General features: G+C 60.2%; 45 protein-coding genes and 2 pseudogenes. 17 read left to right on the forward strand and 30 right to left on the reverse strand.

Annotation, left to right across the window (positions count from 1 at the left end):
• Positions 1-318, forward strand: a 318-nt coding sequence (locus tag CI41S_RS44080) for a hypothetical protein (RefSeq protein WP_210242655.1), incomplete at its 5' end; no start/stop codon positions are given.
• A gap of 197 nt (positions 319-515) precedes the next feature.
• On the opposite strand, the gene CI41S_RS14960 is transcribed toward CI41S_RS44080, so the two are convergent.
• The 7 genes from CI41S_RS14960 to CI41S_RS45145 all read right to left on the reverse strand — a co-directional run bounded on the left by CI41S_RS14960 (position 516) and on the right by CI41S_RS45145 (position 12,737).
• On the reverse strand, positions 516-947 hold the full coding sequence (locus CI41S_RS14960; RefSeq protein WP_139487237.1) for a hypothetical protein: 432 nt from the start codon (positions 945-947) through the stop codon (positions 516-518).
• A gap of 139 nt (positions 948-1,086) precedes the next feature.
• Entirely contained in the window at positions 1,087-2,010 is a 924-nt protein-coding gene (locus tag CI41S_RS14965; RefSeq protein WP_139860057.1) for a DUF2493 domain-containing protein, read from the reverse strand.
• Positions 2,011-2,346: 336 nt separating this feature from the next.
• A complete protein-coding gene (locus tag CI41S_RS14970) occupies positions 2,347-3,447 on the reverse strand; it encodes a DUF7146 domain-containing protein (RefSeq protein ID WP_139860059.1) in 1,101 nt (366 codons plus the stop codon).
• Positions 3,447-7,529 (reverse strand): strawberry notch-like NTP hydrolase domain-containing protein, encoded by a 4,083-nt coding sequence (locus CI41S_RS14975; RefSeq protein WP_139860061.1) that lies wholly within the window; start codon positions 7,527-7,529, stop codon positions 3,447-3,449. Before CI41S_RS14975 ends, CI41S_RS14970 begins: the two co-directional genes overlap by 1 nt.
• A 426-nt stretch (positions 7,530-7,955) precedes the next feature.
• Positions 7,956-10,082: a ParB/RepB/Spo0J family partition protein gene (locus CI41S_RS14980; RefSeq protein WP_139860063.1), complete on the reverse strand. Its 2,127-nt coding sequence runs from the start codon at positions 10,080-10,082 to the stop codon at positions 7,956-7,958.
• Positions 10,083-10,314: 232 nt separating this feature from the next.
• Positions 10,315-11,508: a DUF932 domain-containing protein gene (locus CI41S_RS14985; RefSeq protein WP_139860065.1), complete on the reverse strand. Its 1,194-nt coding sequence runs from the start codon at positions 11,506-11,508 to the stop codon at positions 10,315-10,317.
• 272 nt (positions 11,509-11,780) lie between these two features.
• Complete coding sequence (locus tag CI41S_RS45145; protein WP_347339248.1) at positions 11,781-12,737, reverse strand: Fic family protein; 957 nt, start codon at positions 12,735-12,737, stop codon at positions 11,781-11,783.
• 101 nt (positions 12,738-12,838) lie between these two features.
• On the opposite strand from CI41S_RS45145, the gene CI41S_RS45150 reads away from it, so the two are divergent.
• On the forward strand, positions 12,839-13,348 hold the full coding sequence (locus CI41S_RS45150; RefSeq protein WP_347339249.1) for a hypothetical protein: 510 nt from the start codon (positions 12,839-12,841) through the stop codon (positions 13,346-13,348).
• A gap of 355 nt (positions 13,349-13,703) precedes the next feature.
• Here the strand turns inward: CI41S_RS45150 and CI41S_RS14995 are convergent, their stop codons facing one another.
• Positions 13,704-14,024, reverse strand: a complete 321-nt coding sequence (locus CI41S_RS14995; RefSeq protein WP_018270286.1) for a DUF736 domain-containing protein — start codon at positions 14,022-14,024, stop codon at positions 13,704-13,706.
• Between the two features lie 1,202 nt (positions 14,025-15,226).
• Here CI41S_RS14995 and CI41S_RS15005 point away from each other — a divergent pair.
• From CI41S_RS15005 to CI41S_RS15045, 10 genes and pseudogenes are all read left to right on the forward strand, one after another.
• A complete protein-coding gene (locus tag CI41S_RS15005; RefSeq protein ID WP_139860069.1) occupies positions 15,227-15,481 on the forward strand; it encodes a hypothetical protein in 255 nt (84 codons plus the stop codon).
• Between the two features lie 112 nt (positions 15,482-15,593).
• A complete protein-coding gene (locus CI41S_RS44015; protein WP_175607155.1) occupies positions 15,594-16,013 on the forward strand; it encodes a hypothetical protein in 420 nt (139 codons plus the stop codon).
• Between the two features lie 384 nt (positions 16,014-16,397).
• A complete protein-coding gene (locus CI41S_RS15015) occupies positions 16,398-16,589 on the forward strand; it encodes a hypothetical protein (protein ID WP_139860071.1) in 192 nt (63 codons plus the stop codon).
• A 4-nt stretch (positions 16,590-16,593) separates the two neighbouring features.
• Positions 16,594-16,878, forward strand: coding sequence for a hypothetical protein (locus CI41S_RS15020; RefSeq protein WP_139860073.1), 285 nt, complete (start codon positions 16,594-16,596; stop codon positions 16,876-16,878).
• Positions 16,838-17,104 (forward strand): TylF/MycF/NovP-related O-methyltransferase, encoded by a 267-nt coding sequence (locus tag CI41S_RS45325; protein WP_430650022.1) that lies wholly within the window; start codon positions 16,838-16,840, stop codon positions 17,102-17,104. The genes CI41S_RS15020 and CI41S_RS45325 overlap by 41 nt, the downstream gene beginning before the upstream one ends.
• A gap of 861 nt (positions 17,105-17,965) precedes the next feature.
• Positions 17,966-19,240: pseudogene (locus CI41S_RS15030) on the forward strand (IS256 family transposase).
• Between the two features lie 1,180 nt (positions 19,241-20,420).
• Positions 20,421-20,594: a hypothetical protein gene (locus CI41S_RS43490; RefSeq protein ID WP_172626753.1), complete on the forward strand. Its 174-nt coding sequence runs from the start codon at positions 20,421-20,423 to the stop codon at positions 20,592-20,594.
• Positions 20,595-21,056: 462 nt separating this feature from the next.
• Positions 21,057-21,524: a transposase gene (locus tag CI41S_RS43495; RefSeq protein ID WP_283813121.1), complete on the forward strand. Its 468-nt coding sequence runs from the start codon at positions 21,057-21,059 to the stop codon at positions 21,522-21,524.
• 225 nt (positions 21,525-21,749) lie between these two features.
• Positions 21,750-24,479, forward strand: coding sequence for a DUF5695 domain-containing protein (locus tag CI41S_RS15040; RefSeq protein WP_244626525.1), 2,730 nt, complete (start codon positions 21,750-21,752; stop codon positions 24,477-24,479).
• Positions 24,480-24,614: 135 nt separating this feature from the next.
• Positions 24,615-24,827: pseudogene (locus CI41S_RS15045) on the forward strand (transposase); the annotation flags it as partial.
• A 327-nt stretch (positions 24,828-25,154) separates the two neighbouring features.
• On the opposite strand, the gene CI41S_RS15050 reads toward CI41S_RS15045, so the two are convergent.
• The 10 genes from CI41S_RS15050 to noeE form a co-directional block, all read right to left on the reverse strand.
• Complete coding sequence (locus CI41S_RS15050; RefSeq protein WP_139860079.1) at positions 25,155-26,489, reverse strand: glutamine synthetase family protein; 1,335 nt, start codon at positions 26,487-26,489, stop codon at positions 25,155-25,157.
• Positions 26,486-27,775, reverse strand: a complete 1,290-nt coding sequence (locus tag CI41S_RS15055) for an ATP-grasp domain-containing protein (RefSeq protein ID WP_139860081.1) — start codon at positions 27,773-27,775, stop codon at positions 26,486-26,488. Before CI41S_RS15055 ends, CI41S_RS15050 begins: the two co-directional genes overlap by 4 nt.
• Positions 27,772-28,674 carry a DMT family transporter gene (locus CI41S_RS15060; protein ID WP_172628055.1) on the reverse strand — a complete coding sequence of 301 codons (903 nt, stop codon included), beginning with the start codon at positions 28,672-28,674 and terminating at the stop codon, positions 27,772-27,774. Before CI41S_RS15060 ends, CI41S_RS15055 begins: the two co-directional genes overlap by 4 nt.
• A gap of 129 nt (positions 28,675-28,803) precedes the next feature.
• On the reverse strand, positions 28,804-29,589 hold the full coding sequence (locus CI41S_RS15065) for a gamma-glutamyl-gamma-aminobutyrate hydrolase family protein (protein WP_244622192.1): 786 nt from the start codon (positions 29,587-29,589) through the stop codon (positions 28,804-28,806).
• Positions 29,590-29,618: 29 nt separating this feature from the next.
• Positions 29,619-30,677 (reverse strand): dhydrorhizobitoxine desaturase, encoded by a 1,059-nt coding sequence (rtxC, locus tag CI41S_RS15070; RefSeq protein WP_139860083.1) that lies wholly within the window; start codon positions 30,675-30,677, stop codon positions 29,619-29,621.
• A 32-nt stretch (positions 30,678-30,709) separates the two neighbouring features.
• Positions 30,710-33,121, reverse strand: coding sequence for a 2-aminoethylphosphonate--pyruvate transaminase (locus tag CI41S_RS15075; RefSeq protein WP_139860085.1), 2,412 nt, complete (start codon positions 33,119-33,121; stop codon positions 30,710-30,712).
• 1,784 nt (positions 33,122-34,905) lie between these two features.
• The gene (cysN, locus tag CI41S_RS15085; RefSeq protein WP_139860087.1) at positions 34,906-36,789 is read right to left on the reverse strand and encodes a sulfate adenylyltransferase subunit CysN; all 1,884 of its coding nucleotides are present in this window, start codon (positions 36,787-36,789) and stop codon (positions 34,906-34,908) included.
• Positions 36,789-37,688: a sulfate adenylyltransferase subunit CysD gene (cysD, locus tag CI41S_RS15090; protein ID WP_139860089.1), complete on the reverse strand. Its 900-nt coding sequence runs from the start codon at positions 37,686-37,688 to the stop codon at positions 36,789-36,791. The genes cysN and cysD overlap by 1 nt, the downstream gene beginning before the upstream one ends.
• A gap of 271 nt (positions 37,689-37,959) precedes the next feature.
• Positions 37,960-38,109 carry a hypothetical protein gene (locus CI41S_RS44985; RefSeq protein ID WP_283813123.1) on the reverse strand — a complete coding sequence of 50 codons (150 nt, stop codon included), beginning with the start codon at positions 38,107-38,109 and terminating at the stop codon, positions 37,960-37,962.
• 96 nt (positions 38,110-38,205) lie between these two features.
• Positions 38,206-39,228: a nodulation protein NoeE gene (noeE, locus tag CI41S_RS15095; RefSeq protein ID WP_283813124.1), complete on the reverse strand. Its 1,023-nt coding sequence runs from the start codon at positions 39,226-39,228 to the stop codon at positions 38,206-38,208.
• A gap of 935 nt (positions 39,229-40,163) precedes the next feature.
• Here noeE and CI41S_RS15100 point away from each other — a divergent pair.
• Positions 40,164-40,715 (forward strand): MarR family winged helix-turn-helix transcriptional regulator, encoded by a 552-nt coding sequence (locus CI41S_RS15100; RefSeq protein WP_139481465.1) that lies wholly within the window; start codon positions 40,164-40,166, stop codon positions 40,713-40,715.
• A 1,223-nt stretch (positions 40,716-41,938) separates the two neighbouring features.
• On the opposite strand, the gene CI41S_RS15105 is transcribed toward CI41S_RS15100, so the two are convergent.
• The 12 genes from CI41S_RS15105 to CI41S_RS15160 all read right to left on the reverse strand — a co-directional run bounded on the left by CI41S_RS15105 (position 41,939) and on the right by CI41S_RS15160 (position 52,576).
• Positions 41,939-42,124, reverse strand: coding sequence for a hypothetical protein (locus tag CI41S_RS15105; protein WP_075968370.1), 186 nt, complete (start codon positions 42,122-42,124; stop codon positions 41,939-41,941).
• A gap of 1,087 nt (positions 42,125-43,211) precedes the next feature.
• Positions 43,212-43,430: a cbb3-type cytochrome oxidase assembly protein CcoS gene (gene ccoS / locus CI41S_RS15110; RefSeq protein ID WP_139860091.1), complete on the reverse strand. Its 219-nt coding sequence runs from the start codon at positions 43,428-43,430 to the stop codon at positions 43,212-43,214.
• Positions 43,430-45,616: a heavy metal translocating P-type ATPase gene (locus CI41S_RS15115; RefSeq protein WP_139860093.1), complete on the reverse strand. Its 2,187-nt coding sequence runs from the start codon at positions 45,614-45,616 to the stop codon at positions 43,430-43,432. Before CI41S_RS15115 ends, ccoS begins: the two co-directional genes overlap by 1 nt.
• 12 nt (positions 45,617-45,628) lie before the next feature.
• Complete coding sequence (locus CI41S_RS15120) at positions 45,629-46,129, reverse strand: FixH family protein (protein ID WP_139860095.1); 501 nt, start codon at positions 46,127-46,129, stop codon at positions 45,629-45,631.
• Between the two features lie 22 nt (positions 46,130-46,151).
• Positions 46,152-47,615 carry a cytochrome c oxidase accessory protein CcoG gene (gene ccoG / locus CI41S_RS15125; RefSeq protein WP_139860453.1) on the reverse strand — a complete coding sequence of 488 codons (1,464 nt, stop codon included), beginning with the start codon at positions 47,613-47,615 and terminating at the stop codon, positions 46,152-46,154.
• A gap of 77 nt (positions 47,616-47,692) precedes the next feature.
• On the reverse strand, positions 47,693-48,565 hold the full coding sequence (gene ccoP / locus CI41S_RS15130) for a cytochrome-c oxidase, cbb3-type subunit III (protein WP_139481469.1): 873 nt from the start codon (positions 48,563-48,565) through the stop codon (positions 47,693-47,695).
• A gap of 6 nt (positions 48,566-48,571) precedes the next feature.
• A complete protein-coding gene (locus CI41S_RS15135; RefSeq protein ID WP_139481470.1) occupies positions 48,572-48,736 on the reverse strand; it encodes a cbb3-type cytochrome c oxidase subunit 3 in 165 nt (54 codons plus the stop codon).
• An 11-nt stretch (positions 48,737-48,747) separates the two neighbouring features.
• On the reverse strand, positions 48,748-49,482 hold the full coding sequence (gene ccoO / locus CI41S_RS15140; protein WP_139860097.1) for a cytochrome-c oxidase, cbb3-type subunit II: 735 nt from the start codon (positions 49,480-49,482) through the stop codon (positions 48,748-48,750).
• An 8-nt stretch (positions 49,483-49,490) separates the two neighbouring features.
• Positions 49,491-51,143 (reverse strand): cytochrome-c oxidase, cbb3-type subunit I, encoded by a 1,653-nt coding sequence (gene ccoN, locus CI41S_RS15145; RefSeq protein ID WP_139481472.1) that lies wholly within the window; start codon positions 51,141-51,143, stop codon positions 49,491-49,493.
• Positions 51,144-51,210: 67 nt separating this feature from the next.
• Positions 51,211-51,642, reverse strand: a complete 432-nt coding sequence (locus CI41S_RS15150; protein WP_139860099.1) for a hypothetical protein — start codon at positions 51,640-51,642, stop codon at positions 51,211-51,213.
• A gap of 338 nt (positions 51,643-51,980) precedes the next feature.
• A complete protein-coding gene (locus CI41S_RS15155; protein ID WP_139481474.1) occupies positions 51,981-52,208 on the reverse strand; it encodes a hypothetical protein in 228 nt (75 codons plus the stop codon).
• A gap of 146 nt (positions 52,209-52,354) precedes the next feature.
• A complete protein-coding gene (locus CI41S_RS15160) occupies positions 52,355-52,576 on the reverse strand; it encodes a hypothetical protein (RefSeq protein WP_139481475.1) in 222 nt (73 codons plus the stop codon).
• An 898-nt stretch (positions 52,577-53,474) separates the two neighbouring features.
• Between CI41S_RS15160 and CI41S_RS15165 the strand changes: the two genes are divergently transcribed.
• The 4 genes from CI41S_RS15165 (at position 53,475) to CI41S_RS15180 (ending at position 57,283) form a co-directional block, all read left to right on the forward strand.
• The gene (locus CI41S_RS15165) at positions 53,475-53,708 is read left to right on the forward strand and encodes a hypothetical protein (RefSeq protein WP_244622194.1); all 234 of its coding nucleotides are present in this window, start codon (positions 53,475-53,477) and stop codon (positions 53,706-53,708) included.
• A 44-nt stretch (positions 53,709-53,752) separates the two neighbouring features.
• The gene (locus CI41S_RS15170; RefSeq protein WP_139481476.1) at positions 53,753-55,183 is read left to right on the forward strand and encodes a PAS domain S-box protein; all 1,431 of its coding nucleotides are present in this window, start codon (positions 53,753-53,755) and stop codon (positions 55,181-55,183) included.
• Positions 55,180-55,785: a response regulator FixJ gene (fixJ, locus tag CI41S_RS15175; protein WP_139481477.1), complete on the forward strand. Its 606-nt coding sequence runs from the start codon at positions 55,180-55,182 to the stop codon at positions 55,783-55,785. Before CI41S_RS15170 ends, fixJ begins: the two co-directional genes overlap by 4 nt.
• A gap of 664 nt (positions 55,786-56,449) precedes the next feature.
• On the forward strand, positions 56,450-57,283 hold the full coding sequence (locus CI41S_RS15180; RefSeq protein WP_139481478.1) for a universal stress protein: 834 nt from the start codon (positions 56,450-56,452) through the stop codon (positions 57,281-57,283).
• The last annotated feature ends 388 nt before the right edge of the window (positions 57,284-57,671 follow it).

Below are 57,671 nucleotides of genomic sequence, written 5' to 3' on the forward strand. Positions count from 1 at the left end.
CGTTCCAAGGGCCGGAGCACAGCGGAGGACGCCGTTGAGGCGACTTTCTTGTCTCGCGAGGAATGGGCGCAGCCCAGGGGAAGAAAGTCGCAGCAACGGCGTTGCGGCTCAGACGATCGAGGCGAAGCCGGTCTTCGGCCAGATCAAGCCATCAAAGAGGCCACGTGCGTCCGCGTGCTGAAGCGCAATCTCAAGGAGGAGACTGGCCACTCTCGGTTCAACTGCTCAAGATGTTGGAACGATTCAGCGAAGAAAGAGAAACAATCAGCCGCAAAGGGCGGTATCGTCCGTGACCGAACGATCGAGAGCGCGCAATGAGCCACCGCGCCGAGTGGGCCCGGCCGAGATTGCTGCAGCCTGGTGGAAGCGCACCGAAGAGGCAGATTTGCTTCTCGCTCTCATCACCTTGACCCCGCATTCAACGAACCAGGCGAACCTGTTCGACGAGGAAGGGGACGAAGGATCATCCCTCGCGTGTGGCGGCCGCGAGAATGGTTGAGGCGGTTGCGTCAAGTCTAGCCGGCTCGAACAGAAGGGTCTCCGCAAGCAAGCACAGTCAAGCGCGTCCACGTCGTGCCGCCTACGCAAAGCGCGCCGAGGCAGGCGAAGGCCTCACGCCAGGCCAGCGACGGCACTGCGATCTGCGATAGCGCGAGCACAACATTGTAGCCGGCGATGGCAGCTGGAACAGCAAATATGGTCGCGATCATGACGCGCAGGGCTACGGATCGGCTGGCAGCGAAGGTGGTCCCACCGACGGCAAATGTCAGCACGCCCGCGGCAATTGCGATGAGCAGCGCGCCGATGACGCCGGCGCCGCCATGGAACGCTATCATCCCGCAATTGAGTGCGACGAAGAACGGCAAGGCATACACTGCCAGCGCGAAAACTGCCCAGCAGAACAAACCGATGCCGAGTGCGTTGAGAACAAGCCCAAGGGCGGGCATGGTGGCGGCTCCATTGCATGGATTTGCAAGTCGCACCTTCCACCACCACCACGGCGCGACTTCGGATATAAGGTCTGAACGAGGCGGAGTTGCGGCTTATACAACTCCGCTCTGAAGGTTGGGGGCGAGATGACGGCGCTCACGCGCCGCCGAATCTCCAAACGGGGATGCCGAAACGCCTCGCCTTGTCGGCGAGGTTGTCCTGGATCCCTGTACCCGGAAAGTGCATGACGCCGATCGGCAGGAGTTCGAGCATGACGTCATTGCGCTTGAAGGGGGCCGCCTTGGCATGCTTTGTCCAATCGGGCTTGAAGGCGATCTGGGGCACCTTGCGGGTGGTCGCCCATTTGGAGGCGATCAATTCGGCGCCTTTGGGCGAGCCGCCATGGAGCAGGACCATGTCGGGATGCTTGGCGTGAACCTTGTCGAGGCGATCCCAGATGAGGCGGTGGTCGTTGAAGTCTAGCCCGCCGGTGAGTGCGATCTTCACTCCTGGCGGCAACATGACCTCGGTCTCGGAACGACGCTTGGCGGCGATGAAGTCGCGGGAGTCGATCATCGCCGCGGTGAGCGTGCGGTGGTTGACCAGCGAGCCCGACCGGGGACGCCAGAACGAGCCGGTGTAGACCTCGAATCGTTCGATCGCCTGATCGCGAAAGATTTCCAAGCAATTTCGACGCTCGATCAGCGTGATGCCCTCGGCCGTCAGGCGCTCAAGCTCGACCGATCGCACCTCCGACCCGTTCTGCTCCCGTTGGCTCTTGCGCTGGCCTTGTTCATTGTCGTCGAGTTGGCGTTCGATGCGGTCGACGGCACGATGGAACAGGTTCACAGTCGACCAAAGGAGCTCGTTGAGGTCCGGCTCAAGCCGCGTATCGCTCAGCGTGGCGACCAAGGCGTCGAACATATCGACGATGGCACCGGCGATCATCCTCGCCTCGGGAAGTGGTCTTGGATCTGGCTGGTCGTCGAAGGGACGATAGCCGAAGAGCTGCAATTCGCTCAGGACGTGGTCGGTCGAAGACGTGGCCTGCGCCGGTTCGATGTCGTCGTGGTCGGTCATGGGAAGAGGTCCTTTGCCGGATTGGCCGCGCCCATCGCGGCCTTCGTGGCGATCACTCAGACGGCGGGCGGAACGGGCCAGAACCCGGAGCGGCTTGTCCGCCGAAGCCCGGTAGGGCGTAGGCGGAAGCGGAGGGCCGAAGCGGCAGCGGAGGATGGCGGAGGCCGGCTATTTTGCTTCGCGATGCAAAGCGCGCTGGTCGGATCGCCAGCGTTCTTCTCATTGCCTGCGCGCGGCGGAAAATAGCCGGACGCAGCTATTGCCGGCCCGAACCGCTTGCCGTCCGATCGCCCTCCAGAAGGCCGTGGTCGCGTGCTCTTCCGGCATTGGACCAATCTACGACCGATCCAGCGCGGTCGATCGAACGATAGCGGCTTTTTCCTCGGCCAGCGGGGGCGAATGCAGGAAGCGAGCGACGTCTTCTGGTACGAGCTGAAGCAGCAACGCTGCTCGGAGCGCTTCAGGGCCGAAGATATGCAGATCTTCATTGAAGTCGCCCAGCCGAGGCGACAGCGCGATCGCTTCAACGCCGGCATCTTCCGCGCGCTGGGTAAGGTTAGCCTGTACGGCATCTCCGGCGGCATCGGCGTCGCGGGCGATGTAGAGTCGACGTAGCCCAGATGGCAGCAACATGGCTGAGAGGTGATTGGCCGACAGCGCCGCTGTCATCGGCAAGGTCGGCAGAACGTAACGCAGCGACAGCATGGTCTCGATGCCCTCGCCGGCAGCGAGCACGTCGTCCACCAGGCCGAAACGAACGGCATTGCCGAGCAGGTCGCCCATGGCCCGTCGTGGCGTGTCGACAGGAGCCTTGCCGAGCCGGACACGATCAAAGCCGTCTGGATCGAGCCAGGTGCGATGCACACCGGAGATCCGCCCAATGAGGTCCGTGACGCAGGCGATCATCGCTGGCCATGTTTCGGTCGGCAAATGCTCGTCCGGTCGATAGTAGCAACGCGGGTGGAAGCGCAAGCTGCCGCCATGGTGGATGCGGGCGATTCCGCGACGCTGCAAATAATCTTCAACCACAGTCCCGTCGATTGGGCTGGACATGGCGAAAAGGCGACGGGCTGCTTCCTGCGATCCGGCCGGCACGGCTGGACCCACCAGTTCCTGAGCAGGTTGCCGCTCGGAACGAGGTAGCTTCAGAAAGCGTCGCGCCTCCTCGGCCGCCTCGCGAAAGTCTCGCAAGGCCAGACTTTCGCGGATGACGTCGAGGAGGTCACCATGTTGTCCGGTCGCGGCATCGGTCCACTTGCCGGCGGGACCCTTCGGCGATTCCTGGAGCCGTACGAACAACGAACGGCCCGGCGTGTTGTGGACGTCGCCGACCACCCAGTACCGTCCGGCCCGCCTACCATTGGAGAGATAGTGCCGGCATACCGCCTCGGCCTCGCGCGCGAGGCGGCGTGCCAATTCGGAGGCGTCGCGGGGCATCACGCGGCCTCCCGTCCACCAACGCGCGCGACCGGGTAGCTGTCGAGCACCTTCGCCAGGACCTCCACGCCGCTTGGGTCCGTGGGCACGAACATGCGGAGCTTCCAGGAGATAATCTCCGCGAACAGACCATAAGCCCGCAGGCGATCGCGCATGGTGTCGCTGAATCCCGACAGTTCGATGCGGGTTGCACCCATCAATCGGACACGGCGGAGCTGGAGGTCTTCGGCAAGATCGACGATGATCCGTCCCTCCATCAGCGCGACAAAGGCAGCGTCCGGCGTCAACGTGGGAGCATCCGCGGCAAGGACGTTCGCGACCCAGACGGCGGAGACCTTGCGGCCGATGATGCGTTCGCCCGCGTCGGTCTGGAGCCGATAAACTCGGCTTGATTCATTGGGCAGCCGCTTCCAGATGGGTAACAGCAAGCCGGCCACGACGTGGATCGTACTCTGCGTGAACTCGGGTAGCTCGGCGAGCTCCGCCAGCCAGGCCGCGGTAAAGCATTCGCGATCCGATTCGGCCCAATGGCTTTCCGCCATCATGTTGAGGGAGACGCTGTGCTGCTCCATCGGCCGTATCAGGCGGATGCGCCGCTCGATCTCGCCGTCGTCGAGCATGAAACTTGGGGCCGGGAGCTGCACGGCCGCACGGCTCGAGCGTTCATTGAGCAACAGGATCGCGCGATGATCGGAAAGCCGAGCCAGAGCCTCATCGAGACTTAAGGGATGATTGCGCTGGCGCTGGGTCAGCGTAAGCAGGCGGGTCTGCGCCCCGGTGCCGGGATGGGTGTAGATCGTCCGCCGGTCGCAGACGACAAAGCTATCGGCGCGGAGCGTTTCCAGCCCAATGTCATAGGTGCCGGAGGCAATCGCGCCCTCGATCCGAGCGGTCAAGAGCTGTTCGAAGACGGTGAACAGAACGTTCTGTAAGTCGATGGTGAGCGCCAGCAAACGATTGAGGAAGGTCGTGATCGGCGGCAGGTCGTCCCTCAGCCCATTGGCATCAGTCAGTTGCAGGCCGGTCGCATCCTCGAACCACTCGAGCGAGCAGCCGTCGACCTTGCCGCGAACGAGCAAGGTGTAGAGTTGGCGCAAGGCATCACGCCCGTACCGGCTTTCGAGATTGTCCTCCGGCCGGAACAGGCCCTGCCCTCCCGTGCCGCCCGCGTCGGAGAACACGAGGACGCGCTTGACGTCATCCATGAAGGCCGAGGTTTCCGCGAGGTTCGCCGAGCCCGCTCGGCTCTCGACCACCAATCGGTCGTGCTGGCGGACGATGCGGCGCGAACGGCCGGTCACTTCGGCGACCATGTCGGTGCCGAAACGCTGGATGACCTGATCCAACGCCCCAGGAACAGGCGGCAGCGAGGCAAGCTTTTCGATCAAGCGGTCGCGGCGCAAGACAGCCTCCCGGCTCTCGACCGGCTGGCCGTCGCGATAGACAGGCCGCGAGCAGAGGTTGCCCTCTGAATCAGTGAAGGGCTCATAGAGCTGCGCCGGGAAGGAATGGGCGAGATAGTCGAGGACATACTCGCGAGGCGTAATGTCGACCTGGACATCGCCCCAGTCTTCGGTCGGAATCTCGGCCAACCGACGCTCCATCAGCGCTTCGCCCGTTGAGACGATCTGAATCACCGCGGCATGGCCGGCGTCGAGATCACGCTCGATCGATCGGATCAGCGAAGGCGTCTTCATCGAGGTCAGCAGATGCCCGAAGAAGCGCTGCTTGGCGCTTTCGAAGGCGGATCGCGCCGCCGATTTGGCCTGCCCGTTCAGCGTTCCGGTTTCGCCGGTGATGTTGGCGGCCCGCATCGCCGCGTCGAGGTTGTTATGGATGATGCTGAACGCGTCAGCATAGGCGTCGTAGATGCGAACCTGCTCGGACGTAAGCTGGTGCTCGACGAGCTCGTACTCGACCCCCTCATAGGACAATGAGCGGGCGGCGTAGAGACCGAGCGCCTTTAGATCACGGGCCAGGACCTCCATGGCCGCCACCCCACCCTGCTCGATTGCCTCGACGAACTCGGCGCGCGTGACGAACGGGAAGTCGGCGCCGCCCCAAAGCCCGAGGCGTTGGGCATAAGCGAGGTTGTGCACCGTGGTGGCGCCCGTCGCCGACACATAGACCACCCGAGCATTCGGCAAGGCGTGCTGGAGCCTCAGGCCCGCGCGCCCCTGCTGAGAGGCCGCCTGGTCGCCGCGCTCGCCCTTGCCCCCGACCGCATTCTGCATGGCGTGGCTCTCGTCGAAGACGATCACTCCGTCGAAGTCGGAGCCCAACCATTCAACGATCTGCCTGACACGCGAAAGCTTCTCGCCACGCTCGTCGGTGCGTAGCGTGGCATAGGTTGTAAATAGGATGCCCTCCGAAAGCCGGATCGCCGTGCCCTGGCTAAACCGGGACAGCGGCGTCACCAGCAGGCGCTCCATGCCCAGCGCCGACCAGTCGCGCTGGGCATCTTCGATCAGCTTGTCGGATTTGCTGATCCAGACCGCACGGCGGCGGCCCTTGAGCCAATTGTCGAGCAAGATTCCGCCGACCTGACGTCCCTTGCCCGCGCCGGTGCCATCGCCCAAGAACCAGCCACGGCGAAAGCGGATGGCGTTCTGTGCGTCCTCGCACGCGGCGGCCACAACATCAAAGGTCGGATCGACCGTCCAGGAGCCTGCCAGGAACTCGGAATGTGCACCGCCGGCATAAATGACGCTCTCGAGCTGAGCGTCCGACAGAAGTCCATCTGTCACCACACGCGACGGCAGGTGCGGACGGTAGGTCGGCTTCGGTGGCGCGACGGATGCCATCGCCGCGGACTGCACGAGTTTGGTCGGATGTGGATGCGATCCGGGAATCCGGATCGACTGCAATTCGTACTCCTCATAAAGCGCATCGGTCAGTCGGGCTCCTTCCGGCGGTGACCATTCGACTGTCTCGTAGTTGAGCTCTACGCCTCTTGGTCTCGCGCTTTCAGACGTGGATGATTGACACGGTGCAGCGGCGGCGGTCGATCTCGCCTTCGCTGGACGACGACGCATAAGGTCGACCGCAGCCGGCGTAGTGACGAGGGGTAGCCTCGAAGGCACATGCTGGGCCACCCAGTCAAATAAGGTCGCGACATCGCTCGCGATGCCCGGTGAAGAGGGAAAGACTTTCGGATCAGCCGCAGGCAGCTTGTCGATCACAAGCAGCCTTGTGTCCGTTTGTGTCCCGTGCTTGGCGTAGACGGCGCCGTCAATGGCGGCAGAAAACGCAACCCGCCCGCGTTCCTGGAGACGAACAAAGGCTTCCGTCCATGCCGGATTATCCGGCGCAAGGGTCTTGCCAACGATGGCGACAAGACGCCCGCCGTCGCAAAGGCGCGCCAAGGCCGAGGTGATGTGCCGAAGAGCTGCGTCCGGCATCGATCGTTCGACATTCGCCACAGCCGAGAACGGCGGGTTCATCAAGACGACGCTCGGGGCGACACTCGCCTCAAGGTGATCATCGATCTGGGCGGCGTCGAAGCTTGTGACCTTAACGTCGGTGAACAGCTGATCGAGCAATGTCGCGCGGTCCTCGGCCAACTCGTTCAACACCAGGGCTCCGCCCGAAAGCTCAGCAAAGATAGCAAGCAAGCCTGTCCCTGCAGAGGGCTCGAGAACGCGATCGGCAGGCGTAACGCCCGCCGCCGCAGATGCAACAAGGCCGAGCGGAATCGGCGTCGATAATTGTTGAAGTGCCTGGCTATCCTCGGAACGCCGCGTATGGGTCGGCAGACGGTTCGCGATCCTTGCGAGCATCGGCAGCATGGCGGCCGTCGAACCCACCTTGGCGCGCATGGCCGGGCCGAACTTGCGAAGGAAGAGAACGGTCGCCGCCTCGCAGGCGTCATAGGCGGTCTTCCAATTCCAGGCGCCGGCCGCGTCCGAGGCGGCGAAGGCAGCCTCCATGGCGCTGCGCACGACAGCGGCATCGATGCGACGACCGCGTTCGAGCTCGGTCAAGAGCTGCCGTGCGGCGCGGAGAGCGGCAGAGGTGAGACTTGCAGCGGCACGCATCGAGAGCGGCGCGGCGGCGGCGCCGCCGGTGAGAGATTCGGTCATGGTAGGATGTCTTTCGGAGAGCGGGAACGGGTCGAGCCGGCTGGCGCTCTCTCTGGACCGTGCCGGCTCAAACCCGTCCCGCCCGCTCTTTGCCTCTCAGGAGGCGGCCGCGCGCCCTCACGCCGCGCCACCACATTCGGCCGGCGACAAGACGAAATGCAGTGCCGGGCACGGCGTGGAGGGCCCCGCCGGTCTCACCGCGTGACCTGAGCGATGAACGCCTCGAGGAGATCGTTCGTGGACTTGCCGAGGATCTGATCGGCCGAGATTACAACGACCGCGCCGCCAAACCGTCGGCAAGCATCGGCAAACAAGCAAAGGAGGAAACGGCCGCTGAAGGCAGAAGCCCGGCATGAAGCCGGGCGCGAGATGAGACGTTGCGATGGAAAGTGTGCGGGACGGCCGGAGCCGTCCCGCGATAAGGCGTCATTCGGCGGCATCGAGCTGTGGTTCAGCCTCGTCGCCACCGTCCTCCTGCCCTTTGTCGGCGAGGAATTCGGGGAGCGGGCCTGCCTCCCCTTCCTGTTCGACTGGCGAGGCGGTGGCGTCGACGAGGCGCAGCAGCTCCGGCAACCAGCCCGAACCCTCGAGAAGACGCTCGGCCTCCCTGGCCATCTCGGTCTTCTTCAGGTGATCGATCAATTGCGCCGACGATTCACCTCGCGCCTCCCGCACCGCCTGAAGGATACGAGGCTTGGTGACGCGGCCGAGATAATTGTCGACGGTCGGTCTCCAGCCAGACTGAACCATGTCGAGGCCGACGGCGCGCGCCAGCACATCGGCCTGATCGAGCCGAGAGCAGACACCATGAGCATAGACACGGCCCTGATTGGAACGGTTGGCCGGTTCATGGACGGCGTTGACCGCAAATGACGCACAGTGAGCAAACAGGGATGCCTGTGCGGCACCGTCAAGGGCCGTGAGCGCATCCCAGAGATCGCTCTCGCTCTTGGGCAACCGTACCTTCCAGGACTCGTGCCGTGCCTCCACTGCCTTGGCAGATCCGCTTTCCCTGAGCCCGGGGGCTTGAGCGGGAAAGGTCGGCGTGCGAAGTCCGATCTCAAGGCAGGTGCCTGTCGATCCGTACCGGTAAAAGGCCGTCAGCACGAAGTTGTGCAGCACCGCCTGGAACGCGATTGCCGGATGTTCTGCCAGCGCGTCCCGTAATGCCAACGTACGATGCGCCGTCAGTTCGGTGATGAGCCGATCCGGCAACGGCCTTGCAACATCCTCATCATGCTCCTCCGGCTCGGTCGATGCACCGGCGAGCGAAACCGCCGTGCGCTGGACGGAAGCATCGGGCTTCTGCCCTTCAGTCACCGGTGCATCAGTGCCTCGCTCGCCTTCGATGTCAGCCGCAGGCACCTCGTCCTCCGGTCGGACATATCCCCGATTGACAGAAAGCCGTCCTTCGCAATCGATGCTGACGAAGACGCCGGCCCTGGCCATCTGGTCCGGCTCGAAGATGTCCGGCCGGTTGTTGAACGCTTCGAGCGCCTGCTCGAGTTCGCCAAGCTGCGCGTCCACCTCACCGGGCAGTTCGTCAGCGTCTTCAAATCTTGTCTGAAGCGCGTCGTATTCCGCCTGGAGGGCATCGAAGCGCGCCTGCTCCTCGGCGGTGAGAGCAGCCGGATCGCCGTCGAGCCGACGAAGCCCGTGGTCATGGCCGTAGGGAAAGCTGGCGGCGGTGGTCTCGATCCACTTCCAGCCTTCGGCGGCGATCGTCTCAGCTTCTGCCCTCAGCTTCTCAGCCACGAGACGCTCCAGCAACGCAACGTCCTCGAGCCAGCCGCCGCCATCTTCTTCGAAGAGATCGCGCAGCACGTCGCCGCCGGCCGCTTCATAAGCGGCGAGGCCGACAAATCGCGCGCGCTTGTCGGACGCCCGCACCGCACGCTCGGTCAGGAGGCGCCTGATCTGATACGGTTCGTCGTAGCCCGACTTGCTGACGGTCTCCCAGGCCTGTTCCTGCCGGGCGTGTTCGGCGGTAACCGAGAACGCCATCAACTGTTCGAGCGACATGTCGTCGTCGGCGTAAACCTCGAGCAGCCTCGGGGACACCGCCGCAAGCCGCAGCCGCTGCTTTACCACGTTGACGGATACAAAGAAGATGGCCGCGACATCTTCCTCGGACCGTCCTTGCTCGCGCAGGGTCTGGAATGCGCGAAACTGGTCCAGAGGATGAAGCGCGACGCGGTGCACGTTCTCGGCGAGCGAGTCCTCTTCCGCGGTGATCTCGTCACCCATGTCACTGACGATGCAAGGGACCGGCGCGGTCTTCGCCAGGCGCTTCTGCTTGACCAGGAGCTCAAGCGCGCGATAGCGGCGACCTCCGGCCGGCACCTCGAACATGCCGGTCTCCTGACCTACGTCGTCGAGAACAGGCCGGACATTGAGGCTTTGCAGCAGAGAGCGCCGGGCGATGTCCTCGGCGAGATCCTCGATCGAGATGCCGGCTTTGAGGCGCCGTACGTTGCTCTGGCTCAAGACGAGCTTGCTGAAGGGAATGTCGCGCGAGGACGACAGCTTGATCTTCTGAACGGCCTTTGTCATGTCAGTTTCTCCGAAACGGGCGGCCGGGAGCCTCTCTCTCGGCCTCCAACCCGTTCACGAACAGGCCCGCCCCTCTCTTGCTCTCGCTTTTGCGGGCGCAATGGCGGTGGTTGGCGGCTGCCGCGCTATCGGAAAACTGAGTGGCGACCGATCTCGGATGCGACCCAGATCGGTGAACCGGAAAAGCGCAGACGAGCCAAGCTGGAGAACGGAATCCCCGGCTTGGCCGCAACTACGCAACGCGGTCGAGCAACTTCTTGGCCCTGGCCTCCATGTCAAGGCGGACATCCTGATGCGGCCTGTCGCGCGCGACGGCGGTGATGCCCTGCACGAAATCGAAGATGCTTTCAGGCGGGCGGCCTTCCTCCGCCAGCACCGCCTCAATCACCTTGCCTGTCTCGGCCTTGGAGAAGCCGCGGCGGCGCAGAAACTCGGTGCGATCCTCGTCGCTGCGTGCCACGATCCGCTCGCGGGCGGCCTTGATGCCGTTGACGAAGGGCATGGGTGACGAGTTGGCGAAGTTCAACAGTGCCGGGGCTGCCTCGTGAGCAAAGCGGGAGGCTGCGTATTTGGAATGGCGGATGGTCATCTCCTCGAAATCCTCCACGCCCCACAGATTGCGATTTTGACAAACCGCACGAAGATAGAAGCTCGCCATGCCGAGCGTCTTCGCGCCGACTTCCGAGTTCCAGCAATAGAAGCCTCGGAAATAGAGGTCGGGCGAGCCGTCCCGGAGACGACCGGCTTCGATCGGATTCAGGTCATCGACCAGAAACAGGAAAACGTCCCTGTCCGATGCGTAGAGGGTTGTCGTGTCCTTGGAAATGTCGACGCGCGGATTGTAGATGCCACTTGACCAGTCGAGCGCACCAGGCACCTTCCACCGTGTATCGCCTGTGCCGTTGCCAGCGATGCGCTGTACGGCCTCAACCAGCTCGTGGTCGTAGATCCGGCCATAGTCGGGACCGGTGACAGCGCGAAGCTCGATACGGCTATCCTCGGTCTCGAGCGTTTTGATCTGCTCGAGGCGATTGGCGGTCAGGCCATATTGCAGGTTGATGCCTGCGAGTGCCGCGGGGAGCTGCCGCAGGTAGGCGGCCGGAGCGCCAACCTGGCTTGCAAGCTGGCCGAAGCTCCAGTGGGTCGGGGCGACCGGCGTGTCCGAGCCGGGCAGCATCAAGGCCAGGCGCTCAGGATCGGCACGGCTCGCCTCGACATGGATGAGCGCACTTTCGACCACGCGCGTCCGGCTGCGGTCCGCGCGCTCGCGCACCGTGCAAGCCAGTTCGTTGAGCGACAGATAACGCTCATCCGCCGGACGACAGAACCACTCCGAGGACACCCGACCAACGCGCTCGCCGCGGCTCACATCCACTCTGTAGCCGAAACTGGCGTTGCGGCTGGCATCAACAATCTGCGTATTCATGGGAGCAATCTCCATGACGGGCGCCGGAAGACTCTCCTCCGACCCTCAACCCGTCATGGCCAAGGCCGCTCCCCTCTGCCTCTCCTGTATCGTCGGTCGTCAATGCCAAGGACCCGCGACGGCGACCCCCGACATCCCGCCGCGCCGCAGCTTCCGTCAGGGATGGAAGCCCGAAGGGTGAAAACCCGGCGTAAGCCGGGGTTTCAGCGCCAGCCGACAGCCCGGTCCCGCAGGGAGACGGCAATAAACTCAGCCAACGCTTGACAAGACACTTAACCGGAATCGTGGAAGGCGGCTTGATAAAGCTCCTCGATCTTCGTGACTTCGTCTGGCGTCAACCGGGAGAATTCGTTGTCACGGGCGCGCTTTGACAGTCGCCCTTCATTCTGTTGCAAGAATCCAAGGAGGCAGTTGAGGGTCCGCTCCGGCATGTCGATCATGTTTTCGACGCCCGAGCGGAATCTATCGAAGCTCCGCAAGAACCGGGCTTCCCTCGGAAGATCCTGGTCGATGGTCCTCTGCACGCATGCGTAGAGAAATTCCGCGTGCGGCGTTGCGTCGAAGAAGCGATAGAAGTCAGCTGTATCGTTCAAGACCTTGACGTTGCCCTGGGGGGTGGTTTCCCATTCGATGCATGGAAGCAATCTACGCGAATAGCTTTCCAGCACGTCCTTGTATTCGCCGATCTTGTCGAGAATGGCTGCTGAAACAGGAAAATGGGTCCCGGCAGGATTGAATCCGCGCCGTGCCAGAACATGGTGCATCAGGGATCGGTGAATGCGGCCATTACCATCCTCGAACGGGCGGATGTAGACGGATCCGAAAGCCAGCACGGCGGCGGCAACGACGGGATCAAGCTCATTTTCCGCCGCCTGATCGAACGCGGTCAATCCGCGCACGAGGCAGGCGATGTCTTCGTGACGCGCGCCGATATGGTCCGGAATAGGTCCTTGGGTCTCGCGGTCATGCTCGCCGACGAAGCCGCCTTCGCTACGGAAACCGAGTTTTACGAAGCGCTTATCGCCAATGACGATCCGCTGCAGGCGCAGCAACTCCGCCTCATCGAGCGGCGCCCGTCCTGCTTCGCCGACGACCTTGCCCCAGCGCTGGATGCGATCCTGCGGCGGTCTCTCGCCTTCGATGACGTAGCTCGTCTTGGAGTCCTTGCGGAGAAGGAAGGCGGCCGGTTCGCGCGAGCAGATCCTTCGGGACCTGGCTGACCACGACACGGGCGCTCCTTGAGGTCCTGTGCAACAAATTCCGTCAGCGCTCTCGTCTTGAACACGAGCGGGCAGAAGTCCGACGTCCCTGGCAGATTGTTGCGGACGCGATGCCGTATCGAATTCTGCCCGGAGTTCGCGAACTGGAGTTCGGTATCGACGGCATCGACATAGGAGACCTTGTCCGCCGTGGGCAGATTGAGTTCGCATCCCAACAGCCATTCGTAGAGAAACCAGATGCGACGCGTGTAGAGCCCGGTCGGCGTCTGCTTCACAAGCTCCGCAATCTCCTCCTCCCGCACGGCAAGGAAAAGCCGCTTCAGGATGGCGAGGTCTATTCCTTCGTTCTTGAGCGCGAAAGTCAGCTGTCCCTCAAGAGTCGCAGCAGGCGCATGACGCGGCGTGTCGATGCGCCATCCTGCTCGCTCAAGGATGCGGTGCTTCGTTCCGACGGCGGAAAGTACGCGTGGGACCGGGACGGCAAGCTGGTAGGCGTCAATCAGCGCTGCGTAGCCGGCGGGAGTCGCGCCTCTAGCAGCCTCCGCTCACGAAAAACGCTCACGGGACCTGAAAACCTTACTTGCATTGGCTCAATCCGTGAAAAACGCCCTTGGTCGTGAATTCACTCGCCAGCTCGCCTTCGGGCCACGGAAACGATATGAATTCCTCGCGTAGGCCCGGACCAGGCAACTTTCCGGGAACAGAGCGAGAAGCTCGCAACGGCATTCAATGAAGGTCGCTTATTGGACTCGCTCCGCCTCCCAGAAGGCCGCGCTTGTGCGCGCAGGGGAGGCGACGAATGCACCCCTGTTTGAGGCCACAATACGCGCGCAAAACCCTGCGCTGGGCCGGCGCCGGAGGCGCCGGCCCAGATCGATCCGTGCAACCCATCCGACAGCGAGAGATTCTCGCTGGCTCGCGCAGAAAAGAAGAACCCCGCCCGACAGATTGGGCGGGGCTCTGAAGGGTTGAGGCTCACTCGCCGTTCTTGCGCGGGCGCGACCACAGCAGCGTGTAGCCCTCGCCGCCTTCGTCGTCGAACAGGTTCGCGTAGATCGGTGCGTTGAACGAGGGATCGTCGAGCTTGAGCGAGAGGTAATCGCGCCCCTCTTCGGAGCGCTTCGACCAGGCTGCGCCGATCTCGGCCCGGCCCACATAGATGCGGTGGCTCGGAGCGTTGTCGTTGGAGCGGTTGGTCTCGGCGACGATACGGACGCCCTTGGCTTGCAGGCTCAGGGTGACAATCTCGCCCTGGAAATCGTTACCCAGCTTCTTGAAGGAACCGATGTTAGCCATGTCACTTCTCCTGTTGTGTTTCGAGCCCGCGACCACCGCGGCCTCGATGGCGATCTAAAGGCCGAGGACGATCGGCGACGCACCCGCGTTCCAAGGGCCGGAGCACAGCGGAGGACGCCGTTGAGGCGACTTTCTTGTCTCGCGAGGAATGGGCGCAGCCCAGGGGAAGAAAGTCGCAGCAACGGCGTTGCGGCTCAGACGATCGAGGCGAAGCCGGTCTTCGGCCAGATCAAGCCATCAAAGAGGCCACGTGCGTCCGCGTGCTGAAGCGCAATCTCAAGGAGGAGACTGGCCACTCTCGGTTCAACTGCTCAAGATGTTGGAACGATTCAGCGAAGAAAGAGAAACAATCAGCCGCAAAGGGCGGTATCGTCCGTGACCGAACGATCGAGAGCGCGCAATGAGCCACCGCGCCGAGTGGGCCCGGCCGAGATTGCTGCAGCCTGGTGGAAGCGCACCGAAGAGGCAGATTTGCTTCTCGCTCTCATCACCTTGACCCCGCATTCAACGAACCAGGCGAACCTGTTCGACGAGGAAGGGGACGAAGGATCATCCCTCGCGTGTGGCGGCCGCGAGAATGGTTGAGGCGGTTGCGTCAAGTCTAGCCGGCTCGAACAGAAGGGTCTCCGCAAGCAAGCACAGTCAAGCGCGTCCACGTCGTGCCGCCTACGCAAAGCGCGCCGAGGCAGGCGAAGGCCTCACGCCAGGCCAGCGACGGCACTGCGATCTGCGATAGCGCGAGCTTCAGCTTCTCGATGGCCTTCCGTTGGACGGTTCCGAATTCCGAGCATGAGCGGCTCGCCATTGCCCATACCAATATGCGTTGCCGGGGAAAAATTGGGCCTATTTAGCCGGCGAGCGGAATACGGCCTCCTTGAGCCGCTTGCGCGACAGGCACAGACCCGCACGATCCCGAAAGATCAGCCTGATACCACATAAACAGCTCCGAGAATGGCGGACTGATAATCAAAACTGCAGAAACCGCTTGAACCTCACGCTACGTCAGGGCGTAGCCTGGAAACTGTCAGTAATCTTGGAGACGCGAAGCATCGGACCAGGGGCGTAGCACAAACCAAATGGCAGAGCTGGTGTGGGCGCCATCGTGAATGTTGCGACCGCTCGTCCCCTCAACGCGATGCGAAGCGCAGCGGCATTAAGCCACAATCGCTCCCTCGCAAGACAGTTCAATCCGGGAGACATGGATGAAATTAGCCAAGACCTCTGCAATCGCATGCGGCCTTTCGGCTTTCCTCGCATACTCCGTCATTGCGCAAAGCCTCGCTACCGACGCCAAGGTTCGCAAAGGCATGCAAGATAGGAGCGTACAAAGTGGCATCAGCGACGATGACGATTCCTCGCCTAAGCTCAGGACCGCAGGCGCCAAAGTTGGCAGGAAGTCGACCAAGGGCACGAAGAGCGCAGCCGGCGGCAACGCACCAGACAAGGAGACTGATTAATCCGAAGCCAACAGCGCACCGGTAGTAGCAAGCGACACTGACGCGAGGCCGTGTCCGGGTAAACCACCGCTCGCACCCTCCGACCGGAGGTTCAGCCGCACCAAGATGAACTGTGACGGTCGCCGATCTTCAAGAACGGGACGACGAAGAGTTCAGCCATTTAGCTCGCGCGTTTGCAGTAGACGACGGAAAGCGTGAGCTGCCCCTGATCAATTGCGGAGCAACGGCCGCACTGCTCAACTGCCCAATCGAAGAGGAGCCGTTGCAAAGGCTGAGCGTTGAACCCGATGCGTCGATCGTTGTGCACGATACGATTGATCCAATCGTTTCGCGACCTCGACTATTGGGTACTGCCCCTCCGATCTCGTACGACCGTGTCAGGTTACCGACATTCATGTTCGCAAGCCGCCCGAGTGGTTGGCTGGCGCGGCGTGAAAAAGCACAACTTTTTGGTCTCTCGTCGTTGCTTCACAGTCTGGCACGCCGGTTGCTGAGTGATGCACGGCTTGGTTGCTCAATGATGACCTCCTGAGGCCCAAGCCGCTTCGTAGCGCAACTCGTGCGGGCGGATCTCCCGCCGCCCGCACGTTTTTCATGGTTTCGACCCAGCCCCACACTTCATGAGCTTATGCTTGCCCCGTGAGGAGGCTGCGCGCCTGTCTGGCACGCGAGTTGCTCGGAGGAATACGGCTTGGCTCTCATGTATCGCGCCCCCCAAGATGGCCAAGCATCCTCCCAGACTAGCGCGGGTGGTCCCCCAAGCCGCCCGCGCGACTTTTCGTTGGCCGCGGGTCTCCCGAGATTGGCCCGGCGACACGCTGCGGAGATTATCGGCGTGACTCGTGGAGAGCTTTGGACTCCCGCAAGCGGCGCTCAGAGGCCAGCCACTCACGGTTGCTTAGGAAAACGTGCTGTGATGGAGAACGGAGCGGACGTCCGACGCATCTTAAGAATTCCATACGTTGGTCGCAACAGCAACATTAGCGATCGCGTGCACGATGCTATCGATGTTGCGCCGAACGTCGGCATCATGCTTGGCGCATTATTGATTATCACCTTTCCGGCATTGCTTGATCACTCCCTTTTTAAGTGCCGTCAAAAGGAATGACGCGATGACAGAATCGGCTGATGATCGCCTATTGGCAGCGATCGATCGGCTAGCAAAATCTACCAGCCAGGTCGCCAAAGCTTTGTCGACAATGCTTGGCAAGCAGGACATTGCAAATGAACACCTGCGCAAACTTGTAATCGCAGCGGAAATGTACGGGCTACCCAGAACAAACCATAGCTTGTTTCGTACTTTGTCTGTGATTGCGCAAGAACAAGCCATTGAGATAATCCGCACAGAAATGCCGAATGCTGTGTTTTTTTGCCGATCATGGCGAGTTCAGGTTTGATGCCTTGTCTGGTCTGTTTGATGAGACAATTCCGGTGTTTGCTCAGCGCGAGCTGCCCGTCGCGTTCATTCACGTCGATTGCGACATATATTCAAGCACAAGAAGCCTCTTTACGGGGCTCAAGTCTCAGATTCGTCCGGGATGCGTTATCGTGTTTGACGAGTACTTCAACTACGTAGGGTTCGAAAAGCATGAAAGATTTAGCTTTCGACGAATTCATCCGTGAGACCAACTATGGTGTCAATTGGATATCCTATTCGGGGCAACAGGCCGCTTGTGTACTGACGAGGGGTGCGTAGTGCTTACCCGTTCAAGCATAGCCCTGGTGGCGCGCGGGCGACGAAGATTTTCGCCGCACCTTCCATCAACGTCGTGGCTGGGAGAGCGATGAGTCAGTTTGGACCGAAATCATGTAGAGCAGCATCGTGCCCACAACGGCTGTCCAGCCGATCGAAGCGGCAACGGCTCACACCCGTACTGACATCGGACGGTCCTCTAAAATCAATAAACGAAGAGGCCGCTGGCGCTGGACAGCGACCTCCTGGACCCGATCTCAAATAAATGTCTTGGAAATAGTATCGCCGCTGAAGGTCCGCCCTCAATAGACGACGAATCCGTAACGCCGTGAAGATCAAACATGTTCAATCATCAACGGAACTATCGCAACGTTGCCGGGGCGACACACTTCTCCCGCGGAGGTCTCACTACGGTGGGCTAAGAGCCGGATTGGCCTGAAAATGAGAGGGCTTGAGGCCTCCGTCGCTGAGAGAGCGAGCGCGCTCTCGCCTGCATTAAGCGAGGAAGCGCGGTCGTGGGACGACCTCTATTACATTCCGCGCGTGGAACGAAAACGTCTGCAGGTCGGCGCAAACTCGTACGCCAGCGAAGCGAGCAAGCGCCAGGGCGACTCGCGGCGGGATAGAACAAGCTAACCGCCCCTGAGAAGCTGCCCGTCACAAGACGACAAGAATGAGTAAGGCCTTCTCAGGGAAATGTCCCGGGTCCTGTTGAATTTCTGAAGAGGTCGGCGTTGCCCACCTTGAGCCGGTAGGCTCGGGGAGCTGATTCCACAAAGGAGAGCAACGCCATGACGAGAGATATCACACCGGCTGGTTCGCCGGCGACTGGGGCTGTGGACGAAGCGTTTGCGGAAGTGCGGGCGAGCTTCGATCGGTTCTGGCTTGCGGCGGGGATCGAGGCGCTCGGCACGATGATGGAGGCGGATGTGTCGGCGGCCTGCGGGCCGCGCCACGGTCGCGATGCAGCGCGGCGGGCGCACCGTTAGGGCCGAACGCGGGGATGGATCGGTTTCCATGGCGGCAAGATCGAGGTCGAGCGCCGGCGGGTCCGGGGCGTGGACGGCCGCGAGGTCACGATCCCGAGCTGGGAAACGGCGGCGCAGGAGGACTGGCTCGGTCGCTGGGCGATGAACCTGATGCTGATCAATGTGTCGACGCGCCGGTTCGGCTGCGCTGTCCGACTGCCCGAGGGTGACGTGCCGGCATCGCCTGGATCGGGGATTCGAAATCGGCGGCCTCGCGGAGGTTCGTAGCGCTGTCGGCGGCGCGGCTGGCCGACTTCATGGCTGCCGATCTATCCGTGCTCGACCTTCTGGTGGTCCAAATCGATGGGCTGCATCTCGGCGACGATCTCGTGCTGGTCGCCGCGATCGGGGTTGACGGCGAAGGCAACAAGCATCCGCTGGCTCTGATGGAAGGGGCGACCGAGAATGCCGCAACGGTTTAGGCCCTGCTGGACAACCTGGTCTCGCGCGGGCTCGACCCGATGGTGCCAAGACTGTTCATCGCCGACGGCGCGAAAGCGTTGTCGAAGGCGATCTGCCGCACCTTCGGTTCGGCCGCTGCGATCCAGCGCTGCCAGATCCACAAGACGCGCAACATCATGGAACGCCTGCCGAAAGAGCATCATGCGGCCACCCGTCGGGTGTTGCGCCAGGCCTGGGAGCTCGATGACGCGGACAAGGCTGAAAAATTGATCCGCAATCTCGCGCGTCGGCTCGACCAGCAATGGCCCGGCGTCGCGGCCAGCATCCTCGAAGGCCTCGACGAAATCCCTGACTGTCGTTCAGTTGAGGCTGCCGAAGGAGCTTCGTTGATCCCTCGCCTGTACCAACATCGCCGAGAACATGATGGGCACCATTCGCCGCGTCACGCGCAACGTCAAACGCTGGCGGGATGCAGGTCAGGCCGTGCGATGGGTCGCGGCCGGCATGATCGAGGCCAACAAGGGCTTTCGACGATTGAAGGCGCATAAGCAATTGCCGGTTCTGCGTGCGGCTCTTCAAGCTCGCCACAATCGCATGACGATCAACCCCGTTGCCCACGTCACGAGGGCCGCGTAACATTCATTCCGGCGACATCGGCCCGACCTAGTTCAACAACGATCGGGACATCCCCCTTCTCAGTCTGAGGACCGGTTTGTGTCCTGAAACTGCCTGGCACAAATTGCACTAGCGGCCACTCAGCGTTCGGGCATAGGATTTAACCCCAAACGCAGGGGTTGTGCCATGGGCAGCGATATATCTTTTAGTGCGCTCATCGTGGCGCTCGGGCTGAGTCCCATTGCAATTATGGCTATCGCTCTATTCATGTAGCAAAACGGAGGCCGCCTCAGTTGGCGGCCTCTTCTTTGGCCTCAAGCAGCTTGATGAGCTTGCCGATCTCGCGGGACTCTCCCCAGACGACAACCTTGACGGATAGTCCCAAAGAAACGGCCCCAGCATGGGGTTACCCGGTGAGGCCCGGTCGTCATCCCCAGGGATCGGCTTATTCGAGGAGAAGAAGGCCGACGAGGGGGAGGACGCCTGAACATGTTCGCAGGATGTGCCAACAGAACCTCCCTGTGAGCGTGTCCTAATCCGCGCATAAGAGACGGCCCAAGCGGGGAACCGAGCCTGCCACTTTTTCCCGTATTCTTACGGACGCGTTAACCATTCTTAGGTATGCGCGCGCTTTGCATTTGTGCCAAACTGTACCTATCAGGATTTTGCCAATAACCGTCCTGGGGCTAGAGCAAGCGCCGCTCGCATGTATTTTAAGCGGGCGGCGTTGCGTTGAGTCATTACAAAAATTGACCCCGGCACTAGGGGCAAATCCGCGCGCTCCGCGACGCGCTTCTTAATAAGGATCAGCCGGCAGCTCACCGCTGCCTAAGTTCGCCCGAGCGATCTCGCGCTGCGCGAGGCCTGTTTCTCGAACAAATTGCAATAGTCGCTGTTCGTCCTCTGCGGTCCACGCCGGCATTGAAACTCCCAAAAATTGATCCGTCCTGAACTTTCAGCGAGGATTGCAGATATTGGCTAGCCTGTCAGTCCGGTTTCCTCCGGGTCTTCAAGTTGTCGCAGCGAGTGTCCTAATCCGTATCCAGGCCGCCGTATCCTGATTTGATTCTTGGGAGTGTCCGGGAGCAAGACTTGGTTGATGTTCTCAGCCCATCATTTTCCATGGGGCGCCATCTGTTCTCAGCTTGTTCCCGTGAGGTTTCGCATGAGATGATCACTGCCTCTGGCGGGGAGGCCCTCCATGAAAGACATGCGGGCACACTTGGAAAAGCGTCGGATCGAGGCGGAAGAGTGTGAGCTAATCAGCAAGCTGGCGACCAGCCCGACTAAGAAAGAGTTATTGGCCAAGCTGGCAGCTCATCACCGGATACTGGCCGGTGAGGTCGAGCGGACGATAAGCGCAACGGAGCCTTAGTTTTCTTAACAACATAGGATGCGTCGGCGCATTGTACCGCCGTCACCGACCAAGGCTCCGCCCGCAGGGGTCGGCGGCTGAGAGACCAAGCACACTCCCGCCCGCACAAAACAAGGAGCGCGGCCATGGCTTCCACCGGTCACGCTTCGCGCGTGCAATGAGGCTTCCAAGATTGCGGAACAGAGCGTGTGTTCGTGAGCTGATCTCATCGGGCTGCGGAGTTACCTGGAGTGCCGGCGCCGGACACCCTCATCATCCAAGACGCAGGAGCCCTTCCCCCTGAGGAGGAAGGGCAACTCACCAATTGGAACGCTGCGCGAACCGGAGCATTCGCGTCCTCACAGACCTTCACACCTTCTCGCGCCCTTCGAGGCATGGCTCGAAGCGCGGTGGGCCTCCGGCTGCCAGGTGGGCCAGCAGCTTTGGCGGGAGCTTCAGCAACAGGGTTATACTGGAAGTCGGGTGACCGTCGCGCGATGGGCCGCCGACAGGCGTGCACATGCAGACGCGGGAGGAGCAGCACAACCACACCTGACCTGGAAAGCTCCCACGCGTCGTCGCTGTGCTTGGTATTTGAGCCAGAATCCGGATCAGATCGATGCTGAAGCCAGGCTGTTCCTCGGCCATCTGTTTGCGCAAGCTCCGGAACTCGCCATGGCGGCCGAGCTGGCGAAGCGGTTTGTGTCCCTTCTCAGTGGTAGCGACATCGCCGGGCTCGATGAATGGATCACACAAGCAGGCAACAGCGAGCTCAAGAGCTTGGCCAACGGCATTGCACGCGACATCGATGCGGTCCGAGCGGCAATGACTACCTCCTGGACAACCAGTCCGGTCGAAGGCCAGATCAGCAGGATCAAAGCCATCAAACGACAAATGTATGGCGGGGCAAGCTACCCGCTATTGCGTCGACGCGTCCTCCTGGCTGCTTGAGAACGACTGTTCAACCCATCTAACCCCGATCGCTCGTGCAGCACCAAATATGCGGAAGAAACCAATCAGAATGAGACTGCGCCGATGGGGACGGACCGATGGTGACGAAGCGGTGCCGACCGAACACTCGGTACTTGAGAACGTATGTCGCTTTGTCGCGTTGACGTTTACGGCGGGAAACGGCACGCCTTGATCATCCGTATAAGGCAATACCGGATATGGTTGATGACGAAGACCAAAGGCATGTCTAACTTCAGGACGTATACGCGTCGTACGATGCTGTTGGGCAGTAGCTTCTTGGGTAGCGCGTTGTTCGGGGGCGTTACGGTGCCTACACCCAATCGGCCGCGGCGCAAGGTCGCCATGGTGTTGAAGGCGGCCGACTCTCCCTTCGTCGTTGGGTGCACACAAGACGGCATTACCTCGTTGCGTTATCGTAACGATACGTATGACACCGATTATGTCCTGCCTGGAGCCGTGCTGGGGACGGCTCACGCTAGAGTTCGGCGCGCCGGATCCGAGTGGCATACGCTTCGAACCGGCGTTGATGCAACGAAGCCGATGCATAGCGCGGCCCTTGAACTTGCAACCCGCGATGCCGGCGTCCTTCTCACGAGCCGCCTCGCAGTCGACGAGGCCGGATTGACGTGGGAGATCATGCTGCGGAACGACGGCATGGCGAGCGTGGAGGTTGGCGACCTCTATTTGCCCATGCCGATGAACACCGAATTTCCGGCAGGGCAACCGGTGTCGGTGGCTGTTTTGAAGCACAGCTTCGTCTCGGGGCATGGATCGCACATCTTCTGGATTCGCGGCAACAGCACCGGTCCCTTCCTCATGCTCTTACCGGAAGCGGACACGTCACTGGAATATTGGGATGTCCACAAGGATTCAGCCGAAGCCAGTGGGACGTGGTGCGCCTACATCTTGGGCGGGGCGGCCGCCGGCGAGGCGGTGGCGGGCGGGACTCGCTGGCGACAGCCGACCCATTCCCTGTCCCTGTCACCGGCCGAGGAACGGCGTTACCATCTTCGCTTCCAGTGGGTTGCCGATTACGAGGCGGCACGTAGGGCTATCGCGGACGCCGGTCTGGTGGACGTGGAAGTAATGCCGGGCATGACGGTTCCCAACGACCTGCATGTCGACATCGCGCTCGCGTCCTCCATCCCGGTGGAGCGAATCGAAGCGGAATTTACCGGCGACACGGTGGTGCAACGGTTGCCGGATCGGGCTGGCAGGCGACTGTGGCGGGTCCGGTTTTCGCGATTGGGCGAGAACCGGCTGACCCTGCACCAGCCGGGTGCGCGCCAGACCTTTCTTGAATTCTTCGCTACTGAGCCCGTCGAGACGATGATGAAGAAGCGCGCAACCTTCATCGTGAAGCGGCAGCATCGTGACCCGTCCAAATGGTACGATGGTTTGTTTGGCGAGTGGAACATGGAGACGCAGGTCCTGCTTGGCCCGGACAATTACGACCGGATCAACGGCTGGCGCATCTATGAGGTGACGTGCGACGATCCCGGGCTGAGCAAGCCCGCTTACCTCGCGACCAAGAATGCCGAGCATCCTGATGTGGCGGAAGTGGCGTCGCTGGACCGGTATATCGATACGTTCGTCTGGGGCGGGCTGCAACGTACCACACAGGAGGCATACGCCTACGGCCTCTACGGCATACCCGATTGGAAGCAGAACCGGGAAAGCAGCGATCCCGGCCCAAAGGGCCGCCTGCATATCTGGCGGCCTTATGACTATCCGCACATCTTCGCGATGTATTTGGCCATGCACCGCATCGCGCGTGACCATCCTGCGATACCCACACGCCAGAGCGCACGAGATTATTTGGTACGCGCCTACGGTACGGCGCTGGCCATGTTCACGGTGCCGGTGCGCGTGGTGATGTGGTCTGCCTACCGCACAGGCTTCTACAACGAATGTGTGATCCCCGAACTGGTTTCGGCGCTTACGACTGCGGGCTTGACGCGCGAGGCAGCGACTTTGGAGGCGCACTGGGCGCGTAAGGTGCGCGCCTTCGTCGATCCAAAGGCGGACCTGTTCAAGTCGGAATATCCGTTCGATTCCACAGCCTTCGAATCAACACAGGCACTGGCGCGTTCGGCCCTTGACGACCCTGTCGCCATGGGGGTTTCGAAGGCGGCAGCGCGTACCTTCGCGGAGCGTCAGATCGCTGCAAATCTGTTTTGCCGTGGCTGGCTGGAACCTGCTTATTATTACCTGGGCAGCGATTATCGCGCGACTGCGGGCGACGCCTATACGCTGACTTATATGGCGCAGATGGGCGGCTGGGCGCTGCTTGATCATGCGCTGAACGATGCAGACGACCCGCATCCGCTCCTTCGTCTCGGCTATGCGTCACAACTCAGCGCGTGGGCTTTGCTGAACAGCGGCCCTGCGTCGGCCGGTCATGGCTATTGGTATCCGGGCGAGGAGAATGACGGCGCGGCCGGTGGCGGTTTCGAGCCGGCGCCGAGCGGAACCACATGGCTCGGTCAGCCGCATCACCGTGGAACGTGGTATTATTCGTGCGAGATCGACCTGGGATTTTGTGGGGCGGTCCGCGCTGCTGCGACGATCGTTGCCGACGATCCCATCTTTGGGCAGGTTTGTTACGGTGGCACCATCGAGACGTTCGCTCATACCCTGCGTATCTGGCCACGTGATGGCGTGCGGCGACGGCTCAACGTGCGGCTCCAGTCTCTCCGATTGGACTTGGTGCTGCTCGACGCCCGATTCTCGGCGGATCGACCGATCATTCTGAATTTGGGGGAGGGGCGGATCAGCCTTACGCCTGAGCCCTTTGCCCCATCTGCATCGGGAGTGACGTTCGAATTGCGGTACGATGACGGGAGGAAGCGCAAGGAGGTCGTCGACATCACGGACAGCCAGATCGTCGTCCGCTTGCCTGCGGCGCGCTTACCGCGGGTTCAGGTTCGCTAGATGTTTAGTCCCGGGCTTTGATGGTGCATCCTTATCGCACGATTCGAAGGAAGCGCTATGGGACAAATTTTACACGGCTGCGCCACCACGACGGAGGCGGTTCGTCCAGCAATACAAAATAGTCAAGAGCGCTGGCTAAGCGCTACTAACCCGATCGAGCGCCTCAACGGCGAGATCAAGCGGCGCACCGAGGTGGTCGGCATCTTCCCTAATGAGGACGCCATCGTGCGCCTGATCGGAGCGATACTGCTTGAGCAAAACGATGAATGGGCCGTCCAACGGGCCCACTACATGACGCTGGAAACGATCGCGCCGTTGAGCGATGATCCAACCGTCGATTGCAGCTGACCAGTCCGGCCCTCGCCGGCGAACGCGGTGTCCCACCGCGAGTTACACCACGCTACGGGACACGATCGCCGCAGCGCGGAACCGGAACGACAAGCCTGTTGATCCCCCTTCCTGCCAAAGGGCAGATCAACGGCAGACTACCCTGGCTTCGCCAAAAGCGCGGCAGGCAGCCATGACCGCCTTCGCTCTGTATCGAAGTCGAACATCGCGCCGGCACAGGCAGCCGCACCGGCTCGCTGGTGCCATTCACAGGATGGCGACAGGACCCGAGATGCGAATTGTCAACAAATTGGTTGCAGCAGCGTATGGCTGTGGAGCTCAAGCTGTCTAAATGATCTCGAAGTACCGCCGGCGCTCAAAGTCTGTGACTCGATGTTGAAGGGCTTCCCATTCCCAACGCCGGGAGCAAGAAAACGCTTCAACAAACCTTTCACCGAAGACATCATTGGCTGCCGGCGACTGTGCAAACCGATATGTTGCCTCTGACAGGCTTTGGGGCAGTCTCCCGGATGGAAGGCAGGTCTCCGTGCTTGCATTACCGGCAATCGAAGCCGGGAGCGCCGCATTTGTCTCGATACCCAATATGCCGGAACCGATGGCACATGCGAGCGCAAGATATGGGTTCAGGTCGGCGCCGGGCAGCCTATATTCGAGGCGATGTACGGATGGCTCTCCAGGAATGACGCGTATCGCGCAGGAGCGGTTGTCGACTCCCCAGCTCGGACAGATTGGTGCCCAACAACCAGGTACCAATCTCTTGTAGCTATTGAAATTCGGCACAGCGAGCACACAAAACTCATTCATGTATTTCAATTGTCCGCCGATGAAGTGCCTCATGAGCTTCGAGACGTTGCGAGACGCCTCGCTATCGTAAAATACATTCTGACCATCTGAGGACATCGAGACGTGAATATGGCCGGACTGTCCCGGCCATTTCTCGGAAACCTTGGCCATGAATGTAGCCGTCATGCCTCGCGTCTGCGCCCAGGCCTTTATCATCGACTTGAATATGATTGCGCGATCGGCGGCTTCCAGGGCATCACAATGCCGAAGTGACGCTTCAATCACGCCTGGTCCCGTTTCAAAGTGCAGCCCGCTGAGAGGTATTCTGGACTTCTCACAAAGCGCCAGGATCTCACCGAACAGCTCCCGGTGCGCAACAGACCGCGCAATCGAGTAGCCGAATGGGCCCCGCGTCAAAGGAGCCCATTGGCCGAACGGCTTGTCTTCAATTGTGTCGGGGTTCTCCTTGAACAACATAAACTCAAACTCGAACCCGACAGTGCAGCCGTAGCCGCGGTCGGCAACCCTTCGTAGGACTTTACGCAGAATACCGCGCGGGCAGACGCTCTCATGTGCGCCCGTAAACTCGGCGAGATAGAGATATTGATCGCCGGCATAAGACACCGAACGGCCGGTGCCTGACAGAATGCGCAGATCGGCGTCCCCGAATACTGACTGCGGCTCTTGCGTGAAGCTCGCGGGAATGACCCGGTCCGAACAATCCCACGCGAGCACCGCTTCGGAAAACTTGATGACTTTATCCCCGACGCAAAGATCTTCACCCAGGACGTGCTTGCCTCGAAGGATGCCATCGAAGTCGCTCACACCGATCATCGCCGCGGCGGCTGAATTCGTGCAACTGTCGCGCGTGTCGGTCATTGGTTCGCTTCCTGCGCCACCAAATCGAACACCTGGTCCATCCGCATCGCACGCAGTTGGCGATAGTCATCCTCAAGCTGTATCAGGTCGTTGTTCACGAGATACACAATGCCTGGCGTCGAGGCCAGGTCGATCGTCGGAACCAGGTTTTGCCCTATCGGAACGAATGCAATGGCATCCGCGAAGCTCGGCAGCTTGCGGATCGTATCAAGTCCGGGATAGCCGGCAACAACACCGCCGATGTCGGAAATCAGCGACACGCACAGTGCATGAGCCTGCCGTTTGTAGACCCCGCGTCGCCTCATGTACTCAGCAAAGCCCTTGGGATCGGCGTAGCGCCACGCCGTGAGGGTCAAATGGTTATGGCCCAAAGCCATCGTCCGAGCTTTTGCCGACATGGTTCCTTGCAGCCTCGCTCCGAAGTCGACCAAAACCGGTCCCCGATCATCGACGATGATCTCGGCATGAGCAGGTCCGTCGGCGATCCGAAGCGCCCGTAACGCACGCACAAGGTAGTCGGACAGTTCAAGGACGATCGGCTCCTTACCACCCAATAACCGCTCGAGTGAGCAGACCGATGACGCGCCCTCAACAGGAACAGTGTCATAGGTCCAGGCCTCCGTGACGAAGGTCTCACCATAGATCGAGACGGCATTTACGGTATATTGCTGGCCCTTTATTTTCTCCTGTCCAAGCGCCAATTGATTGAGCGTTCCGACACGGTTCGTTTTTCCGACGATCGCGGTTACAGCGCGCCGAATATCCGCATCTGTCGAGCAAAAGAACACGTCTTCCGTGCCCGTGCTGTTCAGCGGCTTGATCACGATCTCATCGAAGCTCTCTTGTCGCTTCCAGCTTGCGATCTCTCCAGCATTGTCGGACACGACTTGTCCGATCGATCGCACGCCTGCTGAGGCCAACGCTTCGGACATGCGCGATTTGTCGCGCCGGGCGGCTGAAAGGGCGGTGCCATTTGAAGGCAAGCCCAGCCGCTCCGAGATGGAATCGGCCAGCTCAACTCCTGTCTCGCACCCCGCTATGACGAACTCCAGCTCCCTGCCTTGGAGAGCCCGAAGGTGATATTCAACGACCTCCTCGTACCTCATGCGCTCGGGCGGTCGAATGACTTCATCATACAGATCCGCATTGAAATGCGATTGGAAGATGGACGGAATCTGTGGAGCCGACATCACGTGCACTGTTGAAATTCGATACCGCTTGAACTCTTCCGGCAAGAATCGGCCGGTCGAATATGCGTCGACGATTACACAATTTCGTCCGTTCATGTAGATCTCCGGTATTGCAAATAGACGTTGCCGACGGCGACAGCCGTAATGAGAACATTTCCAACGAACGTATGTGGCGAAGGCACGATACGAGAATCGAAGTACTGGAACAGAAACGTGATGACAGGAGCGGTGGACAGGACCATGTTGACCGTGAAGGGCTCCACGCGCCGAATGCCCTCCTGGAACAAGAGCAATGGAACGATGATCGTGGATAGCCCAATCGTTGCGATCGCAAGCCAATGCTGTGAGATCTCGAGCACGATGGAGGAATGATCTACCAGTGCCAGCAGCAAGAGGATTGTCCCGTAAAAGCGATGCGCCAACACCTGTCGACCTGAAAATCCGCGGTCGAATAGCAGCTTGACGAGTATATTTGTAAGGGCGAGAGATAGGCCGGCCACGATTGCCAGGACGATGCCGAAGGACGATCGAGCTCCCCACTCCACGCCAGCGTTGCCGGTTGCCGAGATCCAAATCATGTAACTTCCAATTATTGCGATCGTAACGCTCACGATGATATCGGATGCTGGAGGGACGCCCTGCCGCCTGATCAGCGCGTTTAACCACACCGTTGCAGCGGGTCCTAATGCCACCATGAACGCGACCACGATCGCAGGTTCGGCGTATTTCAGGCCGATAAACAACCCGATCCAACTGATTGCGGTCACGACATTGAGCGACACAAAAACCAGCAGCGCCGACTTCGCAACTGGTGCCGTTCTTCTCTTGTGACCTGCCAGCAGATTGAATGTCAGACACACCGCGGCAAATGACACGAGGAGAGCGACGAACGCATCTGCCCGCTGAAAATACGACGCCGCATAAACTTCGCCCGCCGCGCTCAGGACGACATAGAGCGCCACAAAGAGAATTCCCAGAGCGAAGCGTCTGGTCAATCGTCCGCCCGTCCCCTGCCGGCGGCGCGGCGCGGCCCCCTCCCCGAAGCACGCTTGTGCATCAATTCCGAGAGAATCGTCCTTCGACCTGGGCGGACCGCGCTTGGTTTGAAACGTCACAATCCGCCTCTAGTGTTTCTTTGTTTGGCAGTACGCAACACACGCCTCTCCAAAAGCCGTGAACAGTCGCTGGCTCAGGAGATCGGTTGAGGCGTGCCATTCGGGGTGCCATTGCACACCGATTTGCAGCGTCGGCGCGCCAATGACCGAAGCTGCTTCAACCAGTCCGTCAGGCGCCCATGCCTCGCGCCTCAGCGCGGCGGCGAGCAGCTCTATGCCTTGGTTATGCAGGGAGTTCACTTGCGCTTCGTTGGCGCGCGCGATCGGAAAGAGCGCACCCTCAGGAGATATCCTCACGCTGTGCGCAGCATCGTACTGACGGTCTCTTGGGCGATCTGGTTTCTCGGCATGCATCTGGCCGCTTCCCAGCCTCCACTCGGCAAGCGATGGATGAAGAGTGCCGCCGAAATAGATGTTGAGCTCCTGAAGCCCGCGGCAGATGCCCAAGATCGGCATTCCGAGCGCAATGGCGCTCCCAATGGCAACCGCAGAGAGCCTGTCCCGCGGGCGGTCACGGATTCCGCCATCAACGTCTTGCTGATCAGGTGGTGGAAGGGATGCAGGCGCTTTCAAGACGAAAGGGTCAATATTTGATTCATCTCCTGTCAGCACCAGGCCGTCGAGCGCACCCATGGTCGCCAGGCCGACCTCTAGCCTCGCATCTTCCGCGTCGATCGTCGGCAATATGACGCACGCCACGCCCGCATGATGAAGCAGAGCCTTGAGGTATTTGCGCCGCAGCCAGTCGCGATGCACACCATCGACCAAAAGACGGTTCGAGGTGACGCCGACCACCGCACGGGCTTTGTCTGACCGTGGCAATGTCACGCCACTTGCCCCTTCGCATGGGCGTCGGCAACCGACTGCTCATACAAGCGTCGATTTCGCTCCTTCAACTGAGTTATGACACTGGGTTGACCTTGAGGCCCCTTGACGAAGAGCCCTCCCCAGCTCGCGGCAACCTTTGCGTAACCCGGATCCTGCATCCGGATCTTCTGGGCCTTGTGCAAAAGCCAGAATGGGATACCCGGCGACAGGTGATGCTCGAGGTGATACTCGTCCAGGTTTTGTCCAAGGATAGCCCGCTCGAAAAAATTCCCTTTCCGATTCCTGGTCAGATAGACGTTCTTCGTTTCGGTCTCGCACATCGGCGAGTGCTCGGCGAGCTCGACAAACCACCCAAGGACCTGAAACGTTGTGAGATAGGGGACGATCCAAAACAGGATCACGATGTGGAGCAGCCCAAGAGCATATGATCCGGCCAGGATGCCGATCCAGAAAAGGTAAAAGCCATACTTGTCGACAAGTATGCTTGACCGGCTCTGGTCCTCGGCATCTGTGATCGAAAACCGATTGGTCCAGAGATACTTCAGATAAGCCAGTGTCGCGCCACCAAATATCGGCTTCCAGATGATATTGAAGGCGTACCGCTCAGGAGGCTGGACGTCGTAAACACCATTGGCCATGAAGAACTTCAGGTCGGGATCCTTCTCCGGATCGCCGAGATACGGATGATGCAGATAGACGTGCGAGATCCGGTAGGCCCAGTGACGCTGGAACAGGGGATAGGCCGCGAACAGAATGCCGAGGACGTAGTTCCATGTCGTGTTCTTCGCGAGCGTACGGTGAGCCGCATCATGAGCTATCGTCGTCAGGCCGCGCTGGTAGGCGCCGATCAGAAGAACGGCGAGCGGGTACAGCCACCAAGAGACGCAGACCGTCGCGAGCGTGCAAGCGGCGATTACCGCGTAATCCTTGGCGATATAGACCGCTCCCGTTACATTGTCCGGCCTCAGCTCGGACAGTTGCTTATTGATCTCGCGGCTGAACTGAACAGCCTCATAACGTGACGACCTCAGTTTCCAAGCGTCTGCCTGATTCATGAGAACCCTCTTCCTGATCGCCTTACAAGTTGTCAGATTGCGGAAAGCGCCCTGTCCAGATCGCGCACGATGTCGTCGACATCTTCGATGCCGACGCAAAGCCGAATCGAGCCGCCAAATATGCCGGCGGCTTCGCGCTTCTCCCGTGGAACGGTGGTGTGGGTGGTCGAAACAGGATGCGTCACGAGCGTACGGGCATCCCCTACGTTCGAAACGTGATACATCAGGTCAACATTCTGGATGAACTTGCGCCCGGCCTGTTCGTCCTCTACCTCGAACATGATCATCGCGCCGTGTCCGTATGCGGGATTGAGTGTCTGGTCGACAGTTTCCTGATCGGCTCCTTCGAACAGCCCCGGGTAGAAAACACGGCGCACTTTTGGATGCGCCTTCAGAACGTCGGCCACGATCCTGGCGTTTGCGCAGTGCTGCTTCATGCGAAGGGGCAGCGTTTCAAGGCCTTGGATCAGCTGAAAGCTCGCAAAGGGGGCAATGGCCGCGCCGGTATCGCGCAACCAGGTCATGCGAGCCTTCAGGAGAACCTCGCTTTTTCCGAGGTCGTCGACATCTTGCAGCGCATTGCGCCAGATGATCCCGCCATGGGCATCGTCAGGGCTGTTGAACAAGGGAAAGCGCAAGGCTCCCCGGTAGCTGAACTTGCCGTTGTCAACGATCAGACCGCCCAGCGTCGTGCCATGGCCGCATATGTATTTCGTAGCGGAGTAGGTCGTGATCGCAGCACCGAGATCTGACGGCCGACATACCAGCGGGGTCGTCGTATTATCCACGACCAACGGAACGCCGTACTTTCGGCCGATCTCAGCCAGCTGTTTGACCGGAAGCGGAATCAGACAAGGGTTTGAAATCACCTCTCCGAACAGGCAGATCGTGCGATCATCGATGGCACGTTCGAAGGTCTCGGGCTTTCGGGGGTCTGCCGTCCTGACGCTGATACCAAGACGCTTTAGCGTGTTATGGAGCAGATTCCACGTATTGCCATAGAGATACGGTGAGGCGACGATATTGTCCCCCACCTCGCCGCTTGACAGGTTGACGATGGCAAGGAAGGTTGCCGCTTGACCTGATGCGACGGCGAGCGAGTCGCTCCCCCGGTCGACCGCGGCATACCTTCTTTCCAATGCGCGGGTCGTCGGGTTGATGATCCTCGTGTAGGTGAATCCATCGGCCTTGACGTTGTAGACGTCCGCGATGTGATTCAGATCGCCATCGAGTTCATAAGCCGTGTTCTGATAGATCGGCACCGCGACGGCTTTCGTCACCGGATCGCGTCGATAGCCCGCGTGCAGAACAGCAGTTTCGGCAGAAAATGGGGGCTGCGAGGTCCTTGTGAAGGGCGGAGACATCTCGACGCCGCGCTCGCAGGCCTGCCGGGCTGACACCGTCCCCGTGGATGGAGCCGGACCGGACCGAAAATATGTACGAAAGGCGCACCCCAACTGCTCGATCCAACTGGGCTGGATGTCGCCAATGCAACCAACCCGAAAACTCCGCGTTGCAAGATGCAGCTTCGAGTAGATGTAAAGGTTGTGGACCGCCAAGTGACGATATAGCCCATCGAATCCTGCTTGATCCACGATTGCGGATGGCGCATTGAACGCGACGCAGACCGGCGACTGCAAGTCGGCGGACAGCAGCGGAGACACCACCCCTTCGAGTTCTTGGACGAGAGCGTCTCTGACCTTCTCATACCTGCGGCGCCTGGCGTCAATGCCTTCCCCCTCCAAAATCTCCAAGGCCTTCGTTGTTGCCTGAACGATGTGGGTGGGCGGGGTCGACCGCCACTCACCGGTGCGCTCGAGCGAGAGCCATTGATCTCTCACGTCGAGCACAAATGACCTTGGTTCTTGAACCGCTTTTTCCAGCAGCTCGCCAGACGCGATGACAAAAGCTACTCCCGGCGGCCCTTCGATGCACTTATTGCTCGACGTCACCAGGACGTCCGGTCCGCCACGGCTTAGGTCGATGTCAATCGCGCCAAAGGAGCTCATGCCGTCGACGATCGTCTTGACGCCACGCCGCCTCGCGTCCTCTATGATCGCGTCCAGCGGATTGACGATCCCGGTCGTCGTCTCGCAATGCACAAGACATAGGTGAGTAACGCCGGGATTTCGGTTCAGCTGCTCGGCAACTTCCTGGGGGTCCAGGGGCTCGGTAGCTCGCTTGACAAGTTTCAGCGCCTCGACGCCCCACAGCCGCAGCATCTTTAAAATGCGCTCGCCATAGATGCCATTTATGCAAACGAGTGGCTTGTCGTCCTTGCACACGAATGAAGACAGAGCGGCTTCCATTGCAAAGGAGCCGCCTCCCTGAATAGGGACCACCGAATAGTCCTCGGCACCTCCCAGCAGATTGAGCATCAGCCGCCTCATGCGGGCGGTCACTTCCTTGAACTCACAATCGCGCGATGCGAGATCGAGCTGCATCTGGCTCCTGACCGCCAGCGACAGCGACAATGGACCAGGCGTCAGCAAAGAGCGTTGTCTAGTCACACCATTCCCCTTAAAACCGTGTTCGTCGTGGATCTGAAGCGCGATGACGCGACCTCCCCCCCTTGGGCGCGGGCTTTCTCGGTTCATCTGCTGCTGCGGAGAAACACCATAGGCGCAGGCGAGCTTCGCCTAGCGGCCCATCACATCACGCATGCAAGGATTTGAGCGCCGCCGCATTGTTAGCTAGGCGCCGATCGGCTTACGCCCCCTCCCTGCACTCAGACGAGGGTTGAGGTTCGGAACGAACGTGCACGTCGGGCCATCGCGTGCGGATATCAATCCGCGCGTGACGGACATGATACGCGCCGTTGCTGATGAGCCTGATCCTGCGTGCGCCTTGGACTTGAGACATTCGCATACTGTCACTCGTTGGAGAATTCGGGACGTTGACGACCTTTGCCGTCCATTTTCAGATCGTACAACTTGACGTTAGGTGCGTTTCAACCCTCTTCCGAAATCTTCTCGTGTGAATTTTTTCTGACGTGCACCTTCACTGGGAGCGATAAGCCAGCTCGAGCGGCTGAGCGAAGTGATCGGCAGCAAGCTAGCTCAGAGTTTTCATGGTCTGACGTTAGGATCGTCTCGGCAGTCGATCATCACCGCGGTCCGCCCACCGTAGTTGACGGCTGATCCAGAACGCAGCCGACGTGAGCCGCAGTGGAGCTCGAATGCTCAGCCGCTCGGTCGCGGAGCAGCTCGCGGCTTACGCCGCGGCGAGCCTGCCCTCAGTCATGAGGCATTCGAGCTCGACGGATAGCTTCGTTCGAGCCGTTCTGCTCGCCTTCGCTCTTCTGTTAGACCTGCCAAATGTCGAGCACACTCTCGATCCGGCCTGCCACATCCTCAAGGTCCGGCTCGAGGCCAGTGTCGCTTCAGCACGAAACAGAATGTCGAATTGCCGGAAACCGCACCGGCGATAGCCTTGCCCTTTAGGATGCGCCTTGGGGCGGGTCTTCCCGGAAGAACCGAACCCATCGAGCTGCAGGCTCATTGAGGAGGTGAGCGGTCCGGAATGAACATGGGGGACCACGACTGGCGTCGCGAGCCTCTCCCTGCGGCCTTCTCATTGTCCCCTGCCGGCCCGCCTCGCGCAGACATGTTAACAGCCGGCCCCGCAGACAGCCCTTTGAAGCCCGGCCAAAACTTAAGACCGCGCCCCGAGAGCAGGCATAGCGCAGGGGGGCCGGGACAGGCTGCTTCTGTTTGCAGGTCAATGCCCTGGGAAACAATTGGGGCTCGGCGGATGCGGCTAGACCCGGAGGAACGAGTTGCCCCCTTCATCGCGCGCGAGAGATCGAAGCTGGATGGTCGAGACGCCGGCAGCTCGGTTACGAGAGGCTCGATAGTGACCTAGCTGGACGCGAGGAAAACGGCGTCAAGCGAAAAACTCAAGCTACTGGAAGTCGGACTTCCTCTCTGGCCTTTGTCCTGGCGTCGTAGATTCTGACCTGGAGCATGGGACGGCGCTTCTTGAGCTCCTGGGCTCCCGCGAAGGCCCCCTCCCTGGTCGCGAATTCGGTTTTCAATTGACCGTCAATTTCGAGCACATAACCAGAAGCGGGCAATCGACGTGTGGACGCGACCATTTTGTTCCTTTAGAGAATGAGTTCGTTTGATGCCTATGCTTAACCCGAGTCGCGGTGGCCGGGACACTAGGTTAGTGAGGGGCATCTCCTGCCATCGATGGTGCGATGCGAAGGTGACGGGTTCGATGAACACTAACCGCCAAGAATTGCGCGGGCCATCAAGACATCGATCACGGTTTGGGCCATTTGCTCAGGTGTCTGCTCCATGGTCCTGAGATGAATTTCGGGCCTTATCGGCGCTTCGTAGGACGCATCGATACCGGTGAAGTTCCTGATTCTACCGGACCTCGCCTTTGAATAGAGACCTTTGGGATCGCGCCGCGCGCATTCTTCGATCGGCGTATCGACAAAGACCTCGACAAACTCCTCCTTGCTGACCAGGCTGCGCACCATGTCTCGTTCGGCCCCGTGGGGCGAGATGAACGAACAAATTACGATCAGGCCGCTGTCCGCCATCAACTTGGCAACTTCCCCGGCACGCCGGATGTTCTCCGTGCGGTCGACCTCGGAGAAGCCGAGGTCCGCGTTTAAGCCGTGCCGCAGGTTGTCCCCATCCAGCAGCATGGCATGCCGGGACATTGCAAACAGCTTTTGATCGACGATGTTGGCAATCGTCGATTTTCCCGCGCCGGACAGGCCGGTGAACCAAATGATGCAAGGCTTCTGGTTTTTGAGGTCGGCCCGCTCCTTCCGTCCCACTGCAACGGGTTGCCATGCGACGTTGGTAGCCCGCCGCAGTGGACGTGCGATCATCCCGGCCGCGACCGTACGGTTGGTATAACGGTCGATGACGATAAATGATCCTGTCCTGCGGTTGACCTCGTAAGGATCGAACGCCGCAGGCCGGGCGGTTGAGATGTTGCAAAAACCGATCTCGTTAAGGCCAAGCGTCCCCGCTGCCAGATGCTCTCGTGTATTGACGTCGATCCGATGATTGATCGCAGTAATGCTAGCGGCTGTGGTCTGCGATCCAATGCGCAGAATGTAATTGCGCCCGACCACGAGCTGGTCCTCATCCATCCAGATCAGATGAGCGACGAATTGGTCGGCGAGCTCCGGCCGTTCGGTCGGACGTGCCAAAAGATCGCCACGGCCGATATCGATTTCGTCTTCAACGGTAATCGTGATTGCATCGCCGGCCTCGGCGCAGGACAGATCGCCGCCCTGCGTCACAATCCGCCTGACGCGCGTGGTCCGTCCAGACGCTGCGACGACGATGTCGTCCCCCACCGAGATGCTTCCCGAAACCACGGACCCGGCGTAACCGCGGAAATCCAGGTCCGGCCGGTTCACCCACTGCACCGGAAAGCGGAAGGCCTGCCCGGAGCGGTCGGACTGGATATCAATATTTTCCAACTGGCCGATCAGGCAGGGACCATCGTACCAGTGAGTGTTGCCGGAGCGATTGACGACATTGTCGCCGTGCCTGGCAGAGATCGGGATCGGAACGATCGATTCGAAGCCAAGATCGCTGGCAAAGGCCACATAGTCGGCGACGATCCGATCAAAGGTCTCTTTGCTGTAGTGGACGAGGTCGATCTTGTTCACCGCCAGGACGAGATGGCGGATACCAAGGAGCGAACAGATGAACGAGTGGCGCTTGGTTTGGACCAGCACACCCTTGCGGGCATCGATGAGGATGATAGCGAGCTGGGCATTCGAGGCGCCCGTTGCCATGTTGCGAGTATACTGCTCGTGGCCGGGCGTGTCGGCCACCATGAACGAGCGCCGTTCCGTCGCAAAGAAACGATAGGCCACATCGATGGTGATGCCTTGCTCTCGTTCCGCCTCAAGCCCGTCGACGAGCAGCGCGAAATCGATGTCACGGCCGGTAGTGCCGTGCTTGGCGCTGTCCCGTTCCAACGCCGTCATCTGATCATTGTAGATCATCTTGCTGTCGTGCAGCAGGCGGCCGATCAGCGTCGACTTTCCGTCATCCACCGAACCGCACGTGATGAATCGCAGCTGATCCTTTGGCTTGGCCTGGACAGACTGCGTTATCGCTTTGGCAAGCATCAAAAGTAGCCTTCCCGCTTCTTCTTCTCCATCGAAGCGGCTTCATCGGCATCAATCAGGCGACCCTGGCGCTCCGACACCGTCGCGGTCTGCATCTCTGCGACGATGTCTTCGATCGTCGTCGCGTCGGATTCAATAGCCCCGCTCAACGGATAGCAGCCCAGCGTGCGAAAACGGATCATCCGCATTTGCGGCGTCTCGCCAGACAGAAGCGGCAATCGCTTGTCGTCGATCATGATCGTCGCGCCATTTCGACGCACGATCGGTCTTTGCTTTGCGAAGTAGAGCGGGACGACCGGAATCTTCTCCCACATGATGTATTCCCACACGTCGAGCTCAGTCCAGTTTGACATCGCAAAAACGCGCATGGTTTCGCCCAGGCGAATCCGAGTGTTGAACAGGTTCCAGAGCTCCGGCCGCTGATTGCGGGGGTCCCACACGTGCCCGGCCGAACGGAAGGAGAGTATCCGTTCTTTTGCACGGCTCTTTTCCTCATCACGCCGGGCGCCGCCAAAGGCGGCATCGAATTCGTGGAGGTCGAGCGCCTGCTTCAGGGCGTCGGTCTTCATCACCTGGGTATGAAGCGCGGACCCGGAGCCGATCGGATTGATCCCGCGCTTGATGCCCTCCTCGTTCACATGGACGATCAGGTCGAGGCCGAGGCGCTTGGCTGTCGCGTCCCGGAAGCTGATCATCTCGCGGAATTTCCAGGTCGTGTCGACGTGAAGCAGGGGAAAGGGCAGCTTTGCTGGATAGAAGGCCTTGATCGCAATGTGCAGCATCACGCTCGAGTCTTTTCCGATCGAGTAAAGCATGACCGGCTTTTTGAACTCGGCGACCACGTCACGCATGATTTCGATCGATTCAGCTTCGAGACGGCGCAGATGTTTCGGCAGCATGTGTCTTCTACGATGCGGGATCTCTAGTTCGTTCAGTACCGCCTTGCCTCGCGCTAGCGGCCCGATAGGCGTTGCAGCGATCGGCGCCTGCCATAGCGCATCGGCGACCACCGGGTCAAACAGCGGATAGCGCAGTCCATCCTTCGTTGGCGTCTGCCAGCATCCAATCGAAGCGCGGCTGGACAGGCGAGTCGGTGGACTTACTTCCGCTTGCTAGCTAGACAACGAGCTCGATAAGGCAGGCAGCACATTTTGACCATAATCCTGAGGGTCATCGCTCGTGATTGCTGCGCCCCTCCTCGAGCCGCACAATCTCGCGCCGCAGCGCCTCGATAATGGCGTCGCGATCCCGAACGGCCTCTTGCTGGGCGCCTCGATCCGATTCCGAGGCCAAGAGCGCCATGCGCAACTGAGCCGCCATCGAACTCGTCAGCTCCTGATTTTGGTCGAGGTCGGTTCCGGATAGATGCTGCGCATCGTGCGCTGCATCTGGTGTGGAGCAAGAGTTCGCGATTGGCTACCGAATGCCAGGGGTCAGCTTACCGGGGTTGGCTGGAATGTTCGACCATACCCGTTCCCTGCTGACGCGCAGATCCCACCACATTCGAAATATTTGACGATATAGCTCGGTGACCTCGCGTCCCTTATCAACCACTCCGGCTTGTTGTGCGTGCCGCAACTCCTCTCCATATCCGAGCTGTATCATCAGCTCGACGCCGATCAGATCGGTTATCGTTTGCATCTCTTCGATGCCCAATTGGACTTGCCACGCGTCGACAGACCTCGCATCGACGGTCGTTCTTTGGAGGATTTTCCGATCTCCAAAGCTGCTGGAGTGAAGATAATCGGCCTGAGCCGTCGACGTAGCTGCAGTGTATTTTGGATCACAGCCAAGGCCAGCGATGAGACGCTGAATTTCCTCCTCCGGACACGCCGCCAGGCGTTCGTACTGCACCACCATCGTCTGCCGACGATCGCGGTGCGCAGCGAGCTTGGGCAAGCCGAGAACCAGGTCAGCAAGCGAAGAGGCAATGCTGTCAGGCAGACGGAGCATGAGATCAGCAAGCGAGGACACGCTGACCGAACGGGAGCTTTCCGCCTGAAGAGGGATTCCCCAGGTCGACTTCAGCGATGCGGCAATGGCGTAGGGATTGCGCATCAGAAGAATGTGTGGCGCTTCAGGATAAAGAGACTCCAAATAGTCGAGCACCATCCAGTAGCGTGGTGTCTTGTCTACGATGATGCGCTTGCCCGCCGAGGACAGATACGCACCGTACGCCGCATCCGCAAAGGCACGGCTGACCGCAGCGCGATCGATCCGGCCCAAGAACTCGGAGGTTGCCGTTTCGATCAGAGATGTTCCGGCCGGGTGACGATGGTCCACCCTGCCAAACGCCTCAAGAGCCAGCATGAGCCAGGGCTCTGGTGGAGCTGTAATTTCCGGATGCTGTTGGAGCAAATGCGCCAACAGCGTCGTTCCGGACCGTGGAAGGCCGAGCAGAAAGCAGACCGTGGGCCCGCGGTTTGCATCCTGGCTCAAGATTCCGCTCCCGATATGCTCGAGGAAAGCGAGCCCCGGACCACACACGTGTTCGCTCGAGAACGACGGTCGCCGCCCAATTTTCCATCGGCCGATCGCTTGCGACACTTTGCCATACGAGGAGGGAGGCGCCTGCAATTCATGGTCCCGAATCCGTCGAATTGATGAATCGCGCAAGCTTTTTTGGCAATTGCAATCGGCAGCTTGCGACTACTCGCAAGTCTAGGTTTAACCAAAGGCCAGCTCAACTATACGAAGGCAAACCGCCAGTATGGAATCGGATGACGGGACTATACTGCGGTTTATCGGGTAACCCCCACGCCACTATTGGTGAAATGCGTGAACCGGCGGCCGGGCCGGCAACCGAGTGTCAAGACGTATCGTCTTGGCTTCCGATGCATCGTATTGGCTGCGACGATAGCCTGCCGCCGGACCTCGTTGTTGAACTTGCCTTGTCGCTTATCGATTGCTTTCGGCACAATCGGGCCAGTCTTATCGAGGCTGATGGGCTGCGCCCAACAGCTCGCGGTGCTGGACATTGCAGTCCGACCGCGTGGGAAGAGCAAGTCTTATCCTTTGCTGCTGCGCAGATGTTCTAACGTTCTTCGCTCGAGACTTTGACCGCTCGATGATGCGACAAAGGAGCGAACAAGCCGGCGAGTATCCAACGAAGCAGACCATGGACGTCCTGTTGGCAGGGGCATCAATCTTACCGGCGTGCGGTATCGATCCCGACAAAAGCCGCCCCTGAATGCTCCTGGTTCATCAAGACAATGAGCGCGGTGTGGCCGCAACTGCTCCTGCCAGTTCAAGATTGGCACGCTCCCCATTACGTCCGTATCGTACCAAGTATTTGATTTGCCTGCTCTTACGGCGTTGTCGTCACTTCTCATTCGCGCTAAGGGAAGCTGGTAAAGGGGGAAACCTGAGCTACGATGGCGTCGGATTTACCTGGTCCAGCAAGCGCGCTTGGCAACATTTCTAGCGACGGGCAGGAGCCAGTCCGGCCGTTCGTGTGGGAGATCAGATCGATCAGCGCGTGTCTCGAAGAGCTTGCGAGATTCCAAGCCAATGCACTTGGCATCACTGGAGCACAGTGGATGATCCTGATGGCGGTGGCCTATTTGGGGAAAGAAGATGGTGTCCCCGTTAACGTGGTGTCAAAGCTGATGCACGTCGATCCTTCCTTCGTGACGACCCACTCAAAGCTGCTCGAGAAAAATGGATTCCTGCGGCGTAAGCACTGCGCAAGCGATGCTCGGGTCGTGCAGATGACGCTGACCGCCAAAACTCGCAAACGTCTGGCATCTATGGCACGGCAGGAAGCACTGGATGAGTTCGCTTCTGGTGAGTTCGGGGTTGATGGATCAAGCGAGTTCATTGCCAAGCTGGCCGCAGTCAGGCATCGTCTGGAGAGGGTCCGCCGCGAGAACCGTTCCGGCCTTCCGAAGACCAAACGCACGGCCGTGAGAAATGATACCACGTAGCCATGTCAACGCTTCCAGTCTTCGAGTTGTCGTTGAAGCAGCGCGGACGAAGGTGGTTGTGGTCCGTGCATACCGACGAGGGCAAACAGGTGATGACGGGCTCAGGGCGCAGCCGCTCGGCCGCCAGATATCAAGCCAACCGAGCGCTGTTTCTATTGTTGCTGAGCGCGCCGTATCGTTCCGAAGCTCGAACTCACCAGCAGGCTGGGCGGGGCACTCTTGCGCCCAAATGATCTTCGAGGAACGCCCCACTCGCAAGGTTGTATCCATCGGCTAACCCATGGGCCAATAGCATAACTGCGCCGCGTCCTTGATTTTGCAGAATCCACTCTCAGGCCAGAACGACGACCTTCTCAACCTGGTCAGCCAAGGGGCCCATCGCAGTAACAACCAGGCAGCTGCGAGCTGAACCCTGACGAAAGCTGAACATTCTCGCGCGGTTTCGGGCGCGTCCTCCGTACAGACCTCGATGTGGCGGGAGCTGAATCTCGCGCTTAAGCAAATCGCGCAGAGCTGGCGTAGATCTGCAGGCTCATGTGACTTAGCGAGTCACCAGCTTTTTGCCGAGATATAGCCAGGAAGCGCTTTCCAGAAATCTCATCGAAGATACCGGATGCGCGAGGCCGCTCCGCCATCCCCGAGCTCCAAGCAGCACGTGGCCCATCTTTATCTGCAAATCGATCGTCGCTCGAACCTTCGAAGATCTTTGACGCGCCGACGATCGCGGACACACACGCTCTGCCTGTGTTGGAGGAGCTCCTTGTCGAGGTCACCGACCGTGACGTCGTGGCGACAAGCTCTGCTCTGATCAGCCAGCTGAGGAGTCCGGGACCTCATCAAAGCTGATCGGCCGCAGAACCAAGCGGCCAGTCCTCTGGCAGGTACACGCCGAGAAGCAGACCAGACGTTCGTCGTACCAGGAATGTAGGCTGTACTCACTGAGTCCGCTGGATTCGATCACCTCACCTTATAAAGGTCCGACAATGCTACGTTCTCGGGCAGCAGCAACAATTGCAGCGCTGAAATCGATAGGAAATTAGCCTGGCTCGAAGTTGGTTGCTCAACAGTTGGGCCGAACCATTGAACCAGAAATCACCGCGCTCATACGGCCGCCGATGCAGGGCCAGGCAGAGTTCGAGTCCTGTTGCGACACAATCCAACAGCCAATAAGGGCGGCCCGGGAGCCGCCCTACTGGACCAATCAACAGCGCAGCCCAAATAAGCTACCGCTGATGTCCCAGTCCGATTCCCAGATGTAAGGCCTTCTGGCGCAGCGCACCGACAGAGCGTTTGGTCATTTTTGATATTTTTGTGACCGGGGTCCGAGCCTTTGAATGGACCTTGAGTTCTTTGATGTCTGCCTTAGTCCACTCGCGCCGCTTAACGCGTTTCTTGGTTGCTTTTTTCACTATGAATGCTCCTTCTGAGAGGAGCGGCTTCTAACATAGTTTTTTCACAGCGACGACCGTAAAAAGGAGGCAATCATAGAACTCGCGCAAAGCTGCAAGCTCTGTCATGTGTTCCCAAGACAATAGCCGTTGTTCGTTTCGTGGAGGTTTTCGTATCGAGAGACTTGGCCACGGATTGGCGAATCCAGTCTCCTAATTGACACATCGTTGTTGAAACTAAGCAGGTTGTTACAAGTCTTTGAAACACCATGAAAAAGCGAATGCGCTTAGCCAGAGAACTCCAGGCAGGTTCGAGATTTGTATCCAGCTCAGAGGGATCAGGCATTGAATTCGGCAGACACCGTCGCGCTCTCATACTATGGTTGCCCCTACCACGCTTGGCGCATTGCGACGTCGTCTAGCCGTCAGAGCCTCGTTTGGAATGAGCCAGGCGACCAGATCGCATCTCGGCTTGATGTCCGTCGCCCGGACTCGGCTCAACGTATCGGAAGGGCAGAATCTTTTCGTATGAGCAGCATTCACCTTTTTGCCGAAGGAGCGGCAAACCACCGTTGCTTCGGCCTTCGCGATGTTCTCCTGGAAAGTAGCGCTTCGGCCGACGTCAAGATCAACGGCCGACGCTTTTAGCCTTCAATCGCCGCTTTTCGTCCAAATCGTCTTCTATGTCATACATGCATATTCGCCCCGAGGGACGAAGCTGAAGCTTGATCGTTTCGACCGGAGCCGTTGCCTCATTGAGCCAGGTCACTCCCGTCATATCGGCGGTGAGGTACAGCGACCGGCGGTATCCATCGCGCACCCCGCCCGGCCGGTTCGACCGTGCCGGATCACGCGACATCGCCAGCCCGGTTGATAGCGATCGAAACTGTCATGATCGATGAGGCTGCAGCTGATGGGTGTCATGCTCGAAGGCTGAAGCCCAGATTATGCAGCTATCGTGGGTCAGACACGCTGGCATCATCGATGGCGAGCGGGCTACTGAGCAGCCGTTGCTGATCACAGCGCGTTGCCGCCATCAACAGGCTGCAAACTGTCCGACTTTCGCCTGTCCCCGCAGTTGGGGCGGTAGAGCGCATGGACGGGCGAGCTAGCACTCGCGTCGACGCCCGCTTCCACATATACGCTGGTCCGTTGGCACTATTTGGACCGGCACCGTGGACTCATCGGGCCCCTCATCGGCGACGGCGCGCCAGGCCGCGCCGTCGAGATCGTCATACTGGCCGCTCTTCAGCGACCACAGAAAGCCAAGCAGGCCGAGGAAGCCGAGTGAAAGGGCAAGCGGAACCAGATAGATCAGGACTTCCATCAGAGGGCCTCGCTCCTTCGCGCCCGCAGCGCATTAAGCATGACCAGTACCGACGAGCATGACATCGCCGCGGCGGCAATCAGCGGCGTCACCAGGCCGGCGATCGCAACGGGCACGGCCAGGACGTTGTAGACGACGGCAAGACAGAGATTCTGCCGCATCAGCCGCAGCGCCTCGCGCGAGGCAATGATTGCCATCAACACGGGCCCGAGATGCTCACCGAGGAAGACCGCATCAGCGACCGCCTGGCTCATATGGGTGGCGGTGACAGGCGACATCGAGGCATGGGCTGCTGCGAGCGCGGGCGCGTCGTTCAAGCCGTCGCCGACCATCAGCACCTTGTATCCCCTGCTCGTCAGATCTTCGACCCGGGCGACCTTGTCCGTCGGCGAGACGTTAGCCCGCCACGTGTGAATGCCAAGCGTCTCGGCCGCCCGCCGAACAGCTGGCTCGCGATCCCCGGAAACGATCTCCACCATGATGCCAAGGCGCGCGAGGCTTGTCACGACCTCGACCGCGTCCGGCCGCATCCTTTGCCTGATGGCAAAGACATGCCTCGCCTCGCCGTGGCTGAACGCGACGACGGAGGCTTCGGGATCATGACACAGGATCTCGTTAGCGCGGCTGTCAGCGCCGCAGAACGAGGGGTGGCCTAGCCGGATCGGCGCGCCCTCATAGTAACCGCGGACGCCCCGCCCCGGCTCCTCTTCGATATCGGCCAGCGGCTCGCTTGCGCCGGCAGCACGCGCCAGGGCGGCGGCGACCGGATGGCGGCTCGACAGCGCCAGCCGGCCCGCCAATCTGACGACATCTTCAGGAATGCCGGCGAGATTGGCGACATCGAGTTCAGGCAGCGTCAGCGTCCCGGTTTTGTCGAAGATCACCCGATCCACCTCGGCGATACGCTCGATTGCATCCCCGGCATTGAGCAGCACACCGGAACGGAACAGTGCGCCGGCGGCCACCGTCTGCACTGCGGGGATAGCCAGACCGAGCGCGCAGGGGCAGGTGATGATCAAGACTGCGATCGCCGTGACCACCGAATCATGAAAAGTGGCGCCAGAGGCAATCCAACCCAGCATGGTCAGGAAGGCCGTTATGTGAACGATCGGAGCATAGAGCCGCGACGCGCGCTCGGCGAGGCGCAGATAGCGCGAGCGCGCTTGCAGGGCATGATCGAGCAGCCTGGAAATCTCAGCAAGCAGTGTGCCGTCGGAGGCCGCCGCCGCACGGACGCGCAGGGTGCCCGATCGTACCAATGTGCCGGCAAACACCGCGCTGCCGGGCGTCGCGATCGCCGGCAAGGTCTCGCCGGTAATAAGGCTTTGATCGACCTCGGAGCGTCCCTCGATCACGTTGCCGTCGACGGTACAGCATTCGCCGGGGCGCACCAGCACGATGTCCCCCGGCTTGATCGCCGCCACCGGAACGGTTCTGATCTCGGTCGGGCTAATGAACTTCGCCGCAGTCTCCGCCTTGAGTGCTGCAAGGTTGCCGGCGTAGGCGCGGGTGCGCCGCCTCATGTTCTGGTCAAGATAGCGACCTGCGAGCAGAAAGGCGGTCAACATGATTGCCGCATCGAAATAGGCGTGCTCGGCATGAGCGATGGTCTCGATTACCGACGTCGCCAGGGCGAGCAGGATGCCGATGCTGATCGGAACGTCCATATTGGTTCCGCGCGCCCGCAGCGCGGCAACGGCGGAAGAGAAGAATGGTTGCGCACAATAAGCCGCGGCCGGTAGGACGATCAGCGCGGAGAGCCAATGAAAGAAGTCGCGCTGTTCAGGCAGCATGTCCGAGACATTTCCGAACCATACCGGGATCGACAGCATCATCACGTTCATCGCGGCAAAGGCGGCGACGCCCAGCCGCCGCAGCAAGCTCTGCGCCCTCTCCGCCTCCAGCGTCTCCGCATTGTCCCGCTGGAACGGATATGCCCTATAGCCTAACTCGGCGAGCCGCTCGACAAATAACGCTGGATCGAGCGCTCCCGCCTTCCATTCGAGCGCCAGCCGATTATCGGTGAGGTTCACGCGTGCCGAGGTCACGTCCGGAATGCTCGACAGATTGCGCTCGATCTTGCCCATGCAGCCCGCGCAACTGATCCCCTCCACCGCAAGGTCGAGTTGGAGGCGGCCCGAGCCCGTCCTCTTCAGAAAGTGAGAAAAATCGACGTCGGACTGCATGTGCGTACGCTCTCAGTTCAAAACGATGCGGTTCTTCGACAGAAACATGCGGCGGCCGTCATCGTCGCCCTCGATCACAAGATCCCACTGCCCGACAGCGACGCGTGAGGCGCTGCCGCGGTAGATTCCAACATTGGCCTGGGAGACATCAATCGCCCGATCGGCCCGGCGGTCGACCGGGCGTTCGAGGCGGGCCACGAAATTCATTCCGGCGAGAGGCGCACCTAGGCGGTCGCGCGCCTCGATCGCAAGCACAGCTTCACCATCCGACTGACGGTGGATATATACCTGCACCTGCCAGTTTCGTTCGTTCTGCTGCCGTGCCGCGATGATCTCTCGCTGATAGGCGAGGCTCGCACGATAGGCGCTGTCAACCTCCGTCCCCGGCAGCGTCATGATGGCAAAGCGCATCATGACCAGATTGGCGCCAATCACGACCGAAAAGAACGCGAGAATGGCGATCAGGACGAAGCGTCCGGTGATGGGCCGCGTGACTCGATTTGATGCGCTCATGGTCACATCCCGTCAGTGATCGTCAGGGGAGAACGAAATGATCCGTTGCCGAGGCGACCTCACCGAGGCCAAGGTCGGTGACCCGAAACCTCACCGGCATCGAGTGTTCGGACATGCCGTCAACCGGCGCTGTCAGCAGCACACGCAGTTCAGTCGTCGTATCGCGAGCCAGGACGATCATCGGCCGATCCACGGTCACCGGATCGGCGCCGACGACGTGGACGGACGTCTTGGGCGGGCCATCGATGTCGATCGCGATCACCCGATCGAAGTCGCGCTTGTTGAGCAAACGCACGGTATAGCCGTTGCGAATCGATCCATCGCTGAGCCTGACAGCCATGGGATTACGATCATGCAGAACGCTGAGATCGAGCAGCGTTCTCGACAACAACCCATAAACCATCACCGCGCAGATGACCGTGATCAAGGAGGCATAAACGAGCGTGCGCGGGCGTACCGGCTTGAACAGTTCCGGCTTGCCGTGCATCCGCCGGCGGATATTGATATCGTTGTCGTAACCGATCAGGCCGCTTTTGCGCCCGATCTTCTTCATGACGGCATCGCAGGCGTCGATGCACAGCCCGCACTGGATGCAGCCCAGCTGGGCGCCGTTGCGTATATCGATCCCGGTCGGGCAGACCGCCGCGCATTGATAACAGTCGATGCACTCTCCGACCCTATCGCCACGCGCGCGCAGATCGAATGATTTCTTCAATGAGCAGCGCTGCTCGCCGCGGTCGTGTTTGTAAGTGACATTAAGGGCCCATTCGTCGGTGAGCGCGGCCTGGATGCGCGGCCACGGGCACATATAAACGCAAACCTGCTCGCGCATGTAGCCAGCCAGCAGATACGTCGAAGCCGTCAGGATCCCAATCCAGATATAGGCGATTGCGGGCGCTTGGAACGTTGCCAGATCGTGCACCAAGGTCGGCGCGTCGGCGAAGTAGAGCACCCAGGCGCCACCGGTCCACCAAGCAATGATCAACCAGATTGCGTGCTTCAACACGCGCTTTGTCGCGCGCCATGCTGTCATTGGGCGTGCAGCGGCCTTCAGCTGCTCGCGGCGGTCGCCCTCGACCCGGCGCTCAACGGCATAGAACAGGTCGGTCCAGACCGTCTGCGGGCAGAGATAACCGCACCAAATCCGCCCGCCCAGCGCATTCATCAGGAACAATACCATGGCAGCAAGCACGAGCAAACCGGTGAAGTAATAGAGCTCTTGCGGCCACAGTTCGATGAAGAAGAAGTAGAACCGCCGGTTTGGAAAATCGAGCAACACCGCCTGGTCGGGAGCGCCGAGGCCACGATCCCAACGCACGAAGGGCAGCAGATAGTAGATGCCCAGACACAGCACCATCAGCCACCATTTGATCGTGCGGAAAGAACCGCGGACGCTCTGCGGATAAACCTTCCTATGGGCTGCATAGAGGGGTCCATCCTCGTCGATCACCGGCTCATCGAGCGACTTGTTTACGGCGGGCTTCATGACCGACCTTACATCGGGCGTGGATGGCTCGCGTTGATCCTGGGTCAACGGCGCGCAGGTTTTGCGGCGCATCTCGCCTATTGTCCGCCGCCGAGCGAATGCACATAGACGGCAAGTGCCCTGACTGTGATGGGATCGAGCCGCCCGCTCCAAGCCGGCATGATGCCGGCGCGGCCATAGCTGATGGTCTCGACCAGCGTCTCCTCGTCCGAGCCGTACAGCCAAATCCGGTCAGTCAGATTCGGTGCGCCGAGTGCCTGATTGCCTTTGGCGTTCTCGCCATGACAGACCGCGCAATTCTCGGCAAAGATCCTCGTGCCGGCCGCGGGGTCGAACTTGGCTGCCGTGGTCAGGCCTGACAGCGATCGCACGTAGTTCGCTACGGTGACAATCTCGGTTTTCGTGAGGATGCCGTCGCGGCCAAAGGCCAGCATTTGTCCCTCATGCGCCTGGGCATGCCCGGACCGTGCGCCGAATTGGATGGTCTGCAGAATCTGGTCGAGCGATCCGCCCCACAACCAGTCATCGTCATTGAGATTCGGATACCCCTTGGCACCCGCGCCGCCGCTCCCATGGCATGGCGCGCAATTGTCCGCGAACACCGTCTTGCCGCGCGCGCGGGCCAATCCCAGTAAGGCCGGATCCTTCTCGATCTCGGTAAGCGACGCTTTGCCCAGCACGGCCATCTTGTCGCCGCGCAGCTTCTCGAGCCCTGCAAGGTCGTTGACGACGTTGGCTCGGGTCGAATAATCAAACACGCCGGTCGTGTAGCTTGAGAGGAGCGGCCAGGCCGGATAAACCATCCAGTACCCCACCGCCCAAAGGATCGTGGCGTAGAAGCACAGAATCCACCAGCGCGGCAGCGGCGTGTTGAGTTCCTTTATTCCATCCCATTCGTGGCCCGTCGTGGAGCGGCCCGAGATGTAATCGATGTCGTTGTGCTCGGTCATGATCTGTCAGTCCCGGCGCAGCGGCATGCGCGCCGCAGTATCAAAAAGCCTCTTGTTGCGGGGCCACAGCGCGTAAACGACGATGGCTATGAAGATGCCGATGAACAGCGGCGTCCAGAGCGTCACGACGAAGCTAGATGCCAGGTTCTCGATGGAAATGACGGCTTTCATCAGAGGATCCTTCAGCGCAGATTGGCTTTTTCGTCGTAGAGCTTGAAATCGATCAATGTGCCCAGCATTTGCAGGTAGGCGACGAGCGCATCGAGTTCGGTCGGATTGCCGGCCGTGCCGTCGAAATTGCGCACAGCCGCCTTCGGATAGCGCTTCTGGAAAGACGCGACGTCCGCGCTGTCAGGATCGAGCTGCGTCTTCAGGTCGGCGACAGCGTTCTTGATCTGGTCCTCGGTATAGGGGACGCCGATCGCCCGATTGGTACGCAGATGCGCGACCATGTCGGTCAGGTCGAGCTCGGTGTTCGCCAGCGACGGATAGCCCGGCATCACCGATTGCGGCACGATGGCGCGCGGATTGATCAAGTGCGTAACGTGCCATTCATCGGAATATTTCCCGCCAACACGTGCGAGGTCCGGGCCGGTCCGCTTCGAGCCCCATTGAAACGGATGGTCATACATGCTCTCGGCGGCCAGCGAGTAATGCCCGTAGCGCTCGACCTCGTCGCGTAACGGCCGGATCATCTGCGAGTGACAGAGATAGCACCCCTCACGTACGTAGATGTTGCGGCCGGCGAGCTCGAGCGGCGTATACGGCCGCACACCGTCCACCGCCTCGATCGTGCTCTTGAGGTAGAACAATGGCGTGATCTCGACCAAGCCACCGACCGCTATCACGGCAAGGATGCCAGCGATCAAGATGATCGAGTTCTTCTCAAAGATCTTGTGTCGGTTCCAGAGCGACATGCGATGACCTATTCCGCGACCTGGAGCGCTCTAGCGTCCTGGATTTGATCGGCTTGCTGGGCATTCACCGTCATCCAGAGATTGGCCGCCATGATCAGCGCACCGATCAGGAACAGTGCGCCACCCGCGGCACGGATGATGTAGAAGGGATGCATGGCCTCGACCGACTCGATGAACGAGTACTCGAGGAAACCGAGCGACGTATAGGCGCGCCACATCAGCCCCTGCAGGATGCCGGACACCCACATCGCGGAGATGTAGAGCACGATGCCGATCGTGGCGATCCAGAAGTGCCAGTTGACGAGCTTGAGGCTATACAGCTGGCGATTCCAAAGCCAGGGAATCAGACAATACAGCGCGCCGAATGATACGAAGCCAACCCAGCCCAGCGCGCCCGAATGCACATGGCCGACCGTCCAATCCGTGTAATGGCTGAGCGAGTTGACGACCTTGATTGCCATGGTGGGACCTTCAAATGTCGCCATGCCGTAAAAGGCAACCGAGACCACGAGCATACGAAGTACCGGGTCGGTGCGGAGCTTGTCCCAGGCGCCTGAGAGCGTCATCAGGCCGTTGATCATGCCGCCCCATGAGGGCATCCACAGCATGATCGAGAACGTCATGCCGAGCGTCTGCGTCCAGTCCGGCAGCGCCGTGTAGTGTAGATGGTGTGGTCCGGCCCAGATGTAGAGGAAGATCAGCGCCCAGAAGTGGATGATCGAGAGACGGTAGGAGTAGACCGGGCGTTCAGCTCTTTTCGGAATGAAGTAGTACATGATCGCCAGGAAGCCAGCGGTCAGGAAGAAGCCAACCGCGTTATGGCCGTACCACCACTGAAACATGGCATCCTGCACGCCACCCCAGGCAATGTAGGATTTCGAGCCGAACACCGATACCGGTAATGCGGGATTGTTGCCAAGGTGGAGCACTGCAATGGTGACGATAAAGGCGAGATAGAACCAGTTGGCGACGAAGATGTGCGGCTCCTTCCGTTTCAACAGCGTCGCCACGAACACAATGAGATAAGTGATCCAGACGGTGGTGAGCCAGAAATCGGCGTACCACTCCGGCTCGGCATATTCCTTCGACTGGGTGACACCGAACAGATAGCCGGTGCCTGCGATCAGAATGAAAAAATTATAGCCAACGACCACAAACCATGGCGCAAGATCGCCAGCCAGGCGGGTGCGGCAGGTCTTCTGAACGACATAGAACGAGGTCGCGATGAGCACGTTTCCGCCGAACGCAAAGATCACAGCCGATGTATGCAACGGCCGAAGCCGACCGAAGCTCGCCCAGGGCAAATCAAAATTCAGTGCCGGCCAGGCAAGTTGCGAGGCGATCAGCAGACCGATGGAAAAGCCCGCAATGCCCCAGAACATCGCCAGCACCGAGGCGAATTTGATCGGACCGAGATTGTAGTTCGGTCGGCCATTGATCTGCGCCGGCGGTAATTGCGCCGGCCGTTCATAGTAGCGATTGAGGATGACGCCTGCAGCGGTCAGACTGGCGGCGGAAGCCAGCAATGCGTGGAACGTAAACGCAGAATCGTGCCCCATCGCTCCGGCGAAAAAGAAGACGTAGGCAGAAACTGCAAATACCGACATCAGGCCTGCTTCACCCATCGTCATCGATTTCGAGGCAGGGGATGGGCTTGTCATGGCTTGGCCTTCTTTGAAAGCGGGATGCTTGGGGAATTATTTCCGGCGAGCTAGGCGATTGAGTTCATCAATCGCAAAAGCGCTGCGGGAGGCCGTCGTCGACCTCACGACCGAGCGCGCGCAGGGTTTGTTCGTTGGGGCAGTCTTTCAGCGGATTTCGATACTTCCCTGTTTGGAGGTTGGCGGCACAACGGACTTTGGCCTGACATAGGCCGCATACTCGCTGCAGATCGCGCAATACGTCGCCATGGCGGGCGGCAAGCGCATGCTCGGAAAAGCCGGCAAGCGCGAGGCGCTTGCTCAATAGTTCGGGAGAGCCCGGACCTTGCGCCAGGGTTCGGAAAGCGGATGTAGACAGATTAAGCTCACGCGCGATCGCATCGATGTCCTGCGGGCTCAAGTAAGCCAGCTCGGACGTCCGAGACAGGCTCGCTCGTAATCGGCTGAGCAAATTCCTAAACCGCCAAGGACGACCGATATTTGCAGGTTGGCTGACCATGTGTCATGTCCCTCGAAGCAGCCATAGCTGCTGGAGGCAGGTTTGTTTTTGACCTGCATCAAATAAGACCAATGTAAGAGAAAATCGTTCGATCCGGATCGTCCTGCCCGGGCGATGTTCGGCGGAAAGCCGCAGCGAGCCGGCTGAACCACTAGCCGGCGAGACTGCGGCGAGGCCGATTTCGTGTTGCGGGCAACAGCACGCCTGCCGCATTGGCGACAGCATCGCGAGCACTTTCGAATCGATGCTCGGAGCGATGCTTTACGAGATCGCGCTTGAACTCGCGGATTGACCACTGCCATGAAACTTTGCAAGGACCCGTGCTGGCCGAACTCAGGCTAGCCGCCCCATGCCGGGGGCAACGCAGGCGGGGTTCGAAGCTCCATCGCATCGGCGAAAATGGTCCAATCGCGGACACCTTTTTGCCTGCAGAAATCGGTCTCCGCCTGCTGTGCAGCAGCACTCAGCGATGCGGCATCGACCTCGAACGCTGCCTGACAGGCACGATGCTCGTGGCCGGTATCGTCACAAACGGTCTTAATGAAGCGAACGTTAAATGAAGGCATGACTACCCTCTTGCGCTGGGTTGGCTCATCCCTGTCTATTCTGCCATTCGCGCCGGGAGAGTATTTGATTTGCCTCAAGCAGCATCCAAAGTAATTGGCCAAGCACCGTCACAGAGACTGGCCTGACGAGTGCCGGCGGCCCGGCGCTATCGTCGGCCAGACCTGCGCCCCCGTGATCGTGAACAAATGGGGCGAATCGCCCCCATTTCGCGCCTGACGGCCCACCCTGCCGCCGCAATGACAAAGCCGATGATCAGACCCGCAGCAGACAAGGTTTCGATAAGGCCAAGGTTCAGGGCTTCCGCGCCAAAGCCGATGGCTGCGATCAGCGCCGGCAAGGCCACCGACAATGCGAGGCGAGCAATCACTAAGGGATCTCCTTTGCACCTCGCGCATCATTGATGACACTTGTTGTCATGGTCCGATGCGCGTCCGGTGCGCCTCAACATTCGCATGATTGCTCGGCCTGTATTTTGATCTCCATCAACCCGGCCGCATCCAGGGTTTGTCGGGACCGAGGCGCGACGCGAGCGAATCACCTGAACTGGAACATGTGTGGGCCCCTGTCCCGCTCGCGGCGGCCGTACGCCGCCGGGCATTCTAGACGCGCATCGCTTTTTTGACCTGGATCAATACTTCAGCGGCGGCCGACCGATAAAAACGATCTGCAGCCGAGGTCAGACACATGGCTCACAGAAAGACTTGGCGCCCCATCATCTTTTCGTGCCCAAATACGGGCGACCGGCTTCAAGGACTGCTGCCGAACTCCGCAGTCGAGCCAGGCCAACGACCTGCACCCGGTAAGCTGCGTCGCTTGCGATGGTGTCCACGTCCCCGATCCGCAGACTGGCCCGATGCTCGGGGCCGAGCGCAGCTAGCCCATCCGCCCCACGACTGACGCCGTAACAAGGAGACGTCCCACCAACAAAGGATGTTCGACATGACAGGCCCCGGCGCAACTTGCTCGGCGGCGGGACCAATTGTGGGCCGCGGTCCAGTCAATTTCTGCAAAAACCCGATCAGGACCAAGCGGAGAAGGCTTGAGCAGGTCGGGATCAGTTCGACCGAAGGCGGCTAGGTAGCATCAATCCCGATATTTGGGTTGGTGAGGGCCATGACCCAGCACGATGGGTTCGACGATGCCTCCGCCGACAGATCCGAGGCGGCGACTGCCGCAATCGAGACCGCGCGCCGCCCGCGCAGTATTAGGCTGAACCAGGTCGCGGGGCGAACAAGCGATGTGGTTCGTACTGTCTGAAAGGTTGCTTGAATTTGTCAGTCGGCGGCGATGAATACCGTCCAGTATCTAATGGCAACGTGACGTGGGAGCGGATCGAGACGGCGCCCTTCGATCGGGACCTTGAGATTGGCGTGATCGAGGGTAATACCATTCATCGGCTGGTCTTCCCTTGCCGCCGCATCTTCGGCGGCTGGATCAAGGCGAAGACCGGGGAACACGTCGCTGTGCAGCCCACGCACTGGCGCATTTGGTTCAAATAGCGATGGCTATAGGATCGATCGAATGAGAGGGTCTGCCGGAAAATATGTCCGACCACATCTGGTATCGCTATGGCACTGCCGCGGCAGCTGCCGCGCTCGCCCTCGTGCTCCGCGCGGCGCTCAATCCGTATCTCGAGGACCGCTCATTTACGATCATCTACCTTCCGGCGGTCGTTTTTGCCGCTTTTGCCGGCGGCCGCGGACCGGCGAGCTTCGCTACCCTGCTCTGCCTCGTCATCAGCGCGGCATTTCTTGGGAAAAGCGTCATCACCGTTTCGGCAAACATGATCGATATTGCCGTATTTGCGGTACTTGGCCCCATGCTTGGCTTCATGGGCGACCGGCTGCGGCAGGAATCGGAGCAGGCGCGGTATCGGCAAGCCCATCTGCAGTCGATCCTGGACACCGTACCGGAAGCCATGATCGAAATTGACGAGAAGGGTCTCATTCGCTCGTTCAGCGCCGCGGCAGTGCGTTTATTTGGCTGGTTGCCGGACGAAGTGGTTGGAAAGAATGTATCCAAGTTGATGCCGCAGCCCTACCGGGCCGAGCATGACCGCTACATTAAACGTTATCTGACCACCGGCGAGCGGCGCATCATTGGCATCGGTCGCATCGTGGTCGGCGAGCGAAGCGACGGCTCGACCTTTCCGATGGAGCTTGCCGTCGGCGAAGCCAAAGTGCGCGGCGAACGCTTCTTCACCGGCTTCATCCGAGACCTAACCGAACGGCGGGCACAGGAACGGCGGTTGCAGGAGCTGCAGTCTGAACTCGTCCATGTGTCGCGGCTCACCGCCATGGGTGAGATGGCATCGTCTATTGCTCATGAAATCAACCAACCGCTCTCCGCCATCACAAACTACATGCGCGGCGCAAAGGCTCTGCTGGCGTCAGACAAGCCGAACGCTAATCGCATTGGTGATGCGCTCGAACACGCTGTCCAACAGGCTCTGCGTGCCGGCGATATCATCAAGCGCCTGCGGGAATTCGTTGCCAAAGGCGAGACGCAGCATTCTGTGGAAAACCCGCTCACGCTGCTTGAAGAGGCTGTAGCGCTGGCCCTGCTCGGCGCCAAGGAGCAAGGCGTGCGGGTGACGATGCGCAGCGACCGCGATCTGCCGTCAATGATCGTAGACAAGATCCAGATCCAGCAAGTCGCGCTGAACCTGATACGCAACGCGATCGAGGCGATGGCTTCCTGTCCGCGCCGCGAATTGACCGTCGGAGTCAGCAAGGTCGATGGTCTCGCCAGGTTTACCGTTGCCGACACGGGTTCCGGCATCAGCCCTGACGTCGCCGACCGCCTGTTCCAACCCTTTGTCACGACGAAGGAGCACGGCATGGGTGTTGGACTATCAATCTGCCGGACAATCGTGGAATCCCATGGCGGCCACATCGTGGCGGAAGCGAATCCGGGTGGCGGGACGATCTTTCAGTTCACGTTGCCATTTGCGGACGTCGGTGAAGAAGCATGACCGGGCGGCGCATTCTTGTGATCGACGATGACGCCGCGATGCGGGATTCGCTGGCGTTTCTGCTTGATATTAGTGGTTTCTGGGTAGCAACCTACGAGACCGCGACCGAGTTTCTCAATGACTTTGCAAGCGGTCCGGTCGACTGCGTTGTATCAGACATCCGCATGCCAGGCATGAGCGGCCTCGAACTGGTCCGCAAGCTGAAGGCCGATCGCCTCGACTGTCCGGTCGTCCTGATTACCGGTCATGGTGATGTATCACTCGCAGTTGAAGCGATGAAAGCGGGTGCGGTCGATTTTATCGAGAAGCCGTTCGAGGATGAGGTGCTGTTGCGTGCCATCAACGGTGCTTTGGAAGCGCGGCCAACGAAGCCAGCCGATGACGCAGCGAAACTGCAGGCAGAAGGGCGACTTGCGGATCTCTCGTCGCGCGAGCGTGACGTCCTGCAGGGACTATTAGCCGGCAAGATCAACAAGGTAATCGCCCATGATCTTGGCATCAGCCCCCGGACGGTCGAGGTTTATCGCGCCAACCTCATGGCCAAGACCAACGTACGCAGCATGTCCGAGTTGATGCGGATCGCGATCACCGCAGGATTCTAGCAGGGTCGCGAGCGGCGGTCCAGGCGACGAACAGTGGTTCGAAAGATCCTAGACGAATTCGTCCAGGAATGATCCTCGATCGCGAGAGCGTGGAGCGCCCTGGAAACGCATTGCCCAGTGGAGCCTTGAGCACAGGCCAGGACCACAGACCGGCAATGACGAAAATCAAACGAGCCCAGCGAACGATGCACGCGCACGTCCGCGCTGGCGCCCGCCCCCCGCCTGCGACAATGTCCGCGCATGCCGGTGCCAGCAGCCGTTGGAGACGTTTGAGTATTGGCGTATCCGGCTTAACCGCGCCGAACCAGCCACGCATCATCTTCCATACTGGCCGGCCCTTCTTCTCAGTGCATCTGTTTTCGACGACGTGAATGTCGAGCAGGCAACGGTGAGGAATCGACGGCATCCGCGATCTCCGGCCGGCCCCAATCCCCTGATTTGTGCCGCAAAAATCGCTGTGCACGAATCGTGCAGCATTCGCGGTTGACATGACCGATGCAATACATGCCATGCTGGTTTCTAGCGTGGCATCGGATTCTGCGCGAACTGTCCGTGGCCGGTTTGATCCTGCCTAACCAAATCGGCGAACGTATGAAGCAGATCAATTGTCCGGCCAGATTTGTGCTCCGATGGACAGCAATCCTTTCATGCCCGGAGAATGGCAATGTTCGGGAACATATTGGTCCATCTTCCCACGGAGCTCCCGGTGCGGGCCACGGTGAACGGTTCGATTTCCTTCGCACTGAGCACGGGCGCGCATCTTGATGTTGTGGCAATCGGTTATGAGAGGACCATTATTCCGCTCGCCGCACTCAGCGGGGTGGCCGTCACTCCGGTCTTTGAAATCGAGCAAGCGCGTGCTTTGGAGAAAGCCGAAGCGGCACTTCGTGTGTTTGATCTGCGGGCAAGGAGCGCCGGCATTTCTTATGCGAGCCGCGCGCTCAGCGCAGTTCCAGTGGATGCGCGTCGAAGCATCTGCGCCAGCGCGCGAGTGCACGACATGACGATCGTCACGCAGCCCCAGAGCGGATATGAGAGCTATGACAACGTTATTCCCAAGGAGATCCTGCTCCGGGCCGGCAAGCCAGTTCTGTACCTGCCAAGCGTCATCCGCGGCGCTTTTTTGGCCCGGCGAATCGGGATTTGCTGGGACGGCAGCCGCCTTGCGGCCCGCGCGTTGCACGACGCGATGCCGCTGCTGCGCGAAGCGGACGCCCTGACCATCATCGCGACGACTGCTGCGCACAAGGTCCCGGCGGAAAGTTCCGCCGACCATTTGGGACAGTATCTTGCAAGGTCGGGCCTTCCGGCAAAGATCGTGTCGCTCCCACCATCCCAGTCGGTACACCGCGCCCTCCTGTCGCTTGTGGCGGACGAAAGCCTCGACCTGCTGGTGATGGGCGGATACGGCCACTGTCGACTGCAGGAAAGGCTGCTTGGTGGCATTTCGGGAGACCTGCTTCGTGCAAACGTCATTCCGGTTTTGATGTCGCACTGAAGGCAGGAATTGTAGATGCGATATGCCGCCGGATGCGCCTCGAACCCAGTCGATCGGCGCAGGGCGAGGCACCAGCCGCCCGCCGATCTGGAGAACAGGAGTGCCGTCCGTCCTGGCTTTCGCGCCCCCGCCGTCGCTTTATCGACGAGGCGAGGCGAAAACCGCTGAACATGCGCCGCGGTTTTCGAACATTGCAGTACGCTGCCGGTCTAGACGAGCGGGACGATCTGGTCACCGCCCATCCGGCGATGCCCGAGCTCAGCTTCAGGCCGAACGACCGGCAAGCCGGCAGGCGGCGTCTCATCCAAACGCGGCTGGTCGGCTTTGAGCCGCATTCGAGCTACCGAAAGGTTGCGCCGCCCCCATCGAGAATCCTTCTCACGGCTTA

It is taken from the genome of Bradyrhizobium ivorense, from assembly GCF_900696085.1.
Classification (GTDB): Bacteria; Pseudomonadota; Alphaproteobacteria; order Rhizobiales; family Xanthobacteraceae; genus Bradyrhizobium; species Bradyrhizobium ivorense.

What these genes read in the sequence shown, in the direction of transcription:
- CI41S_RS14960 (WP_139487237.1), bottom strand. Translation starts at nt 947, where the DNA reads ATGCCCGCCCTTGGGCTTGTTCTCAACGCACTCGGCATCGGTTTGTTC.
- CI41S_RS14965 (WP_139860057.1), bottom strand. Translation starts at nt 2,010, where the DNA reads ATGACCGACCACGACGACATCGAACCGGCGCAGGCCACGTCTTCGACC.
- CI41S_RS14970 (WP_139860059.1), bottom strand. Translation starts at nt 3,447, where the DNA reads ATGCCCCGCGACGCCTCCGAATTGGCACGCCGCCTCGCGCGCGAGGCC.
- CI41S_RS14975 (WP_139860061.1), bottom strand. Translation starts at nt 7,529, where the DNA reads ATGACCGAATCTCTCACCGGCGGCGCCGCCGCCGCGCCGCTCTCGATG.
- CI41S_RS14980 (WP_139860063.1), bottom strand. Translation starts at nt 10,082, where the DNA reads ATGACAAAGGCCGTTCAGAAGATCAAGCTGTCGTCCTCGCGCGACATT.
- CI41S_RS14985 (WP_139860065.1), bottom strand. Translation starts at nt 11,508, where the DNA reads ATGAATACGCAGATTGTTGATGCCAGCCGCAACGCCAGTTTCGGCTAC.
- CI41S_RS45150 (WP_347339249.1), top strand. Translation starts at nt 12,839, where the DNA reads ATGCCGTATCGAATTCTGCCCGGAGTTCGCGAACTGGAGTTCGGTATC.
- CI41S_RS14995 (WP_018270286.1), bottom strand. Translation starts at nt 14,024, where the DNA reads ATGGCTAACATCGGTTCCTTCAAGAAGCTGGGTAACGATTTCCAGGGC.
- CI41S_RS15005 (WP_139860069.1), top strand. Translation starts at nt 15,227, where the DNA reads ATGAAATTAGCCAAGACCTCTGCAATCGCATGCGGCCTTTCGGCTTTC.
- CI41S_RS15015 (WP_139860071.1), top strand. Translation starts at nt 16,398, where the DNA reads ATGGAGAACGGAGCGGACGTCCGACGCATCTTAAGAATTCCATACGTT.
- CI41S_RS15020 (WP_139860073.1), top strand. Translation starts at nt 16,594, where the DNA reads ATGACAGAATCGGCTGATGATCGCCTATTGGCAGCGATCGATCGGCTA.
- CI41S_RS45325 (WP_430650022.1), top strand. Translation starts at nt 16,838, where the DNA reads ATGCTGTGTTTTTTTGCCGATCATGGCGAGTTCAGGTTTGATGCCTTG.
- CI41S_RS43490 (WP_172626753.1), top strand. Translation starts at nt 20,421, where the DNA reads ATGAAAGACATGCGGGCACACTTGGAAAAGCGTCGGATCGAGGCGGAA.
- CI41S_RS15040 (WP_244626525.1), top strand. Translation starts at nt 21,750, where the DNA reads ATGACGAAGACCAAAGGCATGTCTAACTTCAGGACGTATACGCGTCGT.
- CI41S_RS15050 (WP_139860079.1), bottom strand. Translation starts at nt 26,489, where the DNA reads ATGACCGACACGCGCGACAGTTGCACGAATTCAGCCGCCGCGGCGATG.
- CI41S_RS15055 (WP_139860081.1), bottom strand. Translation starts at nt 27,775, where the DNA reads ATGAACGGACGAAATTGTGTAATCGTCGACGCATATTCGACCGGCCGA.
- rtxC (WP_139860083.1), bottom strand. Translation starts at nt 30,677, where the DNA reads ATGAATCAGGCAGACGCTTGGAAACTGAGGTCGTCACGTTATGAGGCT.
- CI41S_RS15075 (WP_139860085.1), bottom strand. Translation starts at nt 33,121, where the DNA reads ATGCAGCTCGATCTCGCATCGCGCGATTGTGAGTTCAAGGAAGTGACC.
- cysN (WP_139860087.1), bottom strand. Translation starts at nt 36,789, where the DNA reads ATGCTTGCCAAAGCGATAACGCAGTCTGTCCAGGCCAAGCCAAAGGAT.
- cysD (WP_139860089.1), bottom strand. Translation starts at nt 37,688, where the DNA reads ATGCTGCCGAAACATCTGCGCCGTCTCGAAGCTGAATCGATCGAAATC.
- CI41S_RS44985 (WP_283813123.1), bottom strand. Translation starts at nt 38,109, where the DNA reads ATGGCGGCTCAGTTGCGCATGGCGCTCTTGGCCTCGGAATCGGATCGA.
- CI41S_RS15100 (WP_139481465.1), top strand. Translation starts at nt 40,164, where the DNA reads ATGGCGTCGGATTTACCTGGTCCAGCAAGCGCGCTTGGCAACATTTCT.
- ccoS (WP_139860091.1), bottom strand. Translation starts at nt 43,430, where the DNA reads ATGGAAGTCCTGATCTATCTGGTTCCGCTTGCCCTTTCACTCGGCTTC.
- CI41S_RS15115 (WP_139860093.1), bottom strand. Translation starts at nt 45,616, where the DNA reads ATGCAGTCCGACGTCGATTTTTCTCACTTTCTGAAGAGGACGGGCTCG.
- CI41S_RS15120 (WP_139860095.1), bottom strand. Translation starts at nt 46,129, where the DNA reads ATGAGCGCATCAAATCGAGTCACGCGGCCCATCACCGGACGCTTCGTC.
- ccoG (WP_139860453.1), bottom strand. Translation starts at nt 47,615, where the DNA reads ATGAAGCCCGCCGTAAACAAGTCGCTCGATGAGCCGGTGATCGACGAG.
- ccoP (WP_139481469.1), bottom strand. Translation starts at nt 48,565, where the DNA reads ATGACCGAGCACAACGACATCGATTACATCTCGGGCCGCTCCACGACG.
- CI41S_RS15135 (WP_139481470.1), bottom strand. Translation starts at nt 48,736, where the DNA reads ATGAAAGCCGTCATTTCCATCGAGAACCTGGCATCTAGCTTCGTCGTG.
- ccoO (WP_139860097.1), bottom strand. Translation starts at nt 49,482, where the DNA reads ATGTCGCTCTGGAACCGACACAAGATCTTTGAGAAGAACTCGATCATC.
- ccoN (WP_139481472.1), bottom strand. Translation starts at nt 51,143, where the DNA reads ATGACAAGCCCATCCCCTGCCTCGAAATCGATGACGATGGGTGAAGCA.
- CI41S_RS15150 (WP_139860099.1), bottom strand. Translation starts at nt 51,642, where the DNA reads ATGGTCAGCCAACCTGCAAATATCGGTCGTCCTTGGCGGTTTAGGAAT.
- CI41S_RS15155 (WP_139481474.1), bottom strand. Translation starts at nt 52,208, where the DNA reads ATGCCTTCATTTAACGTTCGCTTCATTAAGACCGTTTGTGACGATACC.
- CI41S_RS15170 (WP_139481476.1), top strand. Translation starts at nt 53,753, where the DNA reads ATGTCCGACCACATCTGGTATCGCTATGGCACTGCCGCGGCAGCTGCC.
- fixJ (WP_139481477.1), top strand. Translation starts at nt 55,180, where the DNA reads ATGACCGGGCGGCGCATTCTTGTGATCGACGATGACGCCGCGATGCGG.
- CI41S_RS15180 (WP_139481478.1), top strand. Translation starts at nt 56,450, where the DNA reads ATGTTCGGGAACATATTGGTCCATCTTCCCACGGAGCTCCCGGTGCGG.